Source organism: Desulfosporosinus acidiphilus SJ4 (genome assembly GCF_000255115.2).
GTDB classification, from domain to species: Bacteria; Bacillota; Desulfitobacteriia; order Desulfitobacteriales; family Desulfitobacteriaceae; genus Desulfosporosinus; species Desulfosporosinus acidiphilus.
This window is the reverse complement of the sequence record NC_018068.1, coordinates 173,015-230,685: the sequence shown is the minus strand read 5'-3', so window position 1 is coordinate 230,685 and position 57,671 is coordinate 173,015. Positions and strand designations below refer to the sequence as shown.

The 57,671-nt window shown below is 41.0% G+C and carries 57 protein-coding genes and 2 pseudogenes (2 of these 59 running past the window's edge); 11 read left to right on the top strand and 48 right to left on the bottom strand.

The genetic code is table 11. The features are described 5' to 3' along the window. From DESACI_RS01145 to DESACI_RS01075, 15 genes are all read right to left on the bottom strand, one after another. A protein-coding gene (locus tag DESACI_RS01145; protein WP_014825321.1) for a hypothetical protein crosses the window boundary here: on the bottom strand, positions 1–166 show its 5' end (the start). Its footprint begins 572 nt before the window's first position; 166 of the gene's 738 nt are visible here — the first part of the coding sequence; the start codon lies at positions 164–166; its stop codon lies beyond the left edge, outside the window. An 84-nt stretch (positions 167–250) separates the two neighbouring features. Then, entirely contained in the window at positions 251–568 is a 318-nt protein-coding gene (locus DESACI_RS01140; RefSeq protein ID WP_014825320.1) for a nitrous oxide-stimulated promoter family protein, read from the bottom strand. Between the two features lie 275 nt (positions 569–843). Further along, positions 844–1,347, bottom strand: coding sequence for a DinB family protein (locus DESACI_RS01135; RefSeq protein WP_014825319.1), 504 nt, complete (start codon positions 1,345–1,347; stop codon positions 844–846). Positions 1,348–1,554: 207 nt separating this feature from the next. Then, positions 1,555–2,784: an NAD(P)-dependent malic enzyme gene (locus DESACI_RS01130; protein WP_014825318.1), complete on the bottom strand. Its 1,230-nt coding sequence runs from the start codon at positions 2,782–2,784 to the stop codon at positions 1,555–1,557. 78 nt (positions 2,785–2,862) lie between these two features. After that, positions 2,863–3,756, bottom strand: a complete 894-nt coding sequence (locus DESACI_RS01125; protein WP_014825317.1) for an HpcH/HpaI aldolase/citrate lyase family protein — start codon at positions 3,754–3,756, stop codon at positions 2,863–2,865. 74 nt (positions 3,757–3,830) lie between these two features. After that, on the bottom strand, positions 3,831–4,727 hold the full coding sequence (locus DESACI_RS01120) for a succinate--CoA ligase subunit alpha (RefSeq protein WP_014825316.1): 897 nt from the start codon (positions 4,725–4,727) through the stop codon (positions 3,831–3,833). Positions 4,728–4,799: 72 nt separating this feature from the next. Beyond that, entirely contained in the window at positions 4,800–5,087 is a 288-nt protein-coding gene (locus DESACI_RS01115) for a hypothetical protein (RefSeq protein ID WP_014825315.1), read from the bottom strand. Between the two features lie 10 nt (positions 5,088–5,097). Next, positions 5,098–6,375: an ATP-grasp domain-containing protein gene (locus tag DESACI_RS01110; protein WP_014825314.1), complete on the bottom strand. Its 1,278-nt coding sequence runs from the start codon at positions 6,373–6,375 to the stop codon at positions 5,098–5,100. A gap of 313 nt (positions 6,376–6,688) precedes the next feature. Continuing rightward, entirely contained in the window at positions 6,689–7,036 is a 348-nt protein-coding gene (locus tag DESACI_RS01105; protein WP_014825313.1) for a cupin domain-containing protein, read from the bottom strand. A gap of 153 nt (positions 7,037–7,189) precedes the next feature. Then, a complete protein-coding gene (locus DESACI_RS01100; RefSeq protein ID WP_014825312.1) occupies positions 7,190–8,566 on the bottom strand; it encodes an FAD-binding oxidoreductase in 1,377 nt (458 codons plus the stop codon). 18 nt (positions 8,567–8,584) lie between these two features. Continuing rightward, positions 8,585–9,889 (bottom strand): FAD-binding oxidoreductase, encoded by a 1,305-nt coding sequence (locus DESACI_RS01095; protein WP_014825311.1) that lies wholly within the window; start codon positions 9,887–9,889, stop codon positions 8,585–8,587. A 138-nt stretch (positions 9,890–10,027) separates the two neighbouring features. Next, positions 10,028–11,278 (bottom strand): (Fe-S)-binding protein, encoded by a 1,251-nt coding sequence (locus tag DESACI_RS01090; RefSeq protein WP_041275926.1) that lies wholly within the window; start codon positions 11,276–11,278, stop codon positions 10,028–10,030. A 223-nt stretch (positions 11,279–11,501) separates the two neighbouring features. After that, complete coding sequence (locus DESACI_RS01085; protein ID WP_014825309.1) at positions 11,502–12,278, bottom strand: IclR family transcriptional regulator; 777 nt, start codon at positions 12,276–12,278, stop codon at positions 11,502–11,504. A gap of 300 nt (positions 12,279–12,578) precedes the next feature. Then, positions 12,579–16,193: an SbcC/MukB-like Walker B domain-containing protein gene (locus tag DESACI_RS01080; protein WP_014825308.1), complete on the bottom strand. Its 3,615-nt coding sequence runs from the start codon at positions 16,191–16,193 to the stop codon at positions 12,579–12,581. Continuing rightward, positions 16,190–17,488: a metallophosphoesterase family protein gene (locus DESACI_RS01075; protein ID WP_014825307.1), complete on the bottom strand. Its 1,299-nt coding sequence runs from the start codon at positions 17,486–17,488 to the stop codon at positions 16,190–16,192. The genes DESACI_RS01080 and DESACI_RS01075 overlap by 4 nt, the downstream gene beginning before the upstream one ends. Positions 17,489–17,979: 491 nt before the next feature. Between DESACI_RS01075 and DESACI_RS01070 the strand changes: the two genes are divergently transcribed. Further along, positions 17,980–18,645 carry a uracil-DNA glycosylase gene (locus DESACI_RS01070; protein ID WP_014825306.1) on the top strand — a complete coding sequence of 222 codons (666 nt, stop codon included), beginning with the start codon at positions 17,980–17,982 and terminating at the stop codon, positions 18,643–18,645. 86 nt (positions 18,646–18,731) lie between these two features. Here DESACI_RS01070 and DESACI_RS01065 read toward each other — a convergent pair whose 3' ends face one another. The 4 genes from DESACI_RS01065 to DESACI_RS01050 all read right to left on the bottom strand — a co-directional run bounded on the left by DESACI_RS01065 (position 18,732) and on the right by DESACI_RS01050 (position 21,407). Then, entirely contained in the window at positions 18,732–19,286 is a 555-nt protein-coding gene (locus tag DESACI_RS01065) for a chromate transporter (RefSeq protein ID WP_014825305.1), read from the bottom strand. Continuing rightward, positions 19,270–19,836 carry a chromate transporter gene (locus DESACI_RS01060; protein ID WP_014825304.1) on the bottom strand — a complete coding sequence of 189 codons (567 nt, stop codon included), beginning with the start codon at positions 19,834–19,836 and terminating at the stop codon, positions 19,270–19,272. Before DESACI_RS01060 ends, DESACI_RS01065 begins: the two co-directional genes overlap by 17 nt. A gap of 182 nt (positions 19,837–20,018) precedes the next feature. Then, positions 20,019–20,702: a GntR family transcriptional regulator gene (locus tag DESACI_RS01055; protein WP_014825303.1), complete on the bottom strand. Its 684-nt coding sequence runs from the start codon at positions 20,700–20,702 to the stop codon at positions 20,019–20,021. Positions 20,703–20,834: 132 nt separating this feature from the next. Further along, the gene (locus DESACI_RS01050; protein ID WP_014825302.1) at positions 20,835–21,407 is read right to left on the bottom strand and encodes a class I SAM-dependent methyltransferase; all 573 of its coding nucleotides are present in this window, start codon (positions 21,405–21,407) and stop codon (positions 20,835–20,837) included. A 386-nt stretch (positions 21,408–21,793) separates the two neighbouring features. On the opposite strand from DESACI_RS01050, the gene DESACI_RS01045 reads away from it, so the two are divergent. Next, entirely contained in the window at positions 21,794–21,979 is a 186-nt protein-coding gene (locus tag DESACI_RS01045) for a ferredoxin (RefSeq protein ID WP_014825301.1), read from the top strand. Between the two features lie 359 nt (positions 21,980–22,338). Next, positions 22,339–23,526 carry an MFS transporter gene (locus tag DESACI_RS01040; RefSeq protein ID WP_014825300.1) on the top strand — a complete coding sequence of 396 codons (1,188 nt, stop codon included), beginning with the start codon at positions 22,339–22,341 and terminating at the stop codon, positions 23,524–23,526. Between the two features lie 5 nt (positions 23,527–23,531). Here DESACI_RS01040 and cbiM read toward each other — a convergent pair whose 3' ends face one another. The 6 genes from cbiM to DESACI_RS01010 all read right to left on the bottom strand — a co-directional run bounded on the left by cbiM (position 23,532) and on the right by DESACI_RS01010 (position 28,158). Next, positions 23,532–24,557, bottom strand: coding sequence for a cobalt transporter CbiM (cbiM, locus tag DESACI_RS01035; RefSeq protein ID WP_014825299.1), 1,026 nt, complete (start codon positions 24,555–24,557; stop codon positions 23,532–23,534). Positions 24,558–24,605: 48 nt separating this feature from the next. Continuing rightward, on the bottom strand, positions 24,606–25,388 hold the full coding sequence (locus tag DESACI_RS01030; protein ID WP_242833111.1) for an energy-coupling factor ABC transporter ATP-binding protein: 783 nt from the start codon (positions 25,386–25,388) through the stop codon (positions 24,606–24,608). 14 nt (positions 25,389–25,402) lie between these two features. Then, on the bottom strand, positions 25,403–26,341 hold the full coding sequence (gene cbiQ / locus DESACI_RS01025) for a cobalt ECF transporter T component CbiQ (protein WP_014825297.1): 939 nt from the start codon (positions 26,339–26,341) through the stop codon (positions 25,403–25,405). A gap of 42 nt (positions 26,342–26,383) precedes the next feature. Continuing rightward, positions 26,384–26,596: a CooT family nickel-binding protein gene (locus DESACI_RS01020; RefSeq protein ID WP_014825296.1), complete on the bottom strand. Its 213-nt coding sequence runs from the start codon at positions 26,594–26,596 to the stop codon at positions 26,384–26,386. Between the two features lie 248 nt (positions 26,597–26,844). Then, positions 26,845–27,375: a hypothetical protein gene (locus tag DESACI_RS01015; protein WP_014825295.1), complete on the bottom strand. Its 531-nt coding sequence runs from the start codon at positions 27,373–27,375 to the stop codon at positions 26,845–26,847. Between the two features lie 324 nt (positions 27,376–27,699). Next, entirely contained in the window at positions 27,700–28,158 is a 459-nt protein-coding gene (locus DESACI_RS01010; protein WP_014825294.1) for a 2-thiouracil desulfurase family protein, read from the bottom strand. Positions 28,159–28,268: 110 nt separating this feature from the next. Here DESACI_RS01010 and DESACI_RS01005 point away from each other — a divergent pair, with 110 nt between their 5' ends. Next, on the top strand, positions 28,269–28,502 hold the full coding sequence (locus tag DESACI_RS01005) for a hypothetical protein (protein ID WP_014825293.1): 234 nt from the start codon (positions 28,269–28,271) through the stop codon (positions 28,500–28,502). A gap of 378 nt (positions 28,503–28,880) precedes the next feature. On the opposite strand, the gene DESACI_RS01000 is transcribed toward DESACI_RS01005, so the two are convergent. After that, on the bottom strand, positions 28,881–29,126 hold the full coding sequence (locus DESACI_RS01000) for a DUF1653 domain-containing protein (protein ID WP_014825292.1): 246 nt from the start codon (positions 29,124–29,126) through the stop codon (positions 28,881–28,883). Between the two features lie 129 nt (positions 29,127–29,255). Here DESACI_RS01000 and DESACI_RS22915 point away from each other — a divergent pair, with 129 nt between their 5' ends. Next, a complete protein-coding gene (locus tag DESACI_RS22915; protein WP_014825291.1) occupies positions 29,256–31,091 on the top strand; it encodes an ATP-binding protein in 1,836 nt (611 codons plus the stop codon). 481 nt (positions 31,092–31,572) lie between these two features. Then, the gene (locus DESACI_RS00990) at positions 31,573–32,523 is read left to right on the top strand and encodes an MraY family glycosyltransferase (protein ID WP_014825290.1); all 951 of its coding nucleotides are present in this window, start codon (positions 31,573–31,575) and stop codon (positions 32,521–32,523) included. A 32-nt stretch (positions 32,524–32,555) separates the two neighbouring features. Here DESACI_RS00990 and DESACI_RS00985 read toward each other — a convergent pair whose 3' ends face one another. Both DESACI_RS00985 and DESACI_RS00980 read right to left on the bottom strand, forming a co-directional pair. After that, positions 32,556–32,984: a hypothetical protein gene (locus DESACI_RS00985; RefSeq protein ID WP_014825289.1), complete on the bottom strand. Its 429-nt coding sequence runs from the start codon at positions 32,982–32,984 to the stop codon at positions 32,556–32,558. Continuing rightward, positions 32,981–34,504 carry a Y-family DNA polymerase gene (locus DESACI_RS00980; RefSeq protein ID WP_014825288.1) on the bottom strand — a complete coding sequence of 508 codons (1,524 nt, stop codon included), beginning with the start codon at positions 34,502–34,504 and terminating at the stop codon, positions 32,981–32,983. The genes DESACI_RS00985 and DESACI_RS00980 overlap by 4 nt, the downstream gene beginning before the upstream one ends. Before the next feature lie 202 nt (positions 34,505–34,706). On the opposite strand from DESACI_RS00980, the gene DESACI_RS00975 reads away from it, so the two are divergent. After that, positions 34,707–35,798: a TDT family transporter gene (locus tag DESACI_RS00975; RefSeq protein WP_014825287.1), complete on the top strand. Its 1,092-nt coding sequence runs from the start codon at positions 34,707–34,709 to the stop codon at positions 35,796–35,798. 180 nt (positions 35,799–35,978) lie between these two features. Here DESACI_RS00975 and DESACI_RS00970 read toward each other — a convergent pair whose 3' ends face one another. From DESACI_RS00970 to DESACI_RS00950, 6 genes are all read right to left on the bottom strand, one after another. Beyond that, positions 35,979–36,950: a DUF3658 domain-containing protein gene (locus DESACI_RS00970; RefSeq protein ID WP_014825286.1), complete on the bottom strand. Its 972-nt coding sequence runs from the start codon at positions 36,948–36,950 to the stop codon at positions 35,979–35,981. 451 nt (positions 36,951–37,401) lie between these two features. Beyond that, positions 37,402–37,866 carry a GyrI-like domain-containing protein gene (locus DESACI_RS25020; RefSeq protein WP_242833110.1) on the bottom strand — a complete coding sequence of 155 codons (465 nt, stop codon included), beginning with the start codon at positions 37,864–37,866 and terminating at the stop codon, positions 37,402–37,404. Then, on the bottom strand, positions 37,803–38,030 hold the full coding sequence (locus DESACI_RS25015) for a helix-turn-helix transcriptional regulator (protein ID WP_242833158.1): 228 nt from the start codon (positions 38,028–38,030) through the stop codon (positions 37,803–37,805). Before DESACI_RS25015 ends, DESACI_RS25020 begins: the two co-directional genes overlap by 64 nt. A gap of 390 nt (positions 38,031–38,420) precedes the next feature. After that, positions 38,421–39,191, bottom strand: a complete 771-nt coding sequence (locus DESACI_RS00960; RefSeq protein WP_014825285.1) for a sugar phosphate isomerase/epimerase family protein — start codon at positions 39,189–39,191, stop codon at positions 38,421–38,423. Positions 39,192–39,402: 211 nt separating this feature from the next. Then, positions 39,403–39,918, bottom strand: a complete 516-nt coding sequence (locus DESACI_RS00955; protein ID WP_014825284.1) for an NUDIX hydrolase — start codon at positions 39,916–39,918, stop codon at positions 39,403–39,405. 74 nt (positions 39,919–39,992) lie between these two features. Further along, complete coding sequence (locus DESACI_RS00950; RefSeq protein ID WP_014825283.1) at positions 39,993–41,411, bottom strand: flippase; 1,419 nt, start codon at positions 41,409–41,411, stop codon at positions 39,993–39,995. Positions 41,412–41,646: 235 nt separating this feature from the next. On the opposite strand from DESACI_RS00950, the pseudogene DESACI_RS00945 reads away from it, so the two are divergent. Then, positions 41,647–42,577, top strand: a pseudogene (locus tag DESACI_RS00945) (tyrosine recombinase XerC). Between the two features lie 309 nt (positions 42,578–42,886). On the opposite strand, the gene DESACI_RS00940 reads toward DESACI_RS00945, so the two are convergent. The 4 genes and pseudogenes from DESACI_RS00940 to DESACI_RS00925 all read right to left on the bottom strand — a co-directional run bounded on the left by DESACI_RS00940 (position 42,887) and on the right by DESACI_RS00925 (position 45,232). Next, positions 42,887–43,237 carry a hypothetical protein gene (locus tag DESACI_RS00940; RefSeq protein ID WP_148271251.1) on the bottom strand — a complete coding sequence of 117 codons (351 nt, stop codon included), beginning with the start codon at positions 43,235–43,237 and terminating at the stop codon, positions 42,887–42,889. Beyond that, positions 43,209–43,538 carry an Imm1 family immunity protein gene (locus DESACI_RS00935; protein ID WP_014825281.1) on the bottom strand — a complete coding sequence of 110 codons (330 nt, stop codon included), beginning with the start codon at positions 43,536–43,538 and terminating at the stop codon, positions 43,209–43,211. Before DESACI_RS00935 ends, DESACI_RS00940 begins: the two co-directional genes overlap by 29 nt. Positions 43,539–43,712: 174 nt before the next feature. Beyond that, positions 43,713–44,182 (bottom strand): annotated as a pseudogene (locus DESACI_RS00930) (hypothetical protein). 228 nt (positions 44,183–44,410) lie between these two features. Further along, positions 44,411–45,232, bottom strand: a complete 822-nt coding sequence (locus DESACI_RS00925; protein ID WP_014825280.1) for a hypothetical protein — start codon at positions 45,230–45,232, stop codon at positions 44,411–44,413. A gap of 498 nt (positions 45,233–45,730) precedes the next feature. On the opposite strand from DESACI_RS00925, the gene DESACI_RS00920 reads away from it, so the two are divergent. Further along, entirely contained in the window at positions 45,731–47,488 is a 1,758-nt protein-coding gene (locus DESACI_RS00920; protein ID WP_014825279.1) for an IS1634 family transposase, read from the top strand. A gap of 25 nt (positions 47,489–47,513) precedes the next feature. On the opposite strand, the gene DESACI_RS00915 is transcribed toward DESACI_RS00920, so the two are convergent. The 4 genes from DESACI_RS00915 to DESACI_RS00905 all read right to left on the bottom strand — a co-directional run bounded on the left by DESACI_RS00915 (position 47,514) and on the right by DESACI_RS00905 (position 50,121). Continuing rightward, entirely contained in the window at positions 47,514–47,861 is a 348-nt protein-coding gene (locus tag DESACI_RS00915; protein WP_207643907.1) for a hypothetical protein, read from the bottom strand. 460 nt (positions 47,862–48,321) lie between these two features. Next, positions 48,322–48,522, bottom strand: coding sequence for a hypothetical protein (locus DESACI_RS24060; RefSeq protein WP_148271249.1), 201 nt, complete (start codon positions 48,520–48,522; stop codon positions 48,322–48,324). Between the two features lie 210 nt (positions 48,523–48,732). Further along, on the bottom strand, positions 48,733–49,476 hold the full coding sequence (locus tag DESACI_RS00910; RefSeq protein ID WP_014825277.1) for a hypothetical protein: 744 nt from the start codon (positions 49,474–49,476) through the stop codon (positions 48,733–48,735). A gap of 141 nt (positions 49,477–49,617) precedes the next feature. Beyond that, the gene (locus tag DESACI_RS00905) at positions 49,618–50,121 is read right to left on the bottom strand and encodes an RrF2 family transcriptional regulator (RefSeq protein WP_014825276.1); all 504 of its coding nucleotides are present in this window, start codon (positions 50,119–50,121) and stop codon (positions 49,618–49,620) included. A gap of 183 nt (positions 50,122–50,304) precedes the next feature. On the opposite strand from DESACI_RS00905, the gene DESACI_RS00900 reads away from it, so the two are divergent. Continuing rightward, complete coding sequence (locus DESACI_RS00900) at positions 50,305–50,676, top strand: pyridoxamine 5'-phosphate oxidase family protein (RefSeq protein ID WP_014825275.1); 372 nt, start codon at positions 50,305–50,307, stop codon at positions 50,674–50,676. Positions 50,677–50,697: 21 nt separating this feature from the next. Beyond that, complete coding sequence (locus DESACI_RS23365; protein ID WP_014825274.1) at positions 50,698–50,874, top strand: 4Fe-4S binding protein; 177 nt, start codon at positions 50,698–50,700, stop codon at positions 50,872–50,874. A gap of 228 nt (positions 50,875–51,102) precedes the next feature. Here the strand turns inward: DESACI_RS23365 and DESACI_RS00895 are convergent, their stop codons facing one another. The 6 genes from DESACI_RS00895 to DESACI_RS00870 form a co-directional block, all read right to left on the bottom strand. Then, positions 51,103–52,707, bottom strand: coding sequence for an IS1182 family transposase (locus DESACI_RS00895; protein WP_014825273.1), 1,605 nt, complete (start codon positions 52,705–52,707; stop codon positions 51,103–51,105). A 389-nt stretch (positions 52,708–53,096) separates the two neighbouring features. Then, positions 53,097–53,855 carry a class I SAM-dependent methyltransferase gene (locus DESACI_RS00890; protein ID WP_014825272.1) on the bottom strand — a complete coding sequence of 253 codons (759 nt, stop codon included), beginning with the start codon at positions 53,853–53,855 and terminating at the stop codon, positions 53,097–53,099. Positions 53,856–54,212: 357 nt separating this feature from the next. Beyond that, entirely contained in the window at positions 54,213–54,605 is a 393-nt protein-coding gene (locus tag DESACI_RS00885; protein WP_014825271.1) for a DUF3795 domain-containing protein, read from the bottom strand. Between the two features lie 84 nt (positions 54,606–54,689). Continuing rightward, positions 54,690–55,202: a GNAT family N-acetyltransferase gene (locus tag DESACI_RS00880; RefSeq protein WP_014825270.1), complete on the bottom strand. Its 513-nt coding sequence runs from the start codon at positions 55,200–55,202 to the stop codon at positions 54,690–54,692. A 283-nt stretch (positions 55,203–55,485) separates the two neighbouring features. After that, positions 55,486–55,920 carry a GNAT family N-acetyltransferase gene (locus DESACI_RS00875; protein WP_014825269.1) on the bottom strand — a complete coding sequence of 145 codons (435 nt, stop codon included), beginning with the start codon at positions 55,918–55,920 and terminating at the stop codon, positions 55,486–55,488. 240 nt (positions 55,921–56,160) lie between these two features. Continuing rightward, positions 56,161–57,671, bottom strand: the 3' portion of a protein-coding gene (locus tag DESACI_RS00870; protein WP_014825268.1) for a vitamin B12-dependent ribonucleotide reductase. 892 nt of this gene lie beyond the right edge of the window; only the last 1,511 of its 2,403 coding nucleotides appear in the window; the start codon falls outside the window, past its right edge; it ends in the stop codon at positions 56,161–56,163.

Genomic DNA, 57,671 nt, shown 5'->3' with positions numbered 1-57,671 from the left:
TAATGGTCGAGAGAAGAATATACAAAGGAAGAAAGGCAATTTGGGATAGGATTTCACCGAAAATTGCTCGTGCATCATTAAAGTAGAGGTCTTTAATAAAATAGAGAATAAAAGATAAAGCGCATAAACCAATTCCTAGGGAAATCTCCCATTTTTTCTGCCTCATAACAGCTCCTCCAAGACCTTAAGTCCTTTGTTTCACGAATCCTAAGCAGCTTTTAGCTGACGGCTGAGATTATATTCGAGGAGCTTACTTCCTCCGTGATTTTGCTCCGGCAAGCAAATGTCTGAAGGCCATAATCGGGTGCACAAATACCATTCTGGGACCTGCATAACGCATGACCTCAATCATTCTGTTGCGCATATCCGGTTTATAGCAGTGTACCGGGCATTTTTCACAGGTTGGTTTTTGATCTCCAAATTTACAGTGATCCAGACGGGCCATGGCATATCTCTCAAGTTCCCGACACTCCGGGCATAGCTCCTCTTCAGGATGATGATTACCTTTACAATATAATCTAAGCATCGTTTTTACTGTATCTCTCTGAAATTCTAAAGGCTTTGACATTATCCTCAACCCCCTTTTGAGCTACTTTCCTAAGTCATTTTATCCTGTTTTTAAGACCCTCACTTCTATAAGTGGGGGTGGGTCCTTCGTAAACTTCAGTGGGGTAGAGTCCCCACCTGAAGCCCCGATGTTCAGCTTTAGCTGAACGAGTTCACTTCAAGCTTTAAATTGTCATGGTTCCTTTATTAAGTTGAGGATTTTCGGATGAAGCTATTCCCCTAAGGTCAAATTACCTTTCTATTTCTGCCGGCTAAAGAAATCTCTATTAAGAACCCTTATATTAATGGCGGCTCCATGCCAAACTGACTCCAATCCTCCCGGGCAGGTCCATATATTCCCGGTACCTTCAAACCTGCTTGTCTCATTAAAACGGTCATTTGCCCGCGATGATGAATCTGGTGATTAACCAAAGAGTCTAAGACCATAGTAATTGTCCAGTTCTCTCCATACATATTCCGCACTTCCAAGAGGGTTTGATCATTCCATTGGTCTATAATTCCCATTTTCATCTGCTTATTGACATTCACATAATAATTAACGATATCATTGACTGAATTCGGAACCGGAGCATCCTCCTTAAAATCCTCAAACGCTAAACCGGTTTTAGACATCATCTCAGGAATCGTTGTAGCAATATGCCATGCTAATCGTCCAAGAGTACGATCCTCTTTGGTAACTCTTTGTTCCAGTGAATTATCCGTTAAGGCCTTCAAAATCCGCAGAGTTGATTCGGATTCTTTCTTCCAAGTCTCTAAAAATACAGCAATGGACGTAAACATACATGTTCCTCCTCGTTATTTGTATTTATTCTAATATTATCAGTTGTCCAAAGTATGGTCAATGAACGTTCATGGATAACCCTATGGGAATTTCATATACCCTAAAACTTCAAAACGGGATGCTGCATAAATGCAGCACCCCGCTTGGTCTTTTTGTACTATGTTCAGACTTAGCTGAACGATTCATTGAAGAACTTAAAACCTATATTATTTGCTCTCGTAATATTTGCGCAGGTTGGCAGCGACTTGCTCGGGATCAACTTTATGGGTTGCAACCCCGGTATCCATAGCTGCTTTGGCAACTGCAGCAGCAACTGCAGGTCCTACACGCAGATCAAAGGCTTTTGGTATTACGTAATCAGCGTTAAGTTCTTCAGCACTGACTATGTTAGCAATAGCATAAGCTGCAGCAACTTTCATTTCTTCATTGATCACTTTGGCGCCGGCATCGATAGCACCACGGAAAATTCCAGGGAAGGCTAAGACGTTATTGACTTGGTTCGGGTAATCCGAACGGCCGGTTCCCACGACGGCAGCCCCAGCTTCTTTAGCTTCGGCAGGCCATATTTCAGGAACAGGATTTGCTTGGGCAAAAACGATGGGATTGGGTGCCATGGATTTAACCATTTCTTTAGTAACAAGATTAGCCCCTGATACGCCGACAAAAACATCGGCACCTTTTAAGGCATCCGCTAAATTACCCTTGAGTAATTCACGGTTTGTTTTAGCGGCGATTTCATCTTTGTATTTATTCATACCTTCGGGACGACCTTCATAGATTGTACCCTTGGTATCGAGCATGATAACTTTTTGAAGTCCCATGCTCATTAAGAGTTTAACGATGGCCATACCGGCAGCTCCGGCACCGTTAACGACAATCTTTACATCTTTCAGCTCTTTTTTAACAACTTTCAGAGCATTAACCAAACCTGCCATGGTAACAACTGCGGTACCGTGTTGATCATCGTGGAAAATCGGTCCGTCGTAAATTTCCTTAAGCTTTTCTTCAATGTAGAAGCACTCAGGTGCTTTAATGTCTTCCAAGTTAATGGAACCGAAGGTCGGCTCAAGAAGCTTTACGGTTTGGACGACTTTGTCACTGTCTTGAGTATCTAAGCAAATAGGGAAAGCATCTACATTACCAAAGGTCTTAAAGAGAATTCCCTTTCCTTCCATAACGGGCATGGCAGCACGAGCCCCAATGTTTCCTAGTCCTAAAACTGCGGAGCCGGTTGATACAACCGCTGTTAAATTTTCGCGGTTTGTATAAACGTTAACCACTGCCGGATCTTTGGCGATCTCCAGACATGGTTCGGCAACTCCCGGGGAATATGCAAGACTTAAGTCATCTCCATTGCGAACGGGGACTTTACTTACAACGGCAATTTTGCCTTTATTGTCTTTATGCAGAGCAAGAGCATCTTCACGAAGGCCCATAATAACACGATCCTTTCTAAAAATAAATTAGTGAGAAAAAGCCTGGCCACTCAAATAAGTGACCAGGCCTCACTTACCTTAGGCTTTTTTTGATGCGTTTTTAGCGTCGATTTCTGCCTGGGCAGCTAAGATATCTTTAGCATTGAGGTAAACCGGGGTATCAACCATTTTGTTATTGTAGGATACGGAGGCTTTACCTTTAGCAATTCCTTCTTCTTCGAAGACTTTTACAACGCCGCGCGCCCATTCCACGTCAGCCGGATCTGGAGAATACATGCGGTTGGAAGGCTCAATTTGTCCCGGATGAATAATCATACGGCCTTCATAACCCATTTGACGGCCTTCAGCAACATTTTTCTCAAACGCTTCGATGTTTTTGAAATCGACAAACGGCGCATCAATTGCTACAATTCCAGCAGCACGGCAGGCAACTGCCATATGAGCTCTGGCATATTGTTGCTCAACAGATTCGTTGGTTAATTTTACACGCATATCACGGCAATAATCGACTGCGCCGAAGATAGCATTGACGTTACGTTTACTTGCTAAGCAGCATTCTGCGGCATGGATAATCCCTTTAGCAGTTTCCAAAAGCATGGAAATTTTTACGCTGCCTACTTCTAATCCACGGCGGCGCTCAAGTTCTTCCAGCTTCCAGTCGAGACGCTGTACGTCTGCAGCACAGCCCGTTTTAGCTAAGGTTACCCCGGCAAGTCCCTCATGTACAACAGCTTCAAGGTCATCGTTGGTTAATTCTGTTTCCCAGTTGTTAATACGAACAAATACTTGTGCTCCGTTGGAGCCTGCGTATTTGAGGTTTTCAGACACTAATTTGCGGGCAGCTTCTTTTTCTGCCGGTGGAACGGAATCTTCAAGATCGAGAGTAATGATATCAGCATCAAACTCAGGAGCCTTGGCAACCATTTTCGGGTTGTTACCAGGAATATACAGAATTGATCTCATAATAGCCATTGTGTTTTCTACCCCCTATTAATATGATTTATTATTTGATTCTCGGAAAGTTCCGGGAAAGATTGATTAAGTAATTAAGCCTTGACTTTTTCTTTCAAGATAATTGGAATGTCTGTGGGAGTTTCAGCGACAAATCCCCCTGCCTTCGTGATAGCTTCCATTTTGCTCTTAGCTGAACCACGGCCGCGCTCCACAATGTTCGAAGCGTGAGAGAATCTCTGACCTGCCGGAGCCCAAGCACCTGCCACATAGACAACAAAAGGCTTTGTGAATTTACCGGCTGCGATAACCTCGGCGCACTCTTCTTCTTGGGATCCGCCGATTTCCGCATATACAGCTACACCGGCTGTTTCCGGGTCCGCTTCAAACATAGGAAGCAAATCGGCCATAGAGGTTCCAAGTACGGGTTCAGTACCTGTATGAATGACGGTACTAACTCCAAATCCTCCTTCGCGCAGCAGCCAAGGGATCGTCCCGGACTGTCCTCCGCTTCTGGAGAACACACCAATGTTCCCCTTTTTAAAGAATTTATTAGCCCATTCCTTATTCCCTCCCAGCCAGCCAACAACGGCCTCACCGGGAGTAATAATTCCAATGGAACCAGGACCCAAGACTCTGGATCCTTTGGACTCAGCATAGGCTATCATTTCCATAATATCATGAATTGGGGTTCCTTCGACACAGGGAATTATATTTTTAACCCCTGCATCAGCCGCTTCATAGACTGCGGTCTTCAGAGCACGCCCCGGTACAAAAATAACACTGAAGTCAATCTCGCCTTGTTCGCGAACAATCTCTTTTACTGTATTGAAGACAGGTATTTCATGAACTAGTTCGCCGGCTTTTCCTGGACTTGTTCCGCCAATGACATTGGTTCCATATTCCTTCATATACTTCGTGCGGACAGAGCCTTCACGGCCGGTAATCCCTTGAACAATGACTCTGGTCTGCTTATTGATTAAAATTCCCATTATAAATCCCTCATTTAACAATTTGCTAGGTTTAAACCTTAACCATACCTATTCAATCAATTAAATTTGCAGTTATTGACGTTTCTTAAGGTACTCATCCAAACCTTTAACAGGAATTTCAATAGTAATGGCGTTATTGCCCCGAGTCCTGCAAGCAAACTCACAGGACAAACACTCCGTACCCAAACGCAAACACTCTTCTTCAGAGCGATGTTCAACGGATGCCTTTCCCTGATCATTGATGCCAAGCAACCCCCTGGCATACTTTTTGCACGCGTCAGCACATGCTTTTGTTTCGCATGTATCACACTTGCTGGTATCAATTTTGACTGTAATACTTTTCTCTGCGAATTCCAGCATTAGCTTTCCCCTACTTTCCTTGAGCTTCTTTCTCAGCTCGATATTCTTTACTGAGGGCCAAGAGTCTTTCGCCGATAAACTTCGTATCTGTGACATGCTCTTTGCCATAAATCTCGATTCTCTTACCCGGACCATCCGGGGTCATCAGATCTGCGAGACCTGTTCTGAGAATTTCGAGCGATTCATCTTCCCTATTGCCGCAGAGCAATAAGACACAAGGCAAGCCAGGCTTTTTAGTGGGCAGTATTTCTCTCAGTGCCTTAACAATCGCGTGGGCGTGATGCCACTGTTCTTGGTTGGCCATCATAAATCCGCCAAGCAAGTAACCGTCAATGTTTGGCTGGGACAGCACACATTTTGCAACCCGGTAGATTTTCGAACCCACCGGATTACCGCTCGTATCTGCATAGTTTGCCGGCTTAAGACCAACTTGGTTTAATGCATCCAGTCCCATCATAGCGGAACCTCCGCCAATGGGGTGATAGCCGATGTAACCGGGACTTACTTCATCATAACCCATATTCATCAGAAATCCTGTGCCCCGAGCATCTGTTTCCTCGATGCTCCAGCCGATGAGATCTAATTCAGTCGGTGCACCCGGCAAATCACGAGCAATGGCAATACCAAACTCAGGATGACGTCCTACTGAACTGTTGTCGATCTCCATTTTGCAGTCAGCACAAACCAGATTTCCCTCGCCAGTCATAATGAAGGGGTTGATCTCCAAGGTCTGACAGTCATACTTTTTATAGGTTTGAGAAAGTTTCGTCAGGAAACTGGAAAACTTACTAAGGTCCTGAGCCGGGATCCCGGCTCGAGCGCAAAGATCAACAGCGTCATAGGGCTGTAACCCATTAATTGGGTCTACATTTACTTTATATAACAACTCTTCGGGAACACTTTCGATGTCCATGCCCCCTTCGGTGCTGAACATCAACATGGGCGAACGGGCTTCTCTTGCCCCATTTATAACGAACGAACAATAGAACTCTTTTTTAATATTTAATTTTTCTTCTATGAGAACCTGATGAATTGGCATGCCTTTAACCGTTTTAGCCAGAATTTCTGCGGCGGCGGCCGCTGCCTCCTCTGGTGTATTCACTAATTTAACGATTCCGGCTTTACCGCGTCCACCCGCTTGGAGTTGACCCTTTACTGCTACAGGTTTGCCGATTTCCTCAGCAATCTGGCGTGCTTCTTCAGGATTAGAAGCTACTCTTCCTAAGGGTACCGGAAGTCCGGCTTTTCTGAGCCATTCTTTTCCTTGGTATTCAAGAAATTTTGCCATTCGTTATCACTTCCATACTGAAATTTTCTGTAACTACTTGGGTTCGAACCTGGAATAGCTACTCAATTACAATGAAAGGAATCCCCTCCCTTCTGCGCAGTGTTCGCTGGTGTTTAGAGCTGCTCTGTAAATGCTGCGAATAAACAACGTGATTATCCACAATTACTCACTCTTTGTTTTACTATTCAAAACCGAGTTTCATTTTTTCTTCTATCCTATTATCTTACGAATTTAAAGATTAGTCAACCATTTAATTGACGCTCTTAAATCAACTTATAATAAAATAAACTTATGAATTGAAACACTGTTTTGTTTATAACTTAACGGTTTCCACGGGTACCGGCCCAGCGATACCAATAAATACAAAGCGATTTGTACCTGTATTGCGCATTCCGTGAGTTTCTCCTGCTTTGGCGAGAATTGCCATACCTTTTTTTATGTTAACCTCTTGCCCATCACCGGCAAAATAAAGGCCGGACTCTCCTTCAAGACAAATCCAGACATCGTCCGCGTTGGGATGCTGATGGAGGAACACTTCCTGACCGGGTTCCAGACACCACATAGCACCCAGGGTTTTATCCGACTGGTAAACCAACACTTTCTGGGGAACGTTCGCATCAAACCGGGCCAACTTTTCGAGTGAAAATACTCTTGTCTCCACGTGAAGCCTCCTCAAACCTTATTAAGAAAGCAGGCGTTAGATTATTACCTACTGCCTGCTATTCTTATAATTAAGATAACCATAGAATTGTAAATTATGCCTTTTGTCCCCGATCTTGAATTCATCCAAGAATAAGCTGGGATTACTAGACAGTTATAGTTCGATGACTTTTCCCGGGTTAAAGCGATTGCTTGGGTCGAAGCTTCTCTTAACCTTTCTGAAAGCCTCCATAGCAATAGGACTAAACTCCGAATCAAGATATTTCTTCTTGACGAGCCCGATTCCGTGCTCACCGCTTATTGTTCCATCCAGATCAAGAGCCATCATACAGAGGGCTTGCTCCGCGGCGTGGACGGTTTCAACTTCCTCTTTATTCCTTTGATCGAAAAGAATCAACGGGTGAAGATTCCCGTCACCGGCATGGGCCACGACTCCGATGGTTACACCGAAATCCTTGGCTACTTTAAGAACTCCTTCGATGGCTTTGGGGAAATTGCTCCTCGGAACCGTAATATCGTTAACACCATAAGAGGGACGAACGCGAGCCACTGATCCGAAAGCACTGCGCCTTGAAGTCCAGACCTGATCCACTTCAATGGCCGATTGAGCAACTTTAAATTCTTTGGCAATTTTGCTGGCTATTTCACCAATGGTTTTGACTTGTGCATCCATATCTTCCGGATACCCGTCAACCTCAATAATGAGAACAGCTCCGGCATCACGTGGAAGACCGGCATGGGTAAAATCTTCAGTGGTATTAATCAGCAAATTATCCATCAATTCCAGAGTTGTCGGAATAATGCCGGCGGCAACGATATCCGCAACCGTTCGGGATGCATCTTCTACTTTATCGTAGATAGCCAACATAGTTTTCTTTGCTCTGGGCATCGGTATAATGCGGACAAAAACTTTGGTAACTAAGCCGAGAGTTCCTTCCGCGCCTACAATAATTCGAGTCAAATCATAACCCGGTTCACTTTGGAAATTGCGCCCCCCCGTTTGAATGACTTGTCCATTTGGGAGAACAACCTCCAGGCCCAGGATATAATCGCGAGTAACCCCATATTTAAAGCATTTCGGCCCGCCGGAACATTCACCGACATTACCTCCTATGGTTGAGGCCTTATAGGAAGACGGGTCGGGAGGAAAATAGAACTTTTTCTTTTCCAGCTCAACTTGAAGGTCAAAATTGATGACTCCAGGCTCAACGACTGCGACAAAGTTTTCTGTATCTATCTCATGAATTTTAGTCATTTTAGAAAAGCTGATTACCACTGAATCTTGAGAAGGAATGGTTCCGCCACTCTCATTCGTACCGGCACCCCGGGGAACAAGTTTAATATTGTGCTCGTTCATCAGTTTAACAATTTCAACGACTTGTTCCGTTGTCTTTGGTGAAACAACACCTAACGCTTCACCAGATAATAACGTACCGTCATATCCATAGGTCAACAGGCCAACTTTGTCTGTAACGACGTTTTTCTCTCCGACAATTTCCTTCAATCGCTTAACAACCGTTTGGCTTAACATATTCAGACCTCCTTCTTCCTAAGCTTCTAGACTTACCCCAGGGCTGAGAATCCCTTTGGGGTCAAATTGTTGACGCAGTTCTCGGAGCAAACTTGTAGTTTGCTTCCACATTTCCGCATCATTATAAACTTCAGCTTTAAGCTTATGACCCAAGAGGCCCTTGACGTTCCCGCCCAGGGACATCGCCAGTTTATTCAAACTTCTGGCTAGAGCAAGTTTATCGGTTCCCTCAGGCAGAGCCAAACAAACATATCCGAGAAGTCCTTCGACAATGACGCCGGGATAAGCTCCCAGGTCTCCCGTCAGTGCTTCGAGCTGAGCCAGGGCTTGAGGCATTTTCATCGGGCCAACCGTAAACTCCACGGTTTGCTCCGGTTTGGAATTAAGATCGGCGCGCACTTTAAGCCAACCGTTGATCACTTGATCATATTCGGCCGCATCTTCAATGATCTTGACATCAGTACCTCCGCCCAAGGTAAGAACAGCCGCAATTTCATGAGCAATGTTTTTACCCGATTCTTTAAATCCCTGTAAATCGATAATCACGAGCTGCCCTTCTGTTCCGGGTTTGGCAATATTCGCAAGGGATCCATTGATGAGATTCATTCGAGTCGGCAGAACATTCCGCTTAATCAAAGTATTAAAGGTTTCATTCGCCTTATGCATGGACGCAAAAGTTCCAATCACTGCTCTCCTAGCTTCCGGTGCAGGTAAAAGTTTCACCAGAAGTTTGGTAAAGATCCCAAATGTTCCTTGGCTTCCCACTGCAAAGTGAATAAAATCCAAACCGGAAACATTCTTAATACATTTATTCCCTATGTCCATAATTTCCCCTGTTGGGAGAACCATTTCAAATCCTAAAAGAAATGTCCGAGTGGGACCGTATTCAAAGGACTTAGAATCTGAATCTCCAATGGCAAAGCAGCCGCCAATGGAGCTGGTTTCCAGTTCATAGGGTTCGGGAGGGAAGTTTAATCCCGTTTCAGCGACTTTAAGAAGAAAATCCTTATGAAGAAGTCCTGGTTCCACGACGGCAACAAGATTTTGCATATCCATCTCTAAAATCCGGTTCATCCGGGACATAACCATGGCGATGCCGCCGGAAAGCCCCTGGGTATCGACAACTGCCCCGCCCACTGTTAATTTTACATTCTGGTCATTTGCCAATTTAACAATGTTCGAAACTTCTGAAGTGTTTCCGGGTAAGACTACAACTGCAGGTTTACCTTGACCTTTTAGATATTTAGCCATTTCAGAAGGAGAATCGATGACATGCTCATCACCGACAATCCCCTTTAACTTACTGATATTGACGTTACTCATGACTACCCGCCCTTCCATTCGTTTACTAGAACTTGCGGTCAGCATGTTCCGCAAAGGGAAATTTTCGATTTTTCCGCCAGACCATAATAAGTTGTAATGATAATTCCAGATACAAAATTAAAGTTTTAACAAATGTTCCTAATCTTCATAGGCGTTAGCCATTAAATCAGCAACATGCACAACCTTTTGTTTTTGACCTGCTTTGTTGATGCCGCCCTGGAGTCTCAACATACAAGCCGGACAGCTTGTAGCCACTAAATCGGCATTGGTATCCTTGATGTTTTGTGTCTTCTGATCCGTGATATCGGTTGATACCTCATGATAAAAGGCCTGCACTAAACCGGCTGCCCCGCAGCAGCGGTTGGCTTCAAACATCTCCTTATATTCAACCCTAGGAACCATTTGCAATAATTGCCGGGGCTGCTTCGTTACCTTTAGACCCCGAACCATGTGACAAGGATCATGATAGGTAACTGTCAGCGGGCTTGAATTATGAAGTTTGCTCTGATCAACGCCAATCTTTGCCATGTATTCCGAGAATTCAACCACTTTTTCACAAAATCGTTCAACTTTTGGAAGGTATGAAGGCTCATCAGCAAAGAGTTTTAAATAATCATGTTTAAGCATCGAGGCACAGGACGCACAAGCGGAGAGAACAACTTCCACATCTTTATATTTATCTAAAAAGGTATCTATCGTTTTGCGGGCGTTACGTTTTGCAGTTTCGAAGTCGCCATAGCAATATTGCGGAAGACCGCAGCACACTTGATCTTTCGGAATAATAACGTCACAGTCATTCTTGGTTAAGACTTTAACAACAGAATGAGCAGTTTGATCTAAGGAGTAATTGAGAAAACAGCCAACATAAAACCCGACTTTATGCTTCGGATGCTGCACCGTAATCTTCTCCGGGACCTGTTCCAAAAATGGTTTTTTGGCTGTAGGGAAGTTCCGAATATCAATACCACGAAAATAGTCCATTCCATCAATTTTATTCAAGACACTTTTGCCCATTCCTCCGAAAAGCCTGAATCCCATACCCAACCTCTTCGAACTCGCTAAGGTGTTTAAAGCAAACGATTTAGCAAATGGCTTAATTCCTTTTCTGAGTTTTAGATCTCGCCGCGCAGCCATGACAAGTTCATTGCCATGTACACCATTTGGGCAGGTAACTGCACATTCTCCACACAACAGACAGCTCATAATTGCATCTTCGTACTCTTCATTAGGTTCTAACTTTCCATCGGCGACAGCTTTAATGAGCTGAATTCTTCCACGTGTAGACATTTCCTCTGCCCCAGTCAATTTGTAGGTCTTACAAGCTGTATGGCATCCACCACACTTGTTACATGTGTTTAACATCTCGTATACTTCTGTCAAAACCCCCACTGATATTTCCCCCTTCTCTGCCAGATTATCAGACCACAGGCCGGATAGATTGACCTTTACAACACCCGTTGCCAGGTTACAAGGATATTTCAATTGTTGAAACATGTTTTTACAAGTGAAACCACGTTTCAAAATTTTATGACTCTATTATCTACCTGAGGTGTAAAATCGTCAAGGACCAATTTCTGAAAAGTTCGTCTCCAAACTCAAGTCTGAAAAGTCATTATAGTTTTTGGAAATAGTTAAATCCTAATTTTGCAGAAACTTCTTCCCCGGCTTTTTTCATTTCCTGGCCAATCCGCTCGATACCCTTTTCCTGAATCCTGCTGGCAGGACCGGAGACGCTGATAGCGCCAATGGCACGACCCGAATAATCAAAAACAGGTGTTCCCAAACAAATGATTCCGATTTCATTTTCTTCTTTCTCCACAGAAATTTTGCTTTCTCTGATACCTTTAAGCTCCTTAAACAAAACCTCCGGGTCAACGATGGTATTCGGCGTATAACGAGTCATACCTTTGACCTCTAAAATATGCCGAACTTCCTCCTCAGGCAGGGTTGAAAGAATAGCCTTTCCCACAGCAGTACAATGCATAGGAGCTCTTCGCCCCACTTTAGAATGCATACTCACGACATGGGAACTTTCAGCCTTATCAATATATACAATCTCACCGTCATCAGGCAGCACTAGATGCACAACCTCATTCAATAATTTTGCTAAATCATTAAGAACAGGTCCCGCAACTTTGCGAATTTCAAGATCATTGAAGAAGCGAATCCCCAGTTCCACTATTTTAATTCCTAATTGATAATGTTCGTTCCCTTTTGTTCTCTCGACGTAACCTCGATAACACAGGGTCTGCAAAATTCGATGAACGGTGCTTTTATGCAATTGAATACGATTTCCTATTTCCGTCACACCTAAGGGTTCTTCTGCATGAGCAAGAACCTCCAAAACATCCAACGAACGTTCAAGAGTTTGCACATATTTTTCTGTCACGGTAGATCCCCTTTCTGTATATCTATTTATCAGCACTCTTTAAAGTAGTGCAGCTATGGTCCCGAAACCCTATGTTTTCAAAGAACCAACTATAGATTTAATCAATTTTCTCAATACCACTACTTAAATACTATTAACTTGTAAAACCCCGTTTTGAAGATTAAGAAATCCTGTTTCAAATATCTCCTTACTTTGAATAGTATGACTTCTTTAAATTATATAGTCAAGCATTAAATATTGGGATAATCGGCTCCATTATTTAAATAATCGGACTCTTTGAGGAAACTTGATAACTATTGTTTACTCCATTTCCATCTTAACTCTACTGCCAACTCCGCCTGCTTCTGCAGGTGTGACAATAAGGCGTCTGGCTAGACGATTTCTCAGCTCGGGAACATGACTTATTATTCCAATCGCTATATTTTGAAAGCGCAGTTTTTCCAGCGTATTCATCACGGTCTCCAGCAAATGAGTATCAAGAGTTCCAAATCCTTCATCCAAAAAGAAGAATTCCAGGGGGGATTCCCCGCGCAGCTGGATTTGGGTAGATAAAGCTAACGCCAGCGCAAGGGCTGTGAGAAACGTTTCTCCACCTGAAAGGCTGTTTACCGGACGGCGTACTCCCCCATTGGCATCATCCCGCATGATAAAACCGCCCTCCGTATCTATCTCCAAAGCATAACGCTGATTTGTCAGTTGTTTCAAGCGTTCTGAAGCATCGCAGCAGACATTTGCCAGCTGTTCCTGGGCTAGAAACTCCACAAACCCATTGCCTTTAAACACCGTTTGCAACGTTTTAAGTAAGCCCATTCGATGGCCTAAAGTTTGTCGTTCATCTTCCAAACGTACCCATTCTTCATGTTCCTCTTTAAGCTTATTCAGTCTCTGCAGGCTGGCACCCCGCTTCTCAATGGCTTCCGTATGGACCTTTTCTGCATCGTTTAACCTCACCGACCAAGCCAGCCATTCTTCCGGCGGGAGACCTCGCCCCTGAAGCAGTCGTTCAATATCCCCTCGCTTTTGTTCAAGGAGTTTGCCCTCCTGCTGAAACGCAGAGAGTCTCTGCTCCATGCTTATACGATCTCCGGGATCGCAAAGGGCTTTTCTTGCGTCTTCTACTGTTGAAAAACGTGATGTATTAAGGCCCTGCACTAACTTAAGCCGGATTGAATCCACCCCCTCGCGGGCAAGTTCCAACGTCTTTCTACTTACTGCTAAGCTTTGCTCCGCCTGAGTTAAAGCTTCTTTCAACAGTTCGTAATCCTTCTTAAGCCGTTCCTCTGCTGTGACAATTTGGTCTAACTCCTGCTTTACCATCTCTATTCGTTCCTGAGCAGGTTTGCCTTCTGTTAAATTGTCACACTGCATTTTAAGCTCTGTCAAGGTACGAGCTGCTTCACTGCCCAAGGTTTTTAATTTCTCAAGCTCAAGCTCACAAGCATTCTTCTCGTGGAGAAATTTCTGCTGATCTTCATCTGTTTTTCTCTGCTCTTTTTCAAGATTAGCTAACTCTTGGTTTAAGCTTCCGGCGGCTTGATCCCAAAGAGAATATTGGTTTTGTAAGACTCGAATCTCCGACGGAGAGATATCCCCCCGCAAGTTGTCTAATCTCTTTTGCCGTTCCGACTGTTCTTGCAAAAAATAGCTAAGCCTATTTTGGATCTCCGAACCCATACCTGTGATTGCAGCGACTTGTGCCCCAAGCTTATGCCACGCTTCTTCTGCCATGTTAAGTTCATGCTGGGCCTTCTCTAACTGAAGCTTCAACTGCTCTTGTTCTCGATTCCATTCGTCAAATTGCCGGCGCTGGATCTGTAAATTCTCCTCCCGCATTCCCAAAGATCGGGTTAATTCTTCCATCACCAAGTCCTTATCATCTAATAATAGTTCTTCGCGATATTCAACAACCTTTGCTTGTTTGTCTGTCAAGAGCTGTGACTGGGTCTGTTCAAGTTCCTGTTTAGCAGCTAACTGAGTTTGTGCAACCGCCCGCCTTGTTGCGCTCTCTGCTTCCTGCTTTTCAAGAGTTTGCAGATGGCTGCCGGTTTGCTCAAGATCCTTATTAGCTTCTTCCCTAATCCCATCCTCGAACTTGGAGGCTGGGGCAGGGTGATGAACGGAACCGCAGACGGGACAAGACTCTCCTTCTACCAATGACTCGGCAAGCATCCGGGCAGTATTTTTCTGATCCAGATCTGCCACCAGACTTTTCTTTCGCTCAAGAGACTCTCTAACCTTTTGAATTTCCTGACATACGAATGCATGTTCCTGTTCGTAACGGCCCAAAACTTCCCGGGCTTGTTGGCACTCCAGAGAGATAACCTTTAAACGCTCCCGTACCTCAAGTTCCTCCCGTTCTGCTCTTTCGATGTCAGCAATCCTATGGCGGTAGCGTTCTAACTCCTGAGCCTGCCTGCTGAGAATCTCTTCCCTCAACGAAGGATCTTGCTGCCGTTTGGCCAGAGTTTCTTTAAGCTTTTCCACAGCTTCCTGAAGTGTTTTGACATTCAGTTTCAGAGTTGCTTCCCTGTCTTGGACAGACTTTGCTTCCGCCTCATTTTTCTTATAGTCTCTTTGTAAGTCATTCACTTGTTTAGAGACTATCTCATAAGCTTCTAACGCTTGGATAGAAGAACTAACTTTCTCACGCTGAGCTGGATCAACGGTTATTTGATTTAAACGGATCTTTCCCTCTTGCCAACGGTTTTCTAAGACCTTTTTCTTTTCTAGAGCTTCCTGAAGAGCTTGTTCCAGTCTTTTACGTGTCCGATCAAGTTCACTATAGTGTTGCCTTGTCTCTGTTAATTTTAAACTGCGGCTTTGAATATCTGTTTCCAGGCGTTTTGCTTGTTCTAATTGCTCTAATTGACGAAGAAAGTTTGGTTCTTTCTCCAGTCGCTGCCTGTTGATTTCCAGCCACTGTCCCTCAGCGCGGTCCTTTTTTTCTCTTGCTTTCTCAAGTCTGCTTCCTATCGTTTCTTTTTGTTCTTGGGCTTCTTGTAGTTTTATTTCGGCCAGGTTTAGATCTTCTAAAATTGGGCGCAGAATTTCCGCACGTTCTGCTAAGCTGAGGCGTTCCGCAAGTTTGTCCATTTCTGGTTGCGATGCAGACCGTTGAGTTTCCTTTTCTTGAACCTTATGCAGCTGTTCTTGCAGACCCCATAGTTCCTTAGCCTTTTCGAACTCTTGCTTTAGATAGTTCAAGTTGCCGAGAGTCTTCTCCGAAGCCATCGCAGCATCCAAAAGCTCCTTCTCAGCTAGATTAACTTGTTTCGCTGAGGCATCTCCCAACCCTTGCAGCCGCTGCTCCACACCATTAAGGTGGAAACGAGTGTCCTCAAGGTCTTCGGAAAGGCGAGCTGTCAAGTTCCGTCCATAGGCCTCTAGTGAAAACAAGCGTTCCAGCATTAAACGTCGGTCTTTGGGTTTTATCGTTAGAAATTCGGCAAATTTGCCCTGGGGCAGAACAACCGCCCGAGTAAAATCTTCTACGGTTAAACCCAGCATTTCTTCGACTTTTTGGGTCATCTCATCTGCCTTAGATGCCAGGACTGATTCCTGATCCCCTTCGATTTTAACTAATCTGCAAGCGGAAGATTTAACGGTACGATCTCCCGAGCGACGATAAGCACGCTCTGCGCGATAAGTGATTCTCCGGCCGCCTGCTGCTAAAGCAAATGTATATTCTACGGTCAGTTTTTCTTCACCATGATTGAGTATCCCTTGAGTGTTATTCGCCGCTCGCTCCACAGTGCCGTAGAGGGCAAGGGTCATGGCGTCCAGGATTGTTGATTTTCCGCTCCCCGTTGAGCCAAAAATACCGAACACTCCTGTCTCACATAACTTCGTAAAATCAATCTCCTGAACCTCACGAAAGCTATTTAAACCGGCAATCTTTAATTTAATAGGTCTCATGCCGTCTCTGCCTCCTTCCCAGCTGATTCACCGATGCAATCCAAGTTTGCGGAGACATTCCTTTTACTGTCGGCTTTGTCCTGATCAATTAACGATAAAAACATAGAGACTAATTCTTGATCCGGCTCTGCTCCACCGGTTTTATCCTGATAGAACTTGCGGAAAAGTTCGTCAAGAGGCAACTTAGAACGGGCCTCTGAAGTTATTTGTTCTGTTTCCGGGAAGACCGGCCGAATATTTATGAGCCGTTCACGCTGACGACGCAAGCTGTGAATATCCTGAGGATTAATCACATTCGTTACATGAACTTCCAAGTCGATCCAGGCTTGACTGTCTCTCCCTTCATCGATCCAGCGTTGTACCTGAGCTAAACCTTCTTTGGCCTGCCATTTTACCAAAGGATACCCGGAACTAAGAAATATTTCATGAGTCTCAACAGGCTTTCCGGGAAACGCTTCAATTAAGACTACAGATTTGGCATACCCGGTTTCTGAAAAACTGTAAGCTAAAGGCGAACCGGAATACCTGGTGGGCACCAATGTCCCTTTGACAACCTGAGCCCGGTGCAAATGTCCTAAAGCCACATATTGTGCCCCGGCAGGCATTGCCTCAACTTCAACGGTAGGTGCACTGCCAAGTTGAATGGGACGCTCGGACTCAGACTGCATTCCTCCACGCACAAAGAGATGACTCATAGCCAAGTTCACAGCCTCCGGACGAAAAGCCTGACCGAATAAAGCAAATAGTTCTTGAACTCGCTTGGAATAGTCTTGCCTTAAGCTTTCCTCATCTAAGCTGGAATTCAAAACTTCATTGAGACGTGATTCCGAAGGATAAGGAAGGAGAGTTAATATGACAGGGTCCGGGCACTTGGGTATCTGTAACTCAACCCAGCCTTGGCCTGCAGCCTTGCGCACTACTCGGCCTTCAGGAGAATACCCCGGAAAGCTAGGGGTTAAAACGTCTTTGGGGAGGCCATAGAGCGTAATACCCTGCCGTACTGCCAGAGGACTGGCTGCACATAACCTTTCCGGGTTATCATGGTTTCCGGCTACCGCAACTACCCCTCGTGTTCCCCCAGCCGTCAGACGATTTAAAGCATCATAAAAGAGCTCCTCGGCAATTGCCGGCGGGTTCACCGTATCAAAAATATCCCCGGCAATCAGGACCAGGTCTATGCCCTCATCTTCAACAAGCAAACAAAGTTCATCAATAAACTTAATTTGTTCTTCAATTCTGCTGCGTCCTTCAAGCATACGCCCGAGATGCCAATCTGAAGTATGTAAAATCCTCATGGATAAAAATCCGCCCCTTAATGATTTGATTTGGCCGACCCTAATTTAACCATCCCTTCCGGCAAGGCAGAAGTAGGAAAGGGTTCACTTCTGGTCAATGGTTTCAGTTTATTTTAGTGAACGTCACTTAATTAAGTACTTTAACTACCATTATAAAGCATGTCTCGGACAAAAGGCTGCCCGGCGCAATATAAGATCTTATTATTTTATACTTTTAAAGAGTGTAATATCTTTCTCTCACCACATAACGGCCTTCGAGGCTAAGCAAATCCCTTACCGGCGATTATCTTTTTATCACCTGAGGGTGTTGTCCTTTCCTTTGCACCTGTGCGTCGCAGGAACCCCCTTTGCAAGTGGATGCAAACAGGCCATCATTTAAATAATTGATTTTAAAGATATTTCTCCTTATTCATTCTGATAAAAACTTTAGTTTGCTTTTCCGGCTTATGTTTGTGAAAATAAGGATGATTGATAAGAAAGGGGCAAGCGTTATGGCAGTTCAAGCAGATTGGAAACGGCTACTTGAGGATGAAATACATAAGGACTATTATCTTAAATTATTGGAGTGGGTCAAGGATGAGTATCGCAGCAAACGAATTTTTCCTAAGAAGGAAGATGTTTTTAACGCTTTGGTCTATACATCCTATGAGAACACTAAGGTAGTGATTTTAGGACAAGACCCCTATCCCAATATTGGACAGGGAATGGGACTTAGTTTTTCTGTTAATATTGGGGTACCTTTCCCCAAATCCCTGCAAAACATCTTTGCCGAGCTCCAATCCGACCTAGGCTGTTCTATACCCCGTCATGGCTCTCTGAAGAAATGGGCAGAACAGGGTGTTTTGCTCCTCAATACGGCGCTCACCGTAGAAGAAGGAAAACCAAATTCCCACCAAAACAAAGGCTGGGAAATATTCACCGACCGAATCATTTCTCTAGTCAACGAAAAGCCAGAACCTGTTGTTTTTATCCTTTGGGGCAACAATGCACGCTCCAAGAAAACTATTATAACGAATCCCCAGCATCTAATTATTGAATCCGCTCATCCCAGCCCATTATCGGCCAGCAGAGGTTTCTTCGGCAGCAAGCCTTTTTCGCGAACTAATGCTTTCTTAACTTCTAAGGGCAGGGATCCGATTGACTGGCAAATTGATTAGGTATAAAAAAAACGTGCGAAGTTTTTATCGCACGTTTTTTGTCTGTCTAATAAAGCTAAGGACGGTTTTCAACTTTTTAAGGCATTTTAAAATAATAAAATGCCAACGACTGCAGTTGCAGCGATAAACGTGAATGTCCCAACCTTAACCTTTTTCTGGTTGAGCACAAAGTATCCCGCAAGTGTCATAATAATAGCTTTCAGCATTGTTATTGACATAAAGGTATGAGTGACTTGGTATAAAGGCTTTAGGCCAATGATGTAAGCAGCACTGAGGAGCAAGCCAAGAACAGCAGGTCTAACCCCCTTCAAAAGAGCATTGACATATCGGTTGGCTTTGAACTGGGTATAAAACTTAGTAATAATTACCGAAGCAACGAATGAGGGAATACAAAGGGCAATCGTCGCAATCAAAGCGCCAACGATACCCGCTACTTTAAAACCAATATAAGAAGATGAATCCACGGCGAAAGGTCCCGGTACGACTTGCGCAATTGCAATAACCTTTACATAATCAGCTAATGATACCCAATGATGGGAGACCATTTCTGTCTCAAAAAAGGGAATCATGGCATAGCCGCCGCCAAAGCTAACGGCTCCAATCTTCAGAAATACAAGAAACAAATCAATGAGCGTTGCCATGCTGCCCCTCCTCCTTTTTCAGAAAGTAGATATTCTTGGCAAAGCCCAAAGCCGCTAAAAGCAAAAGAACAATAACAACATTGATGTTTGTAAAGAGCATTAAAGCAGCAGAGAGAAGAGCCAAGATTACATCTGAATAATGTTTCACTGCAGTTTTCCAGGTTTTCTTCACTGAATTAAGTATTAGAGCTGTGACGCCAAGAAGAATTCCTATAAAAGCTTTATGGACGATAGGGTTATCCGTAACTCCCCAAATTACAAAGGTCAGAAGCAGGATCAGTAAGAAGGTCGGAAGGCAGGATGTGATGGTGGCAACGGTTGCCCCTAAAAGCCCTTTCTTCCGATAGCCAATCATCGTTGCTGAATTAACAAAAATAATTCCCGGCAGAGTCTGAGAAATAGCCATAATATCTGTCAATTCATCATTCGTGACCCATTGTTTTAATTCAACCACTTCTTTCTGTAATATGGCTATTACAGCATAACCCCCGCCGAAGGCCAGACAGCCGATTTTAAAGAACGTAATAAACATCTCTAGATATATTCCCATACTATCTCCCCTGACTTATCAAATTTTGCCTCAGAAATCGAAGGTTCCTTTACAAGCTTACCCTTTTATCTATTTGAATATTTTGGTATACGGTATACCAAAATAATTGCATAAAACCCTTAACATAAAACCCTTAACATAAAACCCTTAACATAAAACCTTTAAATCGAAGTCCAAAGTAGTTAAGGTTCATCTTGGGAAAATGCCATTTCAAGAAAGGCTTTATTCGAGTTCTCGACATGTCGTTTCGCAGCAGTTTCGGCTCTGAAACTATCTTGCGCACGTAAGGCTTCGATAATCTCGTTGTGTTCTTGCCAAACCTCTTCGGGACGCCCTGGCTTAGAGTAGGCCACTTGGGTAAACTTCGTAATATATTCCCTCAAAGTGCTGAATAAGTTATACAATCTCGGACTCTCTGCGGCCTTATAGATAATCTCATGAAACGTATCATTTAACTGATTTGATTTTTTCATGTTTCCACTTTTTTGCTCATCGGAAATGTGCTGAGCGAGAGAGGCCAAACGTTCTACCTCTTTGGTTTTGATTTTGGTCGCTGCTATATTGCTCATCAGCGCTTCCAAAGAAGCCCTGATGAGCAATATTTCAATAATATCGGCCTTCGTAAATTCGGAAACCACAACTCCTTTGCGCGGAATATGGGTCACCAGTCTCTCTAATTCAAGCTTACGTATTGCTTCACGTACAGGAGTCCTGCTAACTCCTAATTGTTCCGCAATATTTCGTTCTACGAGTCTTTCCCCAGGTTCCAGTTTTTTCTCAAGAATGGCATTCCTGAGGATGGAAAACACTGAATCACGGATATGTCCAGAATCATTATATTTAATCGGTGAAAATCGATAGTCCATTGACTTCTCCCCTTAGATTTATCTCTGCAGCAACCTCATTATAAATCTTTTTCTGTTAAAAAGGCAAGAGAAAAATGGTATACCGTATCCCAAATAAATCTAGTTCATTACTTACGGTATATGGATTTCTTATTATTTGACAGCAACTAAACCATAAAATACCTCTGCCAAGGAAACCTCTTTTATAAGCTCCCATCCTGTCCTTTGCAATAGACCTTTAACGTCCTCACTGCTTAATCGGTGATCAAGAGGCGGACCCATTTCCGTTTTCTTTTTCTCCCAGTCGATCAGTGCTATTTTTCCTCCGGTTTTAACGATACGATTGATTTCCTCAAGAAATTGTATTTTGTTGTCAATCTCATGAAGCACATTGACGAGAATTGCAAAACTTACGGATTCATTGGGAAGTTTCAAGTCATATTCTTCAGTCTTAACTAAAACGATATTTAATACTCCGGCAGCACCGGACCTTTTTTCGACTTCAGCCAGCATCTCTTCTGAAGTATCCAAGGCAAAAGTGCTGTTCGATGATGCGATGAATTCGGCAGCCGGAATGGTAAAATATCCGATCCCACACCCAATATCAGCGACGGTATCATCAGGACTGAGACCCAGCTCCTGTAATGTAGAGATAGGCGGGAGATTCTGCCGCCGCCACGGATCATCGAGTTTCTTTTTGTTCGCCGGATTAAATTTATGAGCCATTGTTTTCCCTTCCATTTCTCAAAAATAGTATATATTTCAATATTTGATTGATTATATCATTTTTCTTGACGAGTTCAACATCACTGCAGAATCCCTCAGTTCTCCTGACTCAACCTTAATCCTGCTGTGCTAGCGGGGGTTGCCAAGGCTGATTCTGATTTCCAGCCGGCTAACGAAAGTGAAAAACAATATTGACTCTGATGGGATAATTACGCTATCTTAATTCTAGTTATATTTCTACCTGCATTAGAATTTTATTATGGCGATTTATTATTCTGATTTTAGTAATTGTATTTTTCGTTGCCCTAACTTTAGTTATCTAACTTTAGTTATCCTAACTTTAGTATCGAATTATATTCCCGATACTCATGAAAGGAGATAAACCTATGTATGCTTCTGTGAGTTCTGATTGCATTGGATGCGCTGCCTGTGAGTCAATTTGTCCTCAGGTCTTCAGAATGAACGGTTTCGGGATTGCCGAAGCCTATATTAATCCTATTCCTCAAGAATTGGAGAAATTGACTAAAGATGCAGCAAACAACTGCCCAGTGGAAGCTATTACGATAGAATGAAAAAAATAAAACCCTGCATAAATTGTGGTTTAAATCATCCACTAATATGCAGGGTTTTAAACGTCTAAATACATATTATGGAACGGCTCCTTACTCCTTCGATTTCTTCGGGGGAGTATTTTGAGATCAAAAAATTTGCTTGACTGTTATAGGTCAGGAGATTAAATTATTAGTAATACTGTTTTAACCAGGATAGTGCGGGAATAAGTATGCTTATTCTTGCACTATCCTGGAACTTTAGTTCCATTAATGTCCTTCTTCCATCGAGACCTCCATGTGGTTAAAACGCCCGCATTAATGAAATAAACTATTATCAAGGTAAGTTAATTTAAGAATTTAGTTTCGAGAGGAGTCTTCCCATGAGTCAGAACCAAGGGATTGAATATTTAAAAATCGGTGTGCTCTCTTTAGCCCATCTTTTAAATGACTTATACAGCAATTATCTTCCCCAAATGCTTCCCTTCCTGGTTGCCTTAACGCCAGGTTTTACAGCGACCCGGGCAGCCATTTTAGTTTCAGCCTTTACCATATCCTCATCGCTGGTTCAGCCGCTTTTCGGATATTTTCTCGATCGTCAAGGAAAACGCTGGCTTGTCTATGTAGGTACTCTTTGGATGGGAGTCATGCTAAGTTTAACCGGAATTGTCCATAATTACCTCTTGCTTGTCACTTTAGCCGCCTTAGCCGGACTCGGTACGGCCGCATTTCATCCCCAGGCTTCCACAATGGTCAATGTTTTAAGCGGCGACCGTAAAGCCGTCTTATTGTCCGGATTTGTAGCTTTCGGAAATTTCGGTTTTGCTTTAAGTCCACTACTTCTAGTACCCCTATTTCAAGCTTACGGATTACGGGCTACTCTCGTGACAGTAATCCCTGGTATTCTCGTAGCAATCCTATTGCTGCTTTATGCACCGCGCAACAATCTCTTGGTTGGCGCCAATACTCCGTTTAATGTCGTAGTTCGCTCCCTGAAAACAGCCGGTCCGGAACTTTTAGCTATTATTGCTGTCATTGCAATTCGCTCTCTGGCCTATACTGCGATGTTAACGATCCTGCCGCTTTATTTTAAATCTGAAAACCTATCAAATATTGCCGGAAGTCATCTGGTAACTATCATGCTTGCTTCCGGAGCAATCGGCGGAGTGATCGGCGGATTTATATCTGATTATTACGGACGAAAGCCGCTGATTGTCGGCTCTCTTATTCTCTCAACTCCCCTATTCTTTGGTTTTCTTTATACCGAAGGCGCTGTTAGCACTCTTTTTCTGGCTTTAGCCGGAGCGGCCCTATTGTCCAGCTTTTCGGTAACCGTTGTAGCTGCTCAGGAAGCGATTCCGGAAAATAAGGCTTTGGCTGCGGGTCTGACCATGGGATTTGCCGGGGGATTAGGCGGGCTGGCCGTCATATTCATCGGCAGCATCGCTGACACTTGGGGACTTACGTCGGCAGTCGACGTTATTTTTCTCCTCCCAATTTTAGCAGGCCTCTTCGGTTTCTTTATGAAAAGCCATCCTGCGGCTCGTACCCAACGTGCTGCAGCACGCTAGGCACCCTAACTGATTCGTTCCTGAGATCTGCGCAGAAGTCGTTGAATAATTAACGTAATCAAGCCAATAACCAACAGACCAAAAAACGCGGAGAGAAGATAACCCAGAGCTTGCTGCCAAAAGGTGTGATCATACCCTGAAACGCCATAATCCTTTAGAAGAGTATGTCGCCAGAAATCTCCAAATTTCTGTAAACCACCGGGAATAAATCCCACTTTATCTTGCAGTTCTTCTCCGCCCCATTCGCCCCAGGCCGTACCTGAAGCCAACAATCCCAAAGGAGAGAGTACGGCTAGGATTATTAAGCCTATGATCAGCTTTCGGTAATGGAAGCCGCCGGCTGATTTTTCCGGACTGGACTTCAGTTGCAACATTCCCGGATTGGTACGCTGCAAATAAGTAAGCACCAGAGCGCTGACCAAGCCCTCCACTGGACCTGCAACTGTCAAATGAGCGAAGAGCATGGCGGGAACGGCAATATTCAGGCTATAAGGACTGTAAAGCGGAGTTCCATTGGCTGCATGGAAGAGTATAGGCTGTAATCCAAACTCAATGCCGGCACAAAGGGCAGCCGCCGAGAGACCGATATACCCTGCAAGAGCCGCTCCAATCCATTGACGTTTGGAGCCAAGGGAACTTCTTCCCGCTATAAGCCGGTAAATACCATAGCTCACAAAGGGCAGAACAACTGCCATATTCATAATATTGGCCCCTAGAGCCAAAATGCCCCCGTCTCCGAAAAAGAGAGCCTGAATAATCAAAGCAATAGACACGCTAATCATAGCAGCCCACGGTCCAAGGAGGACAGCTAGGAGACTCCCGCCCACCGCATGGGCTGTTGTGCCGTCAGGAATAGGTACATTAAACATCATAATTGTAAACGAAAAAGCTGCTCCGATAGAAAGCATGGGGATGTATTTGGCTCTCAGCGTATGAGCCGTTTTGTAAGCTGCCCCTGCAGCAGCAATCGCACTGGTAAGACCTAGAATTGCATCGGTTTGCGGACTGAGATATCCGTCAGGAATATGCATTACAAATTCCTCCTCCTACGGTTACATAAATTTCCCTTCACCTAAACTTTAACTGTGCTGTCGATTCCCACCCAGATGGAAATGAGACCGCTCATGAATTAAGTTCACCTCTAAGAGCAGTTCACGATTCGAGAGCACTTGCAGCGGTCTGCCATCCGCCGCTATTGTGTGATCCTCTCGAAAAATAATGACACGCTGAGCTAATTCTTCAACAAGGGACAGATCGTGGGTTGCCATAATAACCGTCTTGCCCGCCTTTTGCAAGGACTGAAGAAACTCAACCAGCCAGAACTGGGTGCGCGGATCAAGACCGTTCGTCGGTTCATCCAGGAATAAGACCTCGGGATTCACTGTTAGAACACAGGCTAAGGCGACCTTTTTCTTTTCACCTCCGCTTAGTCTATATGGAGCCCGGTCCAGAAGGCTGCGAATACCTACCAGTCCGGCGATATCGTCCACCCTCTTAAGCACTGTCTCCTTCGGAAAACCGGCCTGTAAGGGAGCGAAAGCCAGCTCATCCCGGACCGTCGCCGAAAAGAGCTGCGCATCAGAGTTTTGAAAAACAAAACCCACTCGCTGCCTGAAATCCTGCAGAAACTTAGGATCACGCAAAGCATCTTCGGTTAATTTTTGGCCAAAAGCCAAAATTTCACCTTTCTCAGGATGGATGAGTCCACAGAGCATTTTAAGCAAAGTGGACTTACCGCTCCCGTTAGCCCCGAGGATCACTAAACCTTCACCTTTCTGAATACTTAAGTTAATACCTGACAGCACGGCATAACCGGGCAGATATGAGTAAGATACATCAAGGATGTCAAAAATGGTGTCCAAATAAAGATCTCCTTTCATCCGCCCATGACTTGGTTGGCAGCAATCAAAATCAATCCTGCCAGAATCACCAGCAACAAAATTATGGCATCTCTCCAGTTCAGCCGGGAACTTTGCAGAAGTCGTATTTCGCCGGAATAACCCCGGGCAGTCATGGCCCAATATACTTCTTCACTCATTTGCAGCGACTTGCCAAATAATCCTCCCACTGCTGATGCTACAAATCGCCGCTCTTCTTTGGGTGCCGATTGACCGGCATCACGAGCCTTACGAGCTAAGAACATTTCTTCCATAGCTGTAACCAAGACAAAAATATAACGATAAGTCATTTCGAGGGTCATAATGAAAATCTTCGGGACAAAGAAGGCACGCAAAGCACGCAGAAAATCCATCCAACGGGTGCTCAAGGTGAGTATGACAGCTAATGACACTGAGATTCCCACCCGGCTTACCAGCATAATCCCCCCCCATAATCCTTGCCTGGTGACCGACAAGGTTGAAGGAAACGCTAAGAAGCCCAAGTGCAGGGGGTGATGAAAATTGGCTATAACCCACAACGGCTCACCGGGACGAACCCAGTTAAATAATGAAGGCAGGACCATGATCCCTGTAAACAAGGGAATAACCAGCCAGACCCTAACCACCACCTGGCGCAGGGGGAGACGGGAAACCACTGCCACTGCGAGCAAAACGAAATAAAAACCCCATAATAGAGAAAGGTGTGAACATAAATTAACTACAACCAAAAGATATATCAGAGCAGTCACTTTAACTCGTGAGTCCAAACTTTGTAAGAGCCCCGGCCGCCGGGCAATTTCCTCTGAAAAGACGGCGTCTTGGATAATCCTGACGATATCCCGCAGTGTCTTCTCGATAAAATTTCCTTTCCTGCGACCACCACAGCCACAGCGGCATAACGCAGGACTCATTTCACTTAACCAACTGGGCAGTTCCATAAGGTTAACCTCCTTCGCTATTGCCGCGAACGATGTCTTTTCTTATTCCGTATCATGCTTAAACCCGACGGTCTCTTCCAAGACAATGCGATGGTTAAGCAGCGTCATGTCTTTAATCTTAGCCCTAACAAACTTTTGCCTTCCAAATATATCTACTAACTTTAGGCCGTCTTCATAAGGCTCAATCACATCTACCGATTCCATAAACAAAACTTCCTGACCATTACTCTTGAAATACGCATTAGCTTCACACATTGTTTTATCCTCCTTTGAAAATAGAAAAGACCAAAGAGCGACCCTCTTTATGGGGTCAGACCTCCATGGTCTTTTTTGTTATTAAAATTTAAATAAGTTAAGTAAAAGCATTTTAGTCAATAACATTTTAGTCAATAACATTTGTGTTAACCTTCTGGTTAACATCTTTCAATTAATGAAGTTATATTCGCGATGTCGGAACAAATACCTTCTTCTCCTGACTTATTTTTCTGAATATTTTTGTACCATTATTCGTCAATCATCAAGCTGCTTAATTTCCATTGACCATTAATCAGAGAATAAGCAACATTCAAGGTATTTGTTCTATCATCATATTTATTCCCGGAAGTATATCCCGCATCATAGATCTCATAGACCGCCGTATAATTGTCTCCATTCCTTAAATAGGTTCTCTGTCTTAAATTCATTGGCCGATCGGGAATTATAAATTCGTAATCAACCGAACCTGTTTTGGTAATCAATTTTTTATCTTGAATACGCATTGAGGGGGCAAGATTCTTCTCCGCCGTTTGATAATCCCCCTTGATAAGGGCTGTTAACGTGTTATGGAGATCATTATCCAAGTTATTTCTTAAATCGTATAGTTCCGCTTGCTGCTTAACTTTGTTGTTTGCTGAATCCACTTGCTGTTTCAAGGATTGTATTTCAGTTTTAAGTTGACTGTTTTCCTTAGCTAAATCCGAGCTTTGATTACTGCACCCCAGCAAAAAAAGAATACAAATTAAAACCGAACCCAACATTTTCACTTTTGCAGCCATTTCTCTTCTCCCCTTTATCCTCCGAGACATTTAACATTCATTAATACCAGGTCATAAAATTAGGTTCCAAGTCTTTCACTTTTATCCATCGGTTCTATAGTCTATTATATCATCATAACTTTGATTATTTACTTTCTAATAAAAATTATTGATAAAACTTTATGCATAAAAGTTTTATCCCCTTACTTTCTTTTCTATATCCTTCCTTTATCTTTAACTACTTTTGTATTTTGGGTTCTAATGTTTTTAACACACGTTAATTACTTATCCTTAATAAGACTTATTTACTGGACAGCTGCACTATCCTGGCAGCTTAAAAAACTCTTAGCTATCCGTGATCTCATCAAAAGATGCGTTAAATTCCTCTTCTGTGTAGATGGTAATTCCATGTGATGCTAAGAGTCCCGCCGCAAAGCCATTCCCGTCAGTAATAGTTCCGCTAAAAGTCCCATCATAAATTTTACCATATCCGCATGATGGGCTTTTAGATTTCATAATTGCCACATTAATTCCGATCACCTTAGCGATTTCTAAAGTCTTTTGTGCTCCGCTCATAAAAGCTGCGGTGAGATCGTTACCATTCCGACTCATCACCTTAGCATGTTCCCCGTCCAATTTTACTATTTCACAACTTTCCCGCGGTATTTCTAATCCCCCTAGGACTTCCGGACATATAGCAATCGCTTTTCCTCGTTTTACTAATTCTCCAAGTTCATTTACAATTGTACTTTTTCCGTCATATCTGCAATTAACTCCTGCCAGGCAAGCACTTATCAAGTACATCTTTTCTCCTCCAGAAATCCAACATATTAACACCATACCAAATAGGCACAGATTATTCCAGTTTAATTCTTGTCATATTCACAATAATAAAATAGCTAGGAGGTATCGATATGAAACTTAATAAACTACAAGATACGATTACTATTGGCATGGTTGGTGGTTTTTTAGGGACTATTGTTATGGAAATATCCAACAAGTTAATCTATCGTGCCCAAAAAACGGAAGTAACTCATCCTCAAATTACAGGGCAATTCTTCTTTTCCCCAAAACGGGTTAATCGTAAAGAAAATTATATATTGGGTGAAATACTCCATAAAAAGCAAAACCACAGGACTTCCTCATAAGAAATCATGTGGTTCAACTTGTTCACTAAAATTCTCGCAGTGGCAGAGTGCTACGGTAATTAGACAAGCGAGGCAGGAACTCTGATATCCGAGCCTTCTCCGTTCACCCTGGGTTAGTGCCGTAGCAATGAAAGCAGCGCCCAATTTAAAACAGTGGAACTCCCCAAACTAAAACAATACTTCAATTAAAATAGCACTAGCATCTCTAAGGACGCTAGTGCTATTTTAATAATATTCATTATCGGACTCTAATCAAAGGGATCTACGCTAAGGACCCGATTTATCGAACCTACTCAAATACAATGCTTGAAAACTAGCATTATTCTTCTCCCAACTGCTCTGCCCAGCAATATTTTTCATCAAGTGCAAATTTTATCATCAGCACTCCGGCTCCTTCATCAGTTCAAAGCGATATTTTTGCTTGACCTCCGGGTATTTCACATGGTCTACTTCGCTCAAAAACATGTCGTAGAGACGGATATATACCCTGAAATCATCATACAGCGCCTGATAAACGATATACTTTTCTTTAGTTTCGCTGTGAGTGGCAACTGCCAGTAGTTGGTACATTTTATTCTTGAAATGACGGTACTTGCCGCCGATCACCGGTTTTCTAGGTTCCATAAGTACCTCCTGCGATATGTTTTTAACAGAGATAAGGATATTTCAGTAATAAATAGCTTCCATAATAAAAGAAGGACAAACAATACAATTTGTAGAATGTTTAGAAGATAAACTATTACGGAGCATAATATGAATCGTAAACGAAAAATTCGACCTAAAAGTTTCATACTACAGACACAAATACTTATTACAATTTTGATTCTTGTTGGCGCATGTATCAATAGTATTATTCTTTATAATTATATTATCCAAAATCAAATTAATAAACGGAAGGTGGAAATCCAATCCATCGCCTCGCAGCTTAATATTACCCTTCACTCACATGTGAACGATAAACTTCGGGCTGTTAATCCTTACCCTAATAAGCAACAAGTTATTGAGTTAAATAAGCTAATACAACCTATCGTGATGCAATTTTCTAATGAAAATCCTAATTATGGATTAGGTTATTATGATAGACGGCTAAAGTCTATTATTGCCATTGGACCGATTTTTAAGGAGTCTATGCTAGAAGATGTTCCTAAATCATATGGATACTTCAGATGTTATACCACAGGAAAACCTGACTTCGCTATAAATAATACCTCTATTGGATGGATGGGGGAACCCATTATTTATGTGAACGTTCCTTATTACTTAGATGGATTTATTATTGGGCACACTTGGGCAAATATGAAAATGAAGGATATCTATATTAATGCTTTCAAAGCAGCAATCATTCAATTACTCATATGGATCTTGGTCTTGGGAATTATCTTATACACTATTAGTCAAAGACTAAAAATAATACGACAGGGACTTTCTACGTTTGCCGATGGGGTAACAAAAGAAACGTTTGATTCACACGATTCAAATATTTTATCTGAACTTATTCCTGCGATTAATAAAATCAGAAACCATTTATTAGAAAAAAATCAACTTCAGCATGAACTAAGACTATCCGAAGAAAGATTTTATAAACTTTTTATGAACAGCCCTGATATTATGATACTGTTTGACCCCGAAACGAGAAAATATTTTGAAGTGAATCAAGCCTTTCTTAAATGTTTTGGTTATACCCGCGAAGAAGTTATTGGCCGAACTTCAGAAGAACTTTTTTATACCCCTGAAATGAGTGACCTCCTCTGCAATGAGGTTATCACTGGAAGAAGTATAACAAATGTGCCTTTAACTTTTAGAACAAAGGATCATAATGAGCTTCAGTTAGTCGTCTCCGTTGAAAAAGTTTCAATTGGAGGTAAAGAATATCTAATCTCTTCATCCAAAGATTTAACACAACAACGAAGAATCGAAAAGGAATTAGCTCGCTTAGATCGGCTCGATCTTGTTGGACAAATGGCAGCCAGTATAAGTCATGAAGTTAGAAATCCAATGACGGTAGTTAAGGGGTTTCTCCAACTCATGGATGAAAAAGAGATTGATTCCACGAAAAAGACTTATTATCAGATAATGATTGAAGAAATAGATAGAGCTAATAATATAATTTCTGAATTCTTATCGCTTGCAAGAGATAAGGCTGTCGATGCTGAATTACATAACCTTAATAACATTATTGATACAGTTTATCCATTGATATTAGCACAGACTCTCAAAGAAGAAAAACAATTGATTTTTGAAAGGGGAAACATTCTCGAAACCAAAGTTGATGATAAAGAAATCAGACAACTCATTCTTAATCTCGTTCGAAATTCCTTGGAGGCTATGTCATCTGGCGGTATCGTTTGGATAAGGACATACATGGAAAATAAAAATATCATCCTTTCAATCCAGGATCAAGGTCCAGGAATTGATAAAGCCATTCTGGATAAAATAGGTACTCCATTCATAACAACAAAGGAAACCGGCACGGGCTTAGGATTGGCGGTTTGTTACAATATAGCGGACCGAAATAATGCATACATTGAAGTTGACACAAATTCATCAGGAACTACATTTAAAGTGAAGTTCGAAACTAAAGAGGATTGACACCTACGTCTTATCAGGTATAACAGCAGTCCTCCATATATCCTATATCGTTGATAATTCTCGAACTGAATTACTCAACTTTTGCACACTTGTTGTGCGAATAAACCCTTGATATAACTGGGTAATTAACCAATCAATTTATGGAGTTGACTTAACGCTTCAAGATCCTCCAGATTATCCGGCAGTAAATTCAGTAGGGGTTTTTGGAGTTGAAAAGATAAAATAACACGAAAATTGCAGATTTTTAGCACTTGTTAGCATGTAAAATTGCATGTTATTAGCAGAAAATTAGCCACGACTTGTCAATCAAATCGTGGCTAATTTCATTTCGGGCTGACCGCACCTTTTTGATTCTCAATATATTGTTACGATTGCGTCACGGTTTAAGAATTGGAGCTAATCTACAAACAACATTTATGTTTTTGGAGACAAGATGCTATAATATTTACAGATCGATATTTGGAGGAGGCATACCTTTCTCATGAATTTTTTATTTGCCTTTTCTTTTGTTTTTTTAATTGTTTATTTAACTATACCTTTTTTTGAAAAGCTCTCAATAAAGTGGAATTTTGTTGATAAGCCAAACGAAAGAAAAAAGCATCAACGCCCTATTCCTTTATTAGGCGGTATAGGTATGTTTTTTGGTTTTATTAGTGGTTATATCACTTTTATAAGACCAATTGATAAACAATCTGTCTCTGTAATTGTTGCTTCTATTTTAATTCTTATAATTGGTATTATTGACGACTGGTATAAGACCCTTGGCAAAGAATTTCCAGCACTCCCCAGATTATTAGTTCACATAATCTCTGCCATTATTGTCTTTTCATCTGGAATCGTCTTTTATGGTTTTACGAATCCAGTAACACACAAATATATAATTTTACCGTACATAATTCAATTTGTTTTAAGTATTATGTGGATTGTAGGCGTTACAACTGTCATAAATTGGTCGGACGGAATTGATGGACTTGCTGGAAGATTATCTGCAATCGCTGGCTCAACTTTATTTGTAGTCGCTCTAGCAAAAGGGCAAGACGATTCTGCATTACTTTCAGCACTTATTGTTGGGGTGTCTTTGGGATTTTTGAGATATAATAAACATCCAGCTAGGATTTTTATGGGCGATTCAGGAGCAAATTTTTTAGGATTTATTTTGTCTATAATTGCTCTAAATGGGGCTTTTAAGCAAGCAACGCTGATATCATTATCTATTCCTGTATTAGCACTTGGAGTACCGATTTTTGATAATATTATAGTTGTTTTGAAAAGATTTTCTCGTGGGGAATCTATTTATAAAGCCGATGCAACTCAAATACATCACAGATTACTTTCTTCTGGTCTCACCCAAAAACAAACAGTAGCATTTATAAGTTTAATAAGTGTATGCTTTAGCTTAATATCAATCATTATCCTATTATTAAAAGTTTAGTTGTTTCTAGCCCCAGCGTTCTTGCTATCGGTTCAATATACCTCCATAGATTCGAATATTTGCCCATCTATGCTGATTATTTCATCAATGGGGATCGCTGTGCCATCGGTCATAACGACAATCCGTTCATATTCGTCTATCTTTTTAGCCGTACTGATAGCAGTAACATAGGTGCCGCCATTCTTCTTCGCATCCGGCTGAAAGTAGGTAATTGCGATTTCGGGATACTCTTTAATCCGATCTGCTATGATTTGCAGTCTATCACTCAAAGCGTCCTTCATATATTCGTCCAATTTTACTCTCTCGTCAGTCAGTCTTGTGGTTTCTTTGATGGCGGCATCATAGCCAGTCAGTGCGGCGAAAGGGGAAAACTGAGCCGCCCGGTCAATAGCAGCCATATGAGGGTGTGTCGTAGAGACATGGTGAGGTAGATTAATGATGTCGTCATATGTCCTCGTCATGCCTTGTGCCCTCCAATCTGCCTGTTCCGGTCTACAGTGGTAGCGCCTTCCTCCAGATTCATACCCATTAGAATGGCATTCTTGCCGTATTTCTTTTTTATTTCAAGCATTGCTTGCTGCATCTTTTTTTCTCGTGCAAGCTCAGCTTCTTCATCTCCTTTTTTCGCCTGCGCAGCCGCGAAATCCGTAAAGAGATCAAGCTGTTCAACGTCGCCCGTCTTTTGAACAGTTGCCTCATCAACGACATGATTCGCAGTGATGTTGACTCTTCTGATCAGAAGATTTTTATCAACGATGCGTTCAAACAGATCTGTGACGGCATCCATGATTAGCTTTGTAGAGGAGGTCTGTCTGCCAAGGTTTACCGAACCATGCGCGGATTTCGGAACGGCGCGTCCGTAGTGGTCAGTGGTGATTGCCCCGTGATATGATTTCTTTATCTCTGGATTTGTTAGATTATCGATATCATATCCGACCGTCAAAACAAGCTGGTCGCTCACAAGCCTTTTATCTACCAGATCAAGAACCAGCAGATCCGTCATTTCCCGCACGATCAGCTTCGCTTTGTCAAAAGTATAGGCATAGTGCAGCACCTGCCCCGATCCAATACTGTTTGTGCTTGGCTTAAACGCTTTAATATCGGCAATTGTGCATGGCTCCCACCCCCACGCATGGTCGATCAGCAGTTCAGCGTTGATGCCGAACAGCTTATACAGTAAATCCTCGTTGTAGTAATCGGTAGGTTTACCGAGAGAGCATCTTGCAATATCCCCCATTGTAAAGAGACCTTTTTCCTCCAGCTTGTTGGCATATCCTTTTCCAACGCGCCAAAAGTCCGTTAGAGGCCGATGCGACCACAGGGAGCGACGGTAGCTCATTTCGTCCAGCTCGGCGATCCGCATACCGTTGTTATCTGCAGGTATGTGCTTTGCTTGAATATCCATAGCGATCTTGCAAAGATACAGGTTTGTGCCAATTCCCGCCGTTGCTGTAATGCCAGTTTTTTTGAGTACATCCAGAATCATTTTCGTGGCAAGCTCACGGGCTGAAAGATTGTAGGTGTTGAGATAATCGGTGGCGTCAAGGAATACCTCGTCAATGGAGTAGACATGAATATCTTCGGACGCGATGTACTTCAAATAGATATTGTAAATCTGCGTGCTGTACTCTATATAATACGCCATCCTCGGTGGAGCAACAATGTAGTCCAGCGAGAGACCCGGTGAAGATTTCAATTCAATATCGTTGCAGGAAACGCCGGAAAAGGCTCGTCCTGGTACTTTGCGCAGCCGTGCTGCATTTGCTTCTTTGACCTTCTGTACAACTTCAAACAGCCTCGCCCTACCGGGAATGCCGTATGCTTTGAGGGAGGGCGAGACGGCGAGACAGATGGTTTTTTTGGTGCGGCTTGCGTCAGCGACAACAAGGTTGGTGGTCAGCGGATCAAGCCCTCGTTCCACACATTCGACCGAAGCGTAGAAGGATTTTAAATCAATTGCGATATAGGTTCTGTTCTTCATGCTTATTCTCCGGTTGCCTACTTAAATACAAATTATCTGCTCAACAAAAGCCTAACGTGAAATCATTTAACTTCGTTGTCATATAGACTTTCCGCAGGATTAGAGGGTTAAACTCTAATCTTAAATACTTCCTCTTAAACATGTAATCCTATTTTCAGCAAACTTATTAACTAACCCAAATCCTAAATAAGGAGTTTTTAATGTGCTAGAAAGACATCTCATTAAGCATCTGGCCCCAGCATGGTTTGCCGTAATCATGGGCACTGGCGGATTAGCAAACATTCTCTTTCAATGGCAGAACTCTTTTCCTGCCGGAAACCTTTTAGGTACACTTTTTGCCATACTTGCAGACCTTCTCTATTTTGTTGTTTTAGTCCCTTGGGTTATTCGTTGGATATGTTTTTTTGATTATGCTTATCGCGATCTGAATCACCTTCACACCGGCAATTTCTTCGTGACCATGCCAGTGGCAACAACCATCTTAGGAACTAATATTTACCTTATATGGAGTCATTATCTCAGTCAAGCTACAGTTTATCATGTTATTCTTGGCCTATGGATTATTTCAATCATTGGTGTGTGTTTTTTTACCTTTTATTCAACGTTTTTGATTATACGACTTAAAGAAAGTCCAAGTCCAGACGTAATTAACTTTTCTTGGATTATGGCACCCATTGCCAATATGGCTGTTTTATTGATCGGGAACCCGGTACTCGAACTGACGATTAAAATTCGACCGATGTGGGGTTTATCCTTCCTAGTCATCAATACAGCCCTATTTGGTATTGGTTTTTTTCTTTTCATGTTTATTAGTGCTATAGTTTTTGTCCGACTTGCCAATCATCCACTACCCCCAGGGGATAAAATCCCATCCTTCGGTATTTTCATCAGTGCAATCGGACTGGCCGTAAGTGCAATTATTGATATTGCGAAAAATGCCCATACAATGGGGTTCTTAGGATCAACAGAACTTTCAAATCTTATGTCTATGGCTATCTGGGGATTCGGAACCTGGATTGTTGGCATTATCGTGATTATCAGTATTTATCAAATTAGAAATGGAGGAATTCCCTTTAATATGGGGTGGTGGGCTTTCATCTTTCCTTTAGCTTCCTATACCATCGCAAGCCAAAAAATAGCACGGATATTTATATCCCCTCTTACAGTTGGCTATTCTAAATTCCTAACCATCCTTTTAATCCTTCTTTGGGTGTATACCTTTAGTAATACCGTTAGAGGAGTATTAAGTGGGAAGCTTTTCATCGGACCTCAAATGCCATCAAAATGCGATTGAATTTAGTAGTATAACTAACTTTTCCGCTTATAAATTATTAAACTAGCTACAAACAGCTTAAGACACAAGGAACGATGTTAACTATAGTTTATTTTTATTACCAAAAAACATCTTTAAATAAGTTTATTGGAACTTCGAATTATTAGCCAAACCAGTATTGTTTTTTAAATGTCATTACGCTCATAATCTGTAGGTACACTTTTTCAAGACTCGATGATAGACTGGCATATCTTCGGCAACTACAGACGTAACCTCAAGTTTTCCTTCACGAATCATTTCTTCCATACGGAGTGCAATCCAGGAATCGCTAATTCCAAGTTGATATTTACTCATCACTCGCCCGATAACCTTTACCTCCCGAAATTCCTCACCTTCTGCTTCGATTTCACGATAGATAAAGTCATCATAGAGGGGTTCCGGTGCACTGACTAACTGTCCATTAAGTGTGGCCCGCAAAGGTGTGTTCTCCCTTTGAAGTCCTTGCCAATGAGATGCACAGCTTTGTACAAATATCGGCAGCACCGGCTTTTGCAAGGCAATATACCGATGCCATTCTCCGGGAGCAACTTCACCCCAACCTCTTTTCTGCACGATATTTCCCTTTTCGTCAGCTTCCCATTCCGGGAGCTTGACAATAGAAACCTGTTTAACATGCACCTTCCAGTGAATCAACTGCCCCATGAACCAATAGAGTCCACACATTTCATCAGGGTGATTGCTGTACCAGATTCGAAGGGATTCTCCCATCGCTGCGCGTTCTTGAACCGTTTTCAGATCTTCTTTTACCCTTTTAAACATTTTCTGAGCTGCCTGATAACCCACGTCATTCGGATAAACGCTGTATAAGTGTTCCAAAGTCTGCTGCCGCTTGATACCGGGCTGATTCTCCGAAATATCTCCAACGCTTAGCATCAAGTTGAATCCATAAATGTCTGCTGTATTTCCACCCAAGGGGGTAGCACTCTCCCATGCTAAGCGTGCCTTCTCCTTAGCTTTTCGTCGGGCAGCTTCAACTTCCTCTTTGGTTGGTTTGCTTCCATCCTCGTGACTAACGATAACACCAATGCCCCCATCTCGATATTCCCCCTCGCCATAGTGCTGTGCCACTTTGAGACTTCCACAAGCACTATCGCTAAACACTATTTCAATCATATTATCTTCCTCTCAAATCCAGATTTGACCTATATATTGGATTATCTTTGATAGGTGAAATCGCTATTCACAGAGTCGTTCCAACAAAACAGATCAAATATCTCTACATAATGAATTACCCGACTTAATATCACATAATCGAACGAAGAATTGCGCAAGAAATTTCTTAGCAGGTAAGTAATATAAAGACCATTAATCTTTGAATTTTATTAAGTACCTCGAAAAGCTTTGTAATAAATAAGATTAAGACGTACCCAGACCCAATTAAAATCCGTGAAGTCTTTTCAAGGTTTTCCATATATGTTGCCCTAATAAAAAACATGGTCGCAATCAATATCAAACTGATAGATATAATCGTGTAAACCTTCCTGGTTATTTTAGTTCACTCCTAACATCACCAACAATTCTATATTAAGAAAAATTCTGCGAAGCAAGTTACTTAATATACAATTTATTTTTCAACGATTGGCACCCACAACTCATGTTTGATTTTATGTCCTGGTCCGAGAAAATGCTCAATACAAGGTTGGTCTGCAAGTTCATAACCTGATGCAGGGAGCCATTCTGAATATAGCCTTTTCCAAGCATCAACAACATTAGGGAATACGGCATATAAGCATGGTGAAATTATTAGTTCCTCCATACCATCAGGTACTTCAGAGTCATATCGTACTCCCATAAAGTAATCAAATTTCTCATCCATGATTGCCGCCTCTTTGCCACAAATACCTACAAGGCTCTCAAGCTTGCATTTCGGATTTACCCAAGACATGTCAATCAATTCTTGCTTGAAGCCATCCTTATTGGATTTTCTCCACAAGGCAGGAATCTCCTTGAATGCACAAGAAGTTTTCACACCTTGCCGTTTTCCAACAAACCGCACCACAAAATCAATTTTCTCAATACGATACTCCATTTCTCAACATCCCCTTTTATTGTAATTTGAAAGAAGATTCGAGGAAAGGCTTTTAACTGCACACTATTCTCTCTGACGGCATTGGGCGTAACACTATGTAATTTCTTAAATGCCCTTGTAAAAGCGTCAGATGAGTCATAACCATATTTCAATGCAATATCAATGATTTTAGCATTGCTTGTTTGAATATCAAAGGCCGCTTTTGTAAGGCGTCTGCGACGGATTTACTCTGAAAGAGAAATTCCTATGAAAGATGAAAACAGCCAATAGACTACTTCCCCCTTTGCCTGATAAAAATAATGGAAATCACCGCACACATCTATCTATTTCGTTGATTACTTCAAAATCACTACCTAATTCTGATATCAATTTATGATATACTGCATTTGCACGATTTCTAAAATCCTGCTTTTGCTCTGGTGCCCAAGGCGATGGATTCGGAGGATAATCCCCATCACTTTGTCACTAGGACAAATGACGATATCTTCTAACACCCAACACTTTGAAAATCTTTGCTTCGCTAAACTCCCATTTTACGGAGTTATATAGAATCCTTATTGATTATTGAATCTTAATGCTGCCAGCCTTTTCGCTCGTTCAAACGCTTTATGTAAAAATTCCCCTGCCGTTAGATCCTTATAATCCCAATTCATGGCCTCTATTGAAGTCGCACCTGAGTAACCCGTTTCCGTAATTTTTTTCATGATTGTAGACCAATCAAGCGTACCGTCAAAGGGTAACCGGTGGGTATGACTTCCACAATTATCATGTAAATGTAGGGCCATCATCCTGGAACCGTACATGGATAATAAATCATCGCCCGGATAGTGGCGATAGTGATGTGCGCAGTCATAACAAAATCCGATACGAAGGGAATCCACTTGCTCCAGCATATCCGCTAAATTGGTAAGGTTCTGTACATTCTCCAACGCAATATTGACCCCAAGCTTTTCCGCTTTTTCAGCGATTCTCTTGATTCTATCCAGTCCCAATGCGTTGTGAGGCTTGCCTTCGTCGGGCAGGTGTACCACCATTGTCGGAATCTCAAATTCGGCGCAATCTGCAACGCATTGCAAATAGCAATTGATTGCTGATTCGCCGTCAAGATTGTCCAGCCAGATGTTGTCTTGGATTTGGAATGGAGTGTGGATATTTTCTATAAAAAGACCCGCATCGCGTACAATTTTCGGCCCGTTTCTGTAATCGTTCCGACCAAGGTGTTCACTCCACCATAGTAAAACGCCATCAAATCCCGCTTCTTTTATTAACTGATAACGTTCCTTAATCGGCAATTCATAGCCAAACCAATCATAAATATTAATCATAATCCAAGTTTCCTTCGCTTATTATAGCGTTTCGTATTACGTAAATACCCGTCACTTGATAAACTCTGAGCACTTCGCATTTTTAGCCTTTGGCGAAGTTCGGTAAATGGGTCTTTAGCGAAAATCCCTGCGATTAGAGTCCTATAAAAGAGTTTATGAAAAGCACCCGCAGGGCACTATTATGTTTCGAAGGACGGTTAGGTTGCTGGATTTAACTATCCCTTTTACTCCGCAATTCCATGTAAGTTATGTATTTCCTTAAAGTTGTTATATGCATAGGATAAAATCTATCCTCTTGATTCAATAGCATTTCTTTCAGGGTATCCAGAGAAACCCAGCGAACATTTTTTGTTTCATTACTTTGAGAGATAATTTTACCTTGCACTCTACATATAAATGTCTGTACCATTATCGGATATTCACCCATAATATTTTGAGAACACGCAAAAGGTTGATAGTTCACTACTTTATATCCATTCATTTCTACGAGAATGGATTCATATTCCCCTTCAATCTCTATTACCTCAAGGCCAGTTTCTTCAAATACTTCTCGTCTTAAACAATCAAAAATGTTTTCGAATTCACGAATCTTCCCAGCCGGAATTTCTATCATCCCTGATTCTAATGGAGCATCGTCTTTATATCGCTTTTGAAGCAAAATATAATTTACTCCATTCAAAGTGTGTTCAATGATTCCACCGACACCGGGTTTGGCTAATAATTCCATCAAAAATCACTCCATACCACAAAGGTTCCTTGGGGCCGATAAAGAAAGTTATGACAAATAGCACGAGTTATATATTAAAATAGCCGTGTCTTTTGGCGCAGAACGTACCCGCCTATACGTTGGAAATCTTTATCAAGACTAATTAGTATAATTAAGTAAAGGATTCCCGCTATGGATGCTGATGCAAGAGGATGAAGATGGCGAAGTATATAGGCTGTAAGGGCCATAACCATTGAGGCAAAGACGATGACGGGAAGTTGTCGCCAGATCTGAATTTTGTAAACCTGATGCCGTACAATCCCGTAGTACATGACGAACACGTACAGTTCAGTGATCAGTGTCGCTACGCTCGCGCCATAAATTCCATAACGAGGAATTGCATAAAGATTAATGAGGATATTTATTAAAGAGGCTCCCCCCTGAATTTTAGCTCGGGTCCATTGCCGGTTTGTTGTTGTTAATACATCCCCTAGTGAAAAACTTAAACATTCAAGGGCGAAAAACCAACTTAAGAGCATCATGATCGGGATCGATTGTGGAAAACGATTATTATAGATCCAAGTCAGCAAAGGATTGGCCAAAACAAATAACAGTACGCTGCCGGAAATTCCGACAGCACTCAGGACTTTAAAGATCTTTTCAATAGTTCCTTGGTGTTTTTCCTTACTCTCCACCCCAAGCTGGTATAAGATTGGGTAAAGTACACTTGTCAAAATCCCAGGGATAAATAAGAGTACAGAAATCAAACCATAGGCTGCCTTATAAATTCCTACTTCAAACGACGACCTCATTAAGGTAAGCATAAGCATGTCAATCTGAAAATAGACATATAAAAATATAGCGGCCATCCCATAGGGCAGTCCCTTCTTAAGCATCTCAATCAGGCGGCGCAGATCAAATTCAAGGCGTATGTGACGCCGAAGGTGGACGTATAACATAAGCGAAATCAGAACGGTCGCCACTAGTTGGGCGACTGTGATCATCAAAACATCTTCCTTCATGATCACAACCAAGATAGTCAAGGCCCCAATAAGAAACGTCGATAAAAACTGGTAGATGGCAGCGTAATACATTTGCTGTTTGGCCTGAAAATAGTTATAAACTGTGCTATCTAAGGCGTTTAAACTGCTGGCCAGCCCAAAAACGATGATCATGCTTTGAATCGACTGGTTAAAGTCGGCAGGATGCATTAAGACAAGCATGAGCGCGTAAATGGCTAGCAACGTAAACATCTTCATTAAGAGGGTATTCCCCAGGAACAGCGGTAATACGCTTTCATCACGCGAACCTTCTTGAACCATGTAGTTGCTCAAACCAAAATCCGTGAATATGATAAACACACTGACAAAAGCCAGAGCTTTACCGTATTCGCCAAACGTATCCGGTCCTAGATAACGAGCGACTGCAATTGCCACAACAGCAGTAATCACTTTGGAAAGCACACTGGCCACGCTTAACGCGACAGCATTCTTAAGGACTAAACGAAGTTCCACTGAGTTCTCCCTTCTGGCGATGAGGACTTTCGAAAAGCTCCCAATGTCCGGAATCATTGGATTCCAAGGCTCGGGATTTTTTCGGGGCGCATTACATATTATAATTCTGCCTCTGCTGCGATGCGCATTATTAGCCTAATTATAACATACGCGGGCATCTTCCAACTTCTGGTTATGTGCATTTGTTGTCTTCTGCAAATCAAGTCAATACTACTTGCAAGGAGATGATTAGCAAATGCAATCCAATAAAACTTGTCCACTAGTTGAACAGTACCTAGGATATCTTGTCGTTATAAAAGGCAGATCAGAAAACACGGTTAAGGAATATCGAACCGATTTACTTATGTTTTTCAGCTTTGTAATGGCATCCCGAAACAAGCCTATAACTAACAAAATCTTTGTAGAGGTTGACTTGGAATTCATTAAAACGATAACTCTTAACGATATGTTTGCATTCATTGCATATTGTCAAACTGAACTACACGCTTCGCCTGGCACTAGAGCAAGAAAAATCGTATCTATCCGTCAATTTTGGAAATATCTCAAAACAAAGGCTCATGTCATTGATAACAATATTGCTGAAGAATTGGAAACCCCAAAACTCCCTAAAAGAATACCAAAATACTTAAGTCTAGAAGAATCAGTTAGACTTCTAATTCAATGTGAGGAGTCTCCACGCGATCATGGCATAATAACCATTTTTCTGAACTGTGCTTTACGTTTATCCGAATTAGCAAGTTTAAATATCGACCAGGTAGATAATGAAGTTATTAGTGTCGTTGGCAAAGGGAATAAGGAACGTAGAATCTATTTGACTCCGGCGGCCAAAAAATCGATCAATAAATGGATTCAAATACGGAACTCCTTCGATATACCTACCAATGCTCTGTTTATTTCAAGAAATAACAGGCGGATGACAACCAAAGCTATTCAAAACGTTGTTAAAAAACATGTTATTGCATCTGGTCTCGACCCTAAATCCATATCGACTCATAAGCTTCGACATACGGCCGCAACACTTATGTACAAATATGGGCGGGTTGATATACGATCACTTCAACAGATTCTTGGGCATGAGAGCTACTACTGAGATATATACCCATATTGACGAGCATCAATTGCAATCTGCTGTAAATTCTAACCCTCTTGCAATGATGTTTAATTAAGTGACTTTTCCTCCACCCGAGACTACTGAATTATTTCACTTATCCTACTGATGCCGCCCTAAAATATACAGATTGGGCGGCATTTATACTATGGGTTTAGAACAACTGGAAGTGAATATCTGTAAATGCCGAGCAGACTTTGATTACTTATCGGTCAATTCCCATATTCTATTTTTATGTACTAAATAAGCAGAATACCTTGAATGGTTAATGTGCCGTTTTAAGTCATTGTACATTTCATCCATATCGAGAAACTTCCCAATAGAATAAACGGGTATCTGGACAGAACCGTTTACTTTAAGAATATTACTAAAATCTATTAACAAACCATTTTCCGCCAAGGACAGTAATTTGATCTTTATGTCTTGTGGAAAAGGGTATGTCTTTTTCAACTATTTCGAACTTCGTAGCCGACCTAAGCCCGCCTTTCCCATAATACTCTGCTTCGAGGAGTAGTAGTTGGTTTAGTTCTACAGGAGCATATTTGATGAATTCTTTTAATTGCAATCCGTAATACACTATTTCATTATTCTCTGGAAAAGCATTGATATAGGATACGTCTCTCAACCTTCTCAAAATAAATATTCCTCCAGCGATTGATACAGTAATAAGAATAGTCTGAAACTGTATATTATATTGTTTCGTTATCTCCTGAGTCATTGTGCCAAGTTATGAATTTAGGGGGTTTCTTTTCTTTTTTAAAATAATCCAATGCACGCTCTACTTCTACTATTGGTAGCGTCCAAGATAAAGGGTATTCGTCGCATTGACCATTATCGAGGTAATATTCCAATACTGCTCTTGGGTCACCATTATAATTTGGATTTCTTGAACTGAAACCCGAATCACCATTATATCTCAGATACATTAACCAGCCCTTATCACCGTTAATCAATGCACACATAGCCTGTTCATCTTCAGTTTCAAGCCATATTTGCTTATATTGGTTTTTGCTGTTCATGTAAATTCTCCTATAACTTTATATCAACCTCATGGTCACGGTTTAAGAAAAATGCGTACTCAGATGTCGCCATGGAGGGCGAATCCTCAAATCACGAGACCATTTAGATAGTGAGAAATACATCTAAAATCTTTAAATATTAATTATACCCAAAATCACACCGCAAATTATAATTTACGATTGTATTTCTTTAAGATGTTGTAAATGGATACCAATATGACCTATTCCCAAAATGATGACAGAAACCATTAGCCAAATTACTTTTCGTAAACCCCGAGGAAAAAGAATGCAACAACTGGCAATGTCGCACCTGCAACAGGTATACCATAAAAACTATTGTAAAAGTCTTTCAACGTCTTTTTACTTTTGAAGTAGCGTATCCACCAACATTCGTACAGAATCATAGGTACAACCGCCACAATCAACAAGAGGCTCCAAGCCGACCAACTATGAATATTAATGTCGGAAAACACAAGAGCTGTGCTTGTGACACAAACTTGTCCGACTCTTTCCAAAACAAGTAATACTTTATTCTCATTCTGAGTGTTGTATTCCTTCGGTTGATGCTTTGTCCATATCAGGTTAGGAACTGTCAACATCAGTAGAAAAATTAATCCAACATAAGAAAAGCCCAGATGCCCCATAGATGTTTCTCCGTTAATTCTAGTATGTCTTCGTGCACTTATTTACATATTCCTTACTAAAATACAATATTTCTCATTACCCTACTCATGCCTTCAACACTGAATGGCGGGGCATTATTATGGGTTTAAGAATAATTGGCAGCTTAAGGAAGGCGAAGCTATATAGTACCAATTAGAATGTGGGATAAAAGATAAAAGGGCATTTTCTTAACTGAAAGTAAGTAAACACTATTCAAATGCGGTTGTGGTTGAACCCAGTTGTAGTTGAAAGGTTAGTGTCTGGCCATTTTTCGAGTAATTTACTACATTCTTTTCAGGGATAACTTTTAAATCATTTTGGTCAACCGACATTTTTTGACCATTGTTAAGATTAAACATAGCTATTTGATTAACATATGAGACTCCAGGACCTGGAGTTTTCTGTGAATATAGAATCCAATCATTTTTTACAGCTATTGAAAAGAAATCCCCACCTGCATCATAAAAGTTTGTGAGTAAGATATCTTTTTTGCTATCAATATTTACTGCCCGTAATTGGTTGCTATAAGGTTGAACCATTCCTGGATTCATAAGAAATATAGAATAGATAATCCAATTATCGCTGAAGAAATAATTGTTTAGATAAACATTGAATTGACCTGCTGAAGTATATTCCGTCAATGGTAAAGTCAGAATTGTCTCGGCAGATGACGTTTGTAATTGCTTGCTGTTACTTGGGCTTAGATACAAGGAAAATGGAGTAACCAGCGGCGGCACAGGGGAATTGTTGTTATTCATTGCGGGTCTGGGATTCCATATCAAACCACGAGGGGTTTCAATACTTCTTTGTACATTAGAAGACGATTGACCAGTCGGAACGTTTGACTCGCTAGAAGCAGTATTATTAGGTTGGCTCTGGTGAGCGTTAGAGTTACTGGGTTGACTATTATTATTACTGACTAAGTCATTTTGGTTGCTTGGATTGCTTAAGCTGGAACACCCTATGACAAGTGTCAGTGCTAGGACTGCTAACGACCATTTAGCAGATGTTTTATTGAATTTTGAGAACATAATTTTCGCCTCATTTTATCCTACATTTGGTTGCAAATAAGAATTAGCGGAAGTTCAATTAGCAAGTAACACTAAAATATACGCTCAAAACCCTCTGATAGGTACAGGTATTATAGACATATAACCTCGCTATGTTCTTCATCAACCACGATTCGGAGGAAAGTTAGGCTTTGCCAATTTTTCGTAGATTCTTTTATAATTAACCAGTTTTAATCTAGCCCCACTTTTACGCCACGTGATGTTAGTTCCTTGTACAGTTCTTGGACTCCAGGATACGTTATTACGTAATATTTATTTTCACTTTCCAAAACCATTAACTCATTTACAGCCCGAGTTTGGCGACATATATTTCCAATCCCTTGCGGCGCAAGGGATTCAGGCCTCACCTCTAAATATGTAGTCCTAAATAATTAGCAAAATAAATCAAAAATATACCTAATTATAGGTATTTGTGATATAATATTTGTAGTCCTAATATATTGCTCTTGGAGGCTACAAATGTTTCTAAAGAAAGTTACCATTAAAAAAGAAGGCAAAACCTACAGTTACTACAAAATTGTTGCTTCTTATCGAGATAAAGATGGAAAACCCAAGCACCGTCTCATTCAAAACCTTGGTGTTTTATCCGACGAGGATGCCACAAGGATGAAAATGATTCTTCAGGTTCAGCAGGATGCTGATCTTTCCCTTACTAAGAGTTCCGATATCGTAGTCACAAAGCATTGGATGTTTCTACCCATCCTTCTATTACATTCGCTGTGGGAGAAATTCAACTTGCATCGCTTTTTCTCTAATGGCTTGCTTACAGAAGCGATGGTCCTCAATCGTTGTATAGAACCTCGAAGTAAAATCCATGTCATGGAGTGGGTTCAAGATACGGTTTTACCAGCAATACACCGTAGTTCAGCCAAACCTTCTGATTTTGCTGTTTATCGTGAATTAGATGATCTGAACAAGCGGGAATCTGCCTTACAGGCTCATCTCTATCAGCAACTTCTGCAGTTTGATCCTTCAGTCGGGGAAGGCTTTTTCTATGACATTACTTCAACTTATTTGGAAGGTAGCAAATGTGTTATTGCCAAGCTGGGTTATTCGAGAGATCACCGCCCCGACTTGCAACAAATTGTAATCGCATTAATGGTTACTCCTCTTGGTTCTCCTTTCTATTGGAAGGTGCTTGAAGGTAACACTCAGGACGTCACCACGCTGCCTGACGTGGTCAAAGAATTGAAAAAACGATTTGGTTTGACTCGATGTCATCTTGTATTTGATCGAGGCATGGTGTCCGATGATCATTTAAACCTTCTTGAACGGCAAGAACTCACCTATTTGTCGGCAATGGACAAGGATGAGATGGCTAGCCACTCGCTATTCAACGAATTCATGCCAGAGCCTGCTTCAAAAGATGATTATGAGCAGATACTAGCACTTCATGAATTTCAGCCAACGGATGAAAATCAGTTTTTTTATACACGTGAGGGGCAAATTGATCAGCGCCGATTCATTTTCTCTTTTGATGTTACTCGATTTTATGAGGACATTGAATCAAGAGAAAAGCGAGTAGCTCAGGCCATGGCTTGGATCACGGAGAAAAATGACAGTCTGGCGGTTGCCAAAAAGTCGCGTAATAAGGAAACGATTGAGCGAGATATCAAGACAATGATTGCTAAACGAAAACTCAAATCGGTACTTCTCGTGACTGTTACGCCTATTGAACTGACAGTAACTAAAAGTGATAAGACGACACGAATTGTACAATCTTTCCGATTATCGGCCGAGATTGATAAGAACAAGGAACAGCAGAAAAGGCGATTGGACGGAATAACCTGTTTTATTACGAACGATTTGAACATACCACAAAGGGATGTGATTCAAAAGTATCGAGAGAAAAATAAGATTGAAGAAGCTTTCCGCGAGATGAAATCACAGCTTGCTCTACGCCCTATCTATTTGACACGGCCAGAACGTGTAAAAGCCCATGTGAGCATATGCATTATAGCTTACTTGCTGATAAACTCAATCGAGATAATCCTCAGGAATTCAGGAATCGCACTATCATCTGAAGAGCTACTAAGGCAGGTAAGCAGTTGTCAATTAAATCAGGTTGGCTTAAAAAGCTCTACCCAACGTTCTCTAACTATTACGGAGATGACGGAACAGCAGGAACAATGGGTCAAATTGTTTCATTGCGAAAAAATGATGAAACCAAAAGTGATCAACCAATTTGATGATTTCTTACTGAAAAACACGTTGTAGTGACAAAAATTAATTTACACATGGTCTAAAGCCTTGCTACGTCCAGTACTGGTAAAAAATGTCGCCAAACTCGGGTTACAGGTAAATATGAGAATACCACTGCATTCTTTCCGTTCTTCAAAGTAAATGACCCTGTGCCAAGACCAGCTATTCCTACCCCCATTGTTCTTGATTCAGGTGTCCATTGACTGGAGATGGAGCCAGACAGCAAAGCTATCCTTGTTGATTTCAAATTGATAGATGAGTTAGATGGAGGGGCTTTAAGTAATAACTCTTCGCCTTGCAATTGCCATCCCGAGCCATATTCCGAACCGACAAGGAACACAGGAATAGCTATTAATGCCAAAAAAATGATAATACTTTTAAGAAACATTGGTGTTCCTCTATCACGATATGCCTTCTTGCTAGCGTTTATTGATGCCAATATGATAATAATAGTAACTAGAATTGACATTAAATTAATCGGAAAAAACCATGCTTTGAGAACGTCAATTATACTAAGATGATAGTTCACTATTTTCGCCTCAATTCTTCAATATACGGCAATTAAAGTCAAGCCAACTGAATATTCCGCGTAAGATTGAACACCTCGACCGCACGAGTTGAACATTTCCGCCGCCGAGATTGAACACGGTTACCGGTGCCGTTGAACACTATATACACGGTACTATGATTTTATACACGAATGCGTGACCATAGGGAGGTCATCAATATAACCAATTACCTACCGCGAGATTCTGAGGTTTGACAGTAGCACAGGAGCCTTTGGCTCATCGGGCTCTGCCCGAACCCGAGGTTTATCGCTTATCAGGTTTTCCGGGAAGAGTAAGTGCTTATGTACGATGCCATTGGAAGGCACCTACTTCAATGTTCAACCCTACCGGCGACACTGTCAAACTTATGCGGCGCAGGTGTTCAACTTCGCCGGTTGAGGTATCTTGAGAAAGCGGAATATGCAGCCAACTGGGGACATTACTATTATTTAAATTCCATATATTTCGCAATATTCCTCTTTTACCTTCCAAATTTTGCATTAAACAAAACTGGAAATGACAATGATGCCCGAATGAGTTCATTTAGAGGTGGATTGTCAACCTTATTAATTTGACAGGGAAATCAACTTCTAATTGGTAATATAAAAGCACAAGCATCCAACCCATACGGATCGTTTACTTGTGCTTTTATATTACCAATGGAAATTACAATTTAACCCTACATGAACTGCATCATTCTTTACCTATTGGTTACTTTTCGCCAATTCCAATTTTCATATAATTCATGCTCCGCAGAATCTTAATGGCTTCACATGGGTCATGCTGCCAAACTAACTGATACCATACTGAGTCATTAACCTTCCAGTAGATTTCTGTGAAAGTGTGATTGAGATAGAAGAAATATAAATTCCCTGGAGAATCCGAAAGGGCTAGTCCGTTTAATCCAATAGTTTTAATGATTTGCAAGGCGTAATCTTTAGCACTACTTACTTCACTGTCTGGTTGAGTTGCCACAAAATAGCTCCACTGGCCAACTTCCCATGAGATCCCCTTATCCGCACCTTGTTCCATAATATATTCCTTTCCCGTGATTCCATTAGGAAGGTTGATGCTTTTTACCTCTGTTTTTTCGCTGACAAACTGATTTTCTAGCGGCGATTCTGGAGGGTTCCCAACGTTACTGAAAAGTGCCCCATCATACATACCAGCACCATTCCTATCCCCAAATTCATGCTGGTCAATTTCTATTGAAAAAGAGTTATTGTTTATTTCTGGTTTAATAATCCAATCCTCTCCTCGATTAAGAGGAGGTAAATAACTTGGTAGATAAATTGGGAATTTGCTGTTCTCTGTTAACTTTACCGCAATTGGTCTAAATGGTTCAGCAATTTTTGTTATTGTTCCATTATCTACCATGACCATTTTCGCAGTAATGGCTGGAGTTAGAAGGACTATAATAATGAGCAAAGTGGCAAATGAAGTTTTAATTTTCATTGCTTCTCTCCTTAAACTCCAAACATATTTGACAAACCCTATTTACCCCAACTCTTAATTATCCTACTCTTTGTGTCGCGAATTAAGAAAAATGCGAACTAACTTTGTTCAAGTTAGCCATGGTGTAGTTCACCTTATCAACTACTTCCTCGCATTACTAAACCATTCAATTGTTGCATTTCTCATTTCCTTCGGAAGTATTTTGTTATATACCTCATCATATAGCCAGGCCAATGTCTTATTACTTAAATATTTTCTCATTTCATCTTCTGCTTCTGACATTACAACTTTTATTAAACAAGGACATTTGGTATATGTATCTGGTAAATTGTCTTTGTCTAATAATATATTATTTTGTCGTATTTCTGCACACTGAAAAAATGGTTCACTTCCTTCTACTGCTTCAACAACATCCCAAAATGTTATTTCTTCTGCATTACGAGCTAGTGCATAACCACCTTTTACACCTGGTATAGATTTTATAATTCCTGACTTACTTAATTTTGCATATATTTTTGATAAATAAGTTTCCGAGATACCTTGAAATGTCGCTAAATCCCTTATTCCCACAGATTTACCTTCTTCTGCATTTACCATGTATAATAAGCAATGTATTGCATATTCTACTCCTACTGAAAATTTCATTTTTCGTACTCCTTTGATGTATTATCTGTTGCTTTATGATAATAACCTCTCATACAGCATTAAATATATACTCTTTTATAAAATATTTCTATTGACAAAAAGGGATAAAAATTATACTCTCTTTATGGATAATGTTTATCGACGATAGTTGTTATCCATATTTTGAGAAAGAGGGAATATGAAATGTTTACAGAAAAATTTTTTGAAGTCCTAAATCATGAAGGTGTAGTTTCTATTGTAACCTGTTCAAATGATGAAGCTCATGTCTCTAATACATGGAACAGTTATTTAATTATCGTCGAAGGAAATAAAATTTTAATTCCTGCAGCTGCTATGATTAAAACAGAAGAAAATATTAATGCTAACCCTAAAGTTAAATTGACTCTTGGTAGTAAGGAAGTAATGGGCTACAAATATATGGGAACTGGATTTTTACTTGAAGGAACTGCCAAATTCCTAAAAGATGGAGATAACTTTAAGATGATGAAAGAAAAGTGTCCATTCCTTACAAGAACATTAGAAATTACAGTTACTTCTTGTAAACAAACATTATAATTTTTTAAGGAAAAGAAAATTATGCCTAGAAAAATTAATAAATCAGATTGTGTAGGTTGTGGAACTTGCCAACGAGTATGCATTATTGGATGTATCACAGAAGAGAAAGATAGAAAGAGAACAATCAAGGAATCTGGTTGTGTTGACTGCGGTGCATGTCAACTTGCTTGTCCTAAAAAATGCATTTCAAGTAATTAATTAATAATATATGAATTTAAAGAGAGGTAGCTAGAATATTTCTTCTTAATTAGCTTTTACAAGGAGGTGTCGCAAAACTACTTTTCTAAAGTAGCAAGCGATGCTCCCTTTTTCTTTTTCCCTTGAAAGATATTTATTGGTTTGATTGAAATGCTTAATCTCTACTTTCTTCTTAAATTTGAGTATAACAAAATAAGCCTTCAGGATTAGGCCGTTTTTCTCTCCTTTTTATGCGGTTTTTAGTGGATGAAGGGGTTTCCCAATTCGTTCATTTTGTATTTTAGAGTGAAGTTTATTCACGTTATACCCAAAACACAGCAGCATAAATTCAGTTTTCACACTGTTTTTGCCTCGTGTTAGAAAGCGGTTGAAGTTATAGTCATTTTTGAGGACCCCAAAGGCTCCTTCAACCTGTATGGACCGATTTACTCTTAGCAGTATTCCTTCTTTGGTTGTGATGTTTCTATACGAGATCTGGCGTTTGGCCACAAACGTTTTGGATACTTGCATTCGTCGATTGCCTTTAGCTTTTGTACAGCGACTTTTACACGGACAGTCACTGCAGTCTTCACATTCATAGACTGTTATTTCGGACTGGTAACCGGTTGCTGATGTTCGATGAGTGATTCCAACGGGTTTGAGTTGTTTTCCATTATGACACGTGTATTCATCGATTTCCGCATTGTAAGCCATGTTTTCTCGCTTACTAATATCTTTTTTGAAGCTCTTCTTTTTCCATTGTTCATAGGTCTGTGGCTTTATGTAGCAGGTCTGATGTTTTCCTTCGAGATAAAGATAGTTCTCTTCGCTCTCATAACCAGAGTCTGCGGTAACATTCTCATAATGCGCCTGTAGTTTTGATTCAAGCATGTTTAAAAAAGGAATTAATGTGGCTATGTCGTTACGATCCTGGAAGATCCCAACCCCTGTTACATATTCGCTTTCCACGCCAATCTGGACATTGTAAGCCGGCTTTAACTGAGCATTGCGCATATGATCATCTTTCATATGCATGAACGTTGCATCAGGATCGGTCTTAGAGTAGCTATTTCTTCCTTCGAAGAATTGGTGATGTGCATTGTACTTTTCTTGCCGGGTATAGAATTCCTTCAGGCTTTCTATAAATTTCTGCAGCTTTGATTTCCGTTTTCCAATACCGTGAACAAATTCAATCTGCTCTTGCTGACATTTTTCTTCTAGGTAAGAGATAGCAGTCTTAAGATCCTTAAGTAACGTCTCTTTGGTTACGTTGAAGTCCTTTAAATAGGTCAAATTGATCTCCTCAAGACAAGACTGAATTTTCAAGAACATCTTTGCCTCATTTTTGTTAACGACTTTTTTCCAGACAAAGGTATAACGGTTAGCACTGGCTTCAATTTTTGTTCCATCGACAAAGAGGTTCTTAAACTCTACTTCACCAAGCTCATGTAAATGCTTTACCATTTGGAAAAAGAGGTCTTCTATGGCTTCCTTCAGATAGTCTTTTCGGAATCGAGCAATGGTGCTGTGGTCAGGTGCTTTGCATCCTGCCAATAACCACATGAAGTTAATGTCTCTTTTACAGGCGACTTCAATTTTTCGGCTGGAGTAAATGTTATTCATATAGGCATAGGTCAATACTTTAAACAGGATTTTGGGTTCGACTACCGGTTTTCTTCCAGTGGAAGAGTAGGCCTTATACAACGCTTCGTAATTTAATCCCTCCAAAATGTGGCTTAGTAGTCGAACGGAGTCATCCTCTGGTATTAACACGTTAAAATTAAATGGCAAAGCTAATTGATAGTGTCCACCTAATTCGTTATAATTCTTAGTGTGTAATTTGGTTTTTAGCATAACTTAAATTATACGCTAACTGCGAGTTCTTTGGGACCCGCAGTTTTCTATTTTTAGTAAGAAAAAGGGCCGTTGCTTGCGAACTATTTTAGTTCGTTTTGCAACGGCCCCTTATTTTTTATAACATATCTAATAGCACTATTAGTGAATAATATTCTACGAATGCGTTACTGTTTAAGACTCATGAACATATATTTCATTATAATCCATTACTTCCCATAATCCTACTTAGCTGCTTCAGTCCTGTGCTTTTAGAAACTTCTACTAATTAGCCTTTGGCGAAGATCCGCAAGATAGAGTCCAATAACGGATTATTAAAAGTACCAACATTTCATTTTTTGTGCTGGTGCTTCAATTATTTTAGATTACAAAGGATAGCCATCCCAGATCTATCTTTTCGAAGCTACAAAAACTATATCTGCAAAATCATCTACTACTAACGCTTCTGAGTCTCTTTTGATCTTATATTCCATTATTTCTATCCCCTGGTGATATTCCTCATCACTAATTAAGTTAAGAGCAGAGATATCCCTGTTATAGACATGATCCATAAAGTCAGCTATTTTATTAGCTTTCATTACATACTCCACGCGAACATTAACGTCGAAACCTCTATTCGATAACTCATTAAATATTAAATCCTTTGGCCAGAATCGCTTAAGATCCTCAAAATACGTGGATGGAAAAAATTCATAGATCCACCAATGCCTCATGTCGTGAACCGAAATATTATGTATTTTGAAAACTCCATTTTTCTTTAAGACCCTGCTTACTTCGTTTAAAACATCCGACTTATGGCAAAAGTGATGGAATGCATAGTTACTAACGACAAAATTAAAGTAACTTGAATCATATGGAAGCTCTTCCGCCAAACCATTTGTAAACCTGCAGTTAGAAATTTTACTTTTAGCCTTGAGTAACATTTCTTCTGAAGCATCCAATCCAAACCATTTGATATTAAGGTCCTGAAAATAGTTAATCTGATTAAGCAAGTAGATGCCAGTCCCACAGGCTAAATCTAAAGCATTAATATCTGAGGTAGTCCAACCATCAATATAATTCTTCAAATCTTCATCGGGTTTAATCTCTTGGCGATACTTATTCTTGTCATAAATTTCAGCAATGTTTTTGTAGTTAGTTATCTCCATAAGCATTACTCCCTATTTAAATTGACTCGGTCGTTTTTAAATCCTTTATCGCACATCTCAATCATTAGTCACTTATGGAATCTATACCTTTATTTTACTTCTTAGTTCTGATAAGAGACAACATATTTATAAAAAAGCAAATCCCACATTTTAGGTCATATTTGACCGTGAGTGACAATTTAGGGTATTTTTGATTTCTACCTTTTTGCAGGTTGAAGGCGTGTTTTTACTTGAATTTTTAAATTCATTTTACTCTCGTTTCCATCGATTTACTGTTACAGACAAACTGCCATGGTTTATGGATTTTGTTAACTTAACTGATGGGAGATCAGCGAAAGTCTGTGGCAAAACACATATTCAATTATTAGCACTATCCAAGTTTTCCTTTTTTGAAAAGAAAGCTATTTCTAAGCAGCGGTACTCTTTTTCCGTGCATTTCCACTTTAAGCTCTCTGCATACTTTTGCGTCTGTTCAAAACATTTAATCATAAGATAACAAGGATATTCTTTGCAACTTCCACAGTTGTTCACTCTCTTTTCAGAAGCACATTGCTGTATTTCATACCTACAAAAACTTGAGGAGGGACATCCGTAACACATAATTTTGTCGGTCGATACAATCGTATCGCGGTAACCGAGACGATACCATAATTCTGCGACCGCTTTAAGCCTTAAGATATCGCCACTCACAGTAGCAGTATATCTTGGACACATAGTACAATTATTTCCGCAAAAGGCGATTTCCTCCATAGATTCTCCCCCTTTTCCGCCAAAACTCAACAAATCGGAATTTGTAGCTTCACATTGTTAGTATAAACTACGACAAAAACAATGCTATATTGTACGGCTATAAAGAAGATGAGGTATGTCTTTGTTTTTATAACGTCTAATAAACTGCTTCTTTATAGACATGCCAAGTCTTTCAGCCACTTTTCTTGAAGCCGTATTCTCCGGTCGGATTTGCGCAGTAATTTCATTTAGATGCAAAATATTAAAAGCATAATCAACACAAGCTAAAGCTGCTTCAAAGGCATACGCATTTCCCCAATATGATTTTTGATAAATATAGCCAACTCCAACATAGTTTTCATCATCAGCTTGTTCAGAAATTAACCCGGTGACCCCAATTAACTTATCGGACGCTTTTTCTATTACTGCCCAGTAACTAAAACCGTCCCTATTGTATCTCATAATATTTTCGTCAATCCACTGCACTACTTCCTCATCAGAAAAGGCATGTTCCCAAGCATACATGACATCAATGTCCTGCAAAATTGAGCAGACAGAACTATAATCATCTGTTTGTATTTTCCGCATGTACAAACGTGGTGTTCGCAAAATAGCCATGTCAAAATTTCTCCTACCAAATATATTTGATCTGCCTTTTGCACGAATTATGAACATTGATAAATTCCTGTTTATATACCTTCTTTTCCATGCTTCGCAATATCCTCGAATGCGTCACAGTTTCCTACTTTTTGTTCCTTAACCTGGTTTATCGGAACTTATCATTTTTAGCCTAATCGGTATATCATCGATTACGGGAAGTCTAGAATTGAAATATGTATCTTATGTTCTCGATATCATTGCATCTATAAAAATGATTTTAACTTCTAAACTTTTTAGTTCTCTAGGGAGTAACTTTATCTCCCGTCAATTGTTTTACAAAATAATGCCGTTTACTGGTCAGTGGATATTCTTCTAATGTAAAAACTTCCTTATATCCTGACATTATATAAAAATTCTTGGCTTGAAAACTAAAAGTATCAACAAATGAATATTTACAGCCTCTTTTTATTGCTTCTGCTTCAGCATCTTTCAACAGCTTTGAACCAATTTTCTGAGCTCTTATTTTTTCATCAATCCATAAAAATAATATTTTTAACCAATTGCCATGAGTTTCTGCTGAAATCCCCCCCATTATATTGTCATTTTCATCATTAACGAAAATTGCTAGGGGTTTAACCACATTTAACTCAATACGAGAAAGATTGTATTTTCTCAAATTGTCTAGAATTACACTTATATCTTGGCCTTTTGGATTATCAGTCATCAAATATTTCATGAAATTTTCATTCCTCCATTTAATTCTAAGTTTCAAGTTTTAAACTTCACTATTAGACAAAACGGTTTTAAATGCATAATAGTAAAAGCAAAAGCCAATAACCGTAATATTTCAGTTATTGGCTAAGATGCATTTTGGTTAGTCCTGATAGTTATTAATCTTTCAAAGTCAACATCGGTTGTCCTATAGTGCCCAACTTTATTATTAAGTGGCAGACTTTATTATCATTGAACAATCTTCTTACCCACACTTCGAATAACCGCAATGGGTGCAGACGACGCAACCGCTCTCGTGATTAATGGGCATGCCGCACTCTGGGCAAGCATTCTCAGGGGCAACACCCGAAAGGGCTTTCTTTTCTGAAGTCTTTCCCTGACGACCCTTGGCACTTGAAAGTTCCTTTGCTGAAACAGTTCCCATATCACTGGCCGCAACTTGAGTAACATTAATTCCAACTTCGTTGTATTTCTTAATGACCCGGGCAATTGCGTCCGGACAGGACGTTACACTGACTCCTTCACGCCGCATACATGCCGGGCAGCGAATTCCTTTTACTTGTTCGATAATAGCATCAACAGACAAACCGGAACGCAGGGCGATTGAAATCAGTCGTGCCGTAGCCTCTGATTGGGAGGAGCATCCTCCAGCCCTCCCGGTATTCGTGAATACTTCACAGATGCCTTTTTCATCAGCATTGACACTAACGTAGAGATTGCCGCAGCCGATCTTGATCTTTTCAGTAACGCCTATGGTGGTCGTTGGTCTCGGACGAGGCATCACGGTGTTCACTTCAGGAACAAACGGAGTACTGGGAGCGATGATCTGTGCCGGAGCTGTTTGAGCTTTTGCTATATCATTTTTTCCAGATTCTCCAGAGGCAACACCTGACGGAACCGAAGCCCCTGCGGAAAGCACTTGTTCCTCCCTGCTTCCGTCGCGATAAACCGTTAATCCTTTACAATTCAGCTCATCAGCTAAGCGATAAGCCTCGGCAATGTCTTCTTTCGTGGCGGAATTGGCAAAGTTAATCGTCTTGGAAACAGCGTTATCTGTATATTTTTGAAAAGCTGCCTGAATGCGAATATGCCATTCCGGAGTAATCTCCTGCGCTGTGGTGAAGACTTCCTGCACCCAGTTAGGAACTTCAGGCAACCCCAGAACGGTTCCCTTTTCGGCAATCTTACGCATTAGTTCAGGAGAATAAAAGTTATAGTCCTTCGCAAAGGCTTCAAAGAGGGGGTTCACTTCCACCAACGATGTCCCATCCATGACAGTTTTTGTATAAGCTACCGCAAAGAGAGGTTCAACCCCGCTTGAGGCCGCGCAGATCATTGAGATCGTCCCGGTGGGAGCAATGGTCGTTAGAGTCGCATTGCGCAGTTTCATAACACCATCATAAACAGAGCCCGCGTAATTGGGGAAGGTTCCTCTTTCTTCTGCCAAACGCTGGGATTCAATACGAGCTTCAGTCTGAATAAATTTCATGACCTTTTCCGCATACTCCACGGCTTCTTCCGTCGCATAAGAAGTTTGCAGTAAAATGAGCATATCTGCAAAGCCCATGACTCCAAGTCCGATTTTACGATTTCCTTTCACAACTTCGTCAATGATCTCCAGTGGATACTGGTTAGCATCAATGACGTTGTCAAGAAAACGCACGGACAAACGGGTAACATAACTTAGGCGCTCCCAATTGATAACCATTTTACCGTTTTTCTCAGTCACCATGAGTTTGAGATTAATGGAGCCTA

Bases quoted from the DNA above. Each gene is read 5' to 3' on its own strand.
- DESACI_RS01140 (WP_014825320.1), bottom strand. From the start codon at position 568: ATGTCAAAGCCTTTAGAATTTCAGAGAGATACAGTAAAAACGATGCTT.
- DESACI_RS01135 (WP_014825319.1), bottom strand. From the start codon at position 1,347: ATGTTTACGTCCATTGCTGTATTTTTAGAGACTTGGAAGAAAGAATCC.
- DESACI_RS01130 (WP_014825318.1), bottom strand. From the start codon at position 2,784: ATGGGCCTTCGTGAAGATGCTCTTGCTCTGCATAAAGACAATAAAGGC.
- DESACI_RS01125 (WP_014825317.1), bottom strand. From the start codon at position 3,756: ATGGCTATTATGAGATCAATTCTGTATATTCCTGGTAACAACCCGAAA.
- DESACI_RS01120 (WP_014825316.1), bottom strand. From the start codon at position 4,727: ATGGGAATTTTAATCAATAAGCAGACCAGAGTCATTGTTCAAGGGATT.
- DESACI_RS01115 (WP_014825315.1), bottom strand. From the start codon at position 5,087: ATGCTGGAATTCGCAGAGAAAAGTATTACAGTCAAAATTGATACCAGC.
- DESACI_RS01110 (WP_014825314.1), bottom strand. From the start codon at position 6,375: ATGGCAAAATTTCTTGAATACCAAGGAAAAGAATGGCTCAGAAAAGCC.
- DESACI_RS01100 (WP_014825312.1), bottom strand. From the start codon at position 8,566: ATGTTAAGCCAAACGGTTGTTAAGCGATTGAAGGAAATTGTCGGAGAG.
- DESACI_RS01095 (WP_014825311.1), bottom strand. From the start codon at position 9,889: ATGAGTAACGTCAATATCAGTAAGTTAAAGGGGATTGTCGGTGATGAG.
- DESACI_RS01080 (WP_014825308.1), bottom strand. From the start codon at position 16,193: ATGAGACCTATTAAATTAAAGATTGCCGGTTTAAATAGCTTTCGTGAG.
- DESACI_RS01075 (WP_014825307.1), bottom strand. From the start codon at position 17,488: ATGAGGATTTTACATACTTCAGATTGGCATCTCGGGCGTATGCTTGAA.
- DESACI_RS01070 (WP_014825306.1), top strand. From the start codon at position 17,980: ATGGCAGTTCAAGCAGATTGGAAACGGCTACTTGAGGATGAAATACAT.
- DESACI_RS01065 (WP_014825305.1), bottom strand. From the start codon at position 19,286: ATGGCAACGCTCATTGATTTGTTTCTTGTATTTCTGAAGATTGGAGCC.
- DESACI_RS01060 (WP_014825304.1), bottom strand. From the start codon at position 19,836: ATGGGAATATATCTAGAGATGTTTATTACGTTCTTTAAAATCGGCTGT.
- DESACI_RS01055 (WP_014825303.1), bottom strand. From the start codon at position 20,702: ATGGACTATCGATTTTCACCGATTAAATATAATGATTCTGGACATATC.
- DESACI_RS01050 (WP_014825302.1), bottom strand. From the start codon at position 21,407: ATGGCTCATAAATTTAATCCGGCGAACAAAAAGAAACTCGATGATCCG.
- DESACI_RS01045 (WP_014825301.1), top strand. From the start codon at position 21,794: ATGTATGCTTCTGTGAGTTCTGATTGCATTGGATGCGCTGCCTGTGAG.
- DESACI_RS01040 (WP_014825300.1), top strand. From the start codon at position 22,339: ATGAGTCAGAACCAAGGGATTGAATATTTAAAAATCGGTGTGCTCTCT.
- cbiM (WP_014825299.1), bottom strand. From the start codon at position 24,557: ATGCATATTCCTGACGGATATCTCAGTCCGCAAACCGATGCAATTCTA.
- cbiQ (WP_014825297.1), bottom strand. From the start codon at position 26,341: ATGGAACTGCCCAGTTGGTTAAGTGAAATGAGTCCTGCGTTATGCCGC.
- DESACI_RS01020 (WP_014825296.1), bottom strand. From the start codon at position 26,596: ATGTGTGAAGCTAATGCGTATTTCAAGAGTAATGGTCAGGAAGTTTTG.
- DESACI_RS01015 (WP_014825295.1), bottom strand. From the start codon at position 27,375: ATGGCTGCAAAAGTGAAAATGTTGGGTTCGGTTTTAATTTGTATTCTT.
- DESACI_RS01010 (WP_014825294.1), bottom strand. From the start codon at position 28,158: ATGTACTTGATAAGTGCTTGCCTGGCAGGAGTTAATTGCAGATATGAC.
- DESACI_RS01005 (WP_014825293.1), top strand. From the start codon at position 28,269: ATGAAACTTAATAAACTACAAGATACGATTACTATTGGCATGGTTGGT.
- DESACI_RS01000 (WP_014825292.1), bottom strand. From the start codon at position 29,126: ATGGAACCTAGAAAACCGGTGATCGGCGGCAAGTACCGTCATTTCAAG.
- DESACI_RS22915 (WP_014825291.1), top strand. From the start codon at position 29,256: ATGAATCGTAAACGAAAAATTCGACCTAAAAGTTTCATACTACAGACA.
- DESACI_RS00990 (WP_014825290.1), top strand. From the start codon at position 31,573: ATGAATTTTTTATTTGCCTTTTCTTTTGTTTTTTTAATTGTTTATTTA.
- DESACI_RS00985 (WP_014825289.1), bottom strand. From the start codon at position 32,984: ATGACGAGGACATATGACGACATCATTAATCTACCTCACCATGTCTCT.
- DESACI_RS00980 (WP_014825288.1), bottom strand. From the start codon at position 34,504: ATGAAGAACAGAACCTATATCGCAATTGATTTAAAATCCTTCTACGCT.
- DESACI_RS00970 (WP_014825286.1), bottom strand. From the start codon at position 36,950: ATGATTGAAATAGTGTTTAGCGATAGTGCTTGTGGAAGTCTCAAAGTG.
- DESACI_RS25020 (WP_242833110.1), bottom strand. From the start codon at position 37,866: ATGGAGTATCGTATTGAGAAAATTGATTTTGTGGTGCGGTTTGTTGGA.
- DESACI_RS00960 (WP_014825285.1), bottom strand. From the start codon at position 39,191: ATGATTAATATTTATGATTGGTTTGGCTATGAATTGCCGATTAAGGAA.
- DESACI_RS00955 (WP_014825284.1), bottom strand. From the start codon at position 39,918: ATGGAATTATTAGCCAAACCCGGTGTCGGTGGAATCATTGAACACACT.
- DESACI_RS00940 (WP_148271251.1), bottom strand. From the start codon at position 43,237: ATGACTCAGGAGATAACGAAACAATATAATATACAGTTTCAGACTATT.
- DESACI_RS00935 (WP_014825281.1), bottom strand. From the start codon at position 43,538: ATGAACAGCAAAAACCAATATAAGCAAATATGGCTTGAAACTGAAGAT.
- DESACI_RS00925 (WP_014825280.1), bottom strand. From the start codon at position 45,232: ATGTTCTCAAAATTCAATAAAACATCTGCTAAATGGTCGTTAGCAGTC.
- DESACI_RS00920 (WP_014825279.1), top strand. From the start codon at position 45,731: ATGTTTCTAAAGAAAGTTACCATTAAAAAAGAAGGCAAAACCTACAGT.
- DESACI_RS00915 (WP_207643907.1), bottom strand. From the start codon at position 47,861: ATGTTTCTTAAAAGTATTATCATTTTTTTGGCATTAATAGCTATTCCT.
- DESACI_RS24060 (WP_148271249.1), bottom strand. From the start codon at position 48,522: ATGCAAAATTTGGAAGGTAAAAGAGGAATATTGCGAAATATATGGAAT.
- DESACI_RS00910 (WP_014825277.1), bottom strand. From the start codon at position 49,476: ATGAAAATTAAAACTTCATTTGCCACTTTGCTCATTATTATAGTCCTT.
- DESACI_RS00905 (WP_014825276.1), bottom strand. From the start codon at position 50,121: ATGAAATTTTCAGTAGGAGTAGAATATGCAATACATTGCTTATTATAC.
- DESACI_RS00900 (WP_014825275.1), top strand. From the start codon at position 50,305: ATGTTTACAGAAAAATTTTTTGAAGTCCTAAATCATGAAGGTGTAGTT.
- DESACI_RS23365 (WP_014825274.1), top strand. From the start codon at position 50,698: ATGCCTAGAAAAATTAATAAATCAGATTGTGTAGGTTGTGGAACTTGC.
- DESACI_RS00895 (WP_014825273.1), bottom strand. From the start codon at position 52,707: ATGCTAAAAACCAAATTACACACTAAGAATTATAACGAATTAGGTGGA.
- DESACI_RS00890 (WP_014825272.1), bottom strand. From the start codon at position 53,855: ATGGAGATAACTAACTACAAAAACATTGCTGAAATTTATGACAAGAAT.
- DESACI_RS00885 (WP_014825271.1), bottom strand. From the start codon at position 54,605: ATGGAGGAAATCGCCTTTTGCGGAAATAATTGTACTATGTGTCCAAGA.
- DESACI_RS00880 (WP_014825270.1), bottom strand. From the start codon at position 55,202: ATGGCTATTTTGCGAACACCACGTTTGTACATGCGGAAAATACAAACA.
- DESACI_RS00875 (WP_014825269.1), bottom strand. From the start codon at position 55,920: ATGAAATATTTGATGACTGATAATCCAAAAGGCCAAGATATAAGTGTA.